This is a genomic window from Shimia sp. R11_0 (assembly GCF_017744035.1).
Lineage (GTDB): Bacteria > Pseudomonadota > Alphaproteobacteria > Rhodobacterales > Rhodobacteraceae > Shimia > Shimia marina.
Map to the genome: position 1 here is coordinate 224723 of NZ_JAGHQY010000003.1, position 57671 is coordinate 282393.

Below are 57671 nucleotides of genomic sequence, written 5' to 3' on the forward strand. Positions count from 1 at the left end.
CAAGCGCTGCTCCGGCGGCAAAACCGAGAAAGATAAATCCCGGCGCGAGCACTTCCAGAATGGCGAGCACAAGCGCGAGCGCGAGCCAGACCCACCAGACAACCAGATAATCGGTCATGCGTTATCCTTTCAGCATTTTGAAGGCGTCACCAAAGGCTTCCAGCGCGGCGGCAGGCAGGACAATGGTCTGTTTCCCATCTCCATTTCCAAGGGCATTGAGCGCCTCAACCTGCTTCAAAGCCACCTGATATTGCGCGGCTTCCAGACCGTTTTCCTTGATGGCTTGTGCCACAACGCCGGTGGCATAGGCTTCTGCCTCAGCACCGATGCGACGGGCTTTGGCGGTTTGTTCGGCCGCATAGAGCTCCGCATCTGCTTGCAATTCCACGGCGCGTTTCTGACCTTCCGCTTCTGTCACCTGTGCGCGGCGGGCGCGTTCGGCGTTGAGCTGTTGCAGCATGGCGTCGCGGGTGGCCTGATCCAGATTTACGTCGAGAATTTCGGCGCGCGTGACCTCAATTCCCCAATCATCCACGGCGGTTTCGACGCTGGATTGAATGGAAGCAATCAGATTGGCCCGGTTGGATTGCACTTCGTCCAGATCCATTTTGCCGATTTCGGCACGCACGATCCCGGCCACGGTGGTGGCAATGGCGCCATCCACGTCCCGGATGCGGTAAACGGTCTTTTCCGGCTCCAGAATACGATAGAAAACCGATGTGTCGATCTGCACGAGCACGTTGTCTTTGGTGATGGCGTCCTGTGTGGCGTTGGGCAACTGGCGCTCCAGAATGGAGATCTGGTGACGCACCACATCCAGAAATGGCACCACAAAGTTGATGCCGGGGCCCAGCACCGAATGCAGGCGGCCAAAACGCTCCACCACATGTTTTTCGGATTGAGGCACAATGCGCACCCCTTTGAGGACCACGACAATCAGGAAGACCGCCGCCAGAAGGATCACGATGTTTTCGCTCAAAAGCCCCAGGATTAGGTCTTCGCCCATCTATATGCACTCCAGAAAATGGTTGTATTTCTATGGTTTGCAATATGGCGATTGGCGGGTGTTTTACAAGCTTCGCCTGAGCGCGTAGAGAGGGGGAAAATAGCCACAATCTTCCCGATAAAAAGGCGCGTGATGTCTCAGAAGTTTTCCTTTTCGCTCAATGCCACCGACGGCAAGGCCCGCACCGGGGTGATTTCCACGCCGCGTGGCGATATTCGCACGCCGGCCTTTATGCCGGTGGGCACGGCGGCGACGGTGAAAGCAATGATGCCAGAAAGCGTGCGCGCCACGGGGGCGGATATCTTGTTGGGCAACACCTATCATCTGATGTTGCGGCCCACGGCAGAGCGGATTGATCGGCTGGGCGGTCTGCATAAGTTCATGAACTGGGAGCGGCCCATTCTGACAGACAGCGGGGGATTTCAGGTGATGAGCCTTGCCGGGCTGCGCAAGCTGACCGAAGAGGGCGTGACCTTCAAAAGCCATATTGATGGCTCCAAACACGCGCTAACACCGGAACGCTCGATGGAGATTCAGAAGCTCTTGGGCAGTGATATTGTCATGTGTTTTGACGAATGTCCGGCCCTGCCTGCGGATCGGGACCGGATTGCAGAGAGCATGCGCCTGTCGATGCGTTGGGCGCAGCGTTCGCGTGACGCTTTTGGGGATCGCCCCGGACATGCGCTCTTTGGCATTCAGCAGGGCGGGCTTGAGCAGGATTTCCGCGAAGAGAGTGCTGAGGCGCTCAAAGAGATCGGCTTTGACGGCTATGCGGTGGGCGGTCTTGCGGTTGGGGAAGGACAGGAAGCGATGTTTGGCTGTCTGGATTACGCGCCGGATATGTTGCCTGTGGACAAGCCGCGCTACCTCATGGGGGTGGGCAAGCCCTCGGACATTGTGGGCGCGGTCAAACGCGGCATTGATATGATGGATTGCGTGCTGCCCAGCCGCTCTGGCCGCACAGGGCAGGTATTTACGCGCCGCGGGGTCGTGAACATCAAAAACGCGCGCCATGCGGATGACCCGAGGCCACTGGATGAGGCCTGCACCTGTCCGGCGTGTCAGAATTATTCCCGCGCCTATCTGCACCATGTGTTCCGCAGCAACGAGATGATCTCCGGCATGCTGCTCACTTGGCACAATCTCCATTACTTCCAGCAGATCATGCAGGAGATGCGGGATGCGATTGCCGCAGGTACGTTTGACGCTTGGGAAAAACAGTTCCAAGAGATGCAGGCTCAGGGCGATATCGAGCCCTTATAAGGAAAATAAAATGAGATTGATTGCGGTTGCCGTTTTGGCCGCAACGCCCGTTGCTGCTATCGCGGACGGGTTTTGTGGTGTCGCAGATCTGGCCGAGATCTTGAGCCGCCTGTCCGGGGATTGGGTGCGGGCAGGCAGCACCTCAATTGAAGGCGCAGACACATCCTTTGTGCGAGCGGCACGTGCGTTTGCCACCAACATCAGCGCAGATGGCCTGTTTCAATCGGGGTTTGTCGACAGCTTGATGGGCGAGGCGTTGCCGTTGGAAGCGGTGGAGCCCAAGACCTACGATGTGGATCGTGTAGATGACATGCTGGAGACCACCGGACGGGCGGATCTTGCAGATCTTCTGAGTGACACGCGCTGTGGCCCTGAGGCGCTGCCGCAGTTGCAGCTCACTTTGCCTGAAGAAGAGGGAGGGATCACCGTGTTTGGGACCATTACAGTGATCCCTTATTTTGATGACCGCCTGTTGGAGATTTCTGAACTGACCATGAAGAGTGGTGAGACCGTTCTGTTTCTAACAGAGACGGTCCTATTGCAGCCCGCTCAGTGAGACATCGGATTGCCCGCAGGCATTGCTTGCGGGCGTGATCCTGCGTTTGCGGCCACACGGTGCCAAAAGATCACGACACTTCTGTGCAAAGCTTGACCGAGGCTGAAAGGCCTATTCCAAAATATTTTGCCAACTATCCCTTTTCCCGCCTTGTTCCTCACCTTCTGTAAAGGCATTGTGTGCTCCAACAAAGAAAACGCAGTTGAAAGCGGGTGCGCGTGCCCCCAAATCAATAAGCCGAGGAAACGGAAAGCGCCCGAGAGGTTGCCACATGTGGGACCTGTGTCGCTTTGCTAGAACAAGGAAAACTCATGCAAGAGCCCCTCAACACATCTTATCCTGTGCTGCCACTGCGCGATATTGTGGTCTTCCCACATATGATCGTGCCGCTGTTTGTGGGCCGGGAGAAATCGGTTCGCGCGCTGGAAGAGGTGATGGCCGATGACAAGCAGATTCTGCTGTCCAGCCAGATTGACCCCTCTGAGGACGATCCCAACATTGATGGCATCTATCGCACCGGTGTGCTGGCCAATGTGCTGCAGCTGCTGAAACTTCCCGATGGCACCGTGAAAGTGCTGGTGGAAGGCCAAAGCCGTGTGACCATCACCGATTTTCTGGAAAACGACGAGTATTTCGAAGCGACCGCGGAACATCTTGAGGAGATGCCGGGGGATGCGGCCACCATTGAAGCGCTGTTGCGCACGGTAGGCGATGAGTTCGAGCGCTATTCCAAGGTCAAGAAAAACATCCCGGAAGAAGCTCTGAGTGCCGTTGAAGAGGCCAATGAACCCGCGCGTCTGGCCGATTTGGTGGCCGGTCATCTGGGCATTGAAGTCAACGAGAAGCAGGAGCTTCTGGAAACGCTGTCGGTTAGCGAGCGTCTGGAGAAGGTCTATGGGCTGATGCAGGGCGAGATGAGCGTTCTGCAGGTTGAGAAGAAGATCAAGACCCGGGTCAAAACTCAGATGGAGAAGACCCAGCGCGAATATTACCTGAATGAGCAGATGAAGGCCATTCAGAAGGAACTTGGCGACGGGGAAGAGGGCGAAGGCGAAATTGCCGAGCTCGAAGAAAAAATCTCCAAAACCAAGCTTTCCAAAGAGGCCAAGGAAAAGGCCGACGCAGAACTCAAAAAGCTCAAGAACATGAGCCCCATGAGCGCTGAGGCCACTGTGGTGCGCAACTACCTGGATTGGATGCTCTCCATTCCATGGGGTAAGCGCGGCCGCGTGAAAAAAGATCTCAAAGGCGCGCAAGCGGTTCTGGATAAGGATCATTACGGTCTGGAAAAGGTGAAAGAGCGCATCGTCGAATATCTCGCCGTGCAGCAGCGCTCTTCCAAGCTCAAAGGGCCTATTCTGTGCCTTGTTGGCCCTCCGGGTGTGGGTAAAACCTCGCTGGGCAAATCCGTGGCCAAAGCGACCGGTCGTGAGTTCATCCGCATCAGCCTTGGCGGCGTGCGCGATGAAAGCGAAATCCGGGGCCACCGCCGGACCTACATCGGCTCCATGCCGGGTAAGATCATTCAGGCGCTCAAGAAAGCCAAGACGACCAATCCGCTCATTTTGCTCGATGAAATCGACAAGATGGGGCAGGACTTCCGGGGCGATCCAGCCTCTGCGATGCTTGAGGTGCTTGATCCTGAGCAGAACGGCAGCTTTGTGGATCACTACCTTGAGGTGGAATATGATCTCTCCAACGTGATGTTCCTGACCACGGCGAACTCCTACAACATGCCGGGGCCTTTGCTTGACCGGATGGAGATCATTTCGCTGGCGGGCTACACCGAGGACGAAAAGCGCGAGATCGCACGTCAGCACCTGATCGGCAAACAGATCAAGAACCACGGCCTGAAAAAGGGCGAGTTTGAGGTCTCTGATGAGGCATTGCAGGAGGTCATTCGCACCTACACCCGTGAAGCGGGCGTGCGGAACCTTGAGCGTGAACTGGCGAAACTGGCCCGTAAGGCGGTGACCAAGATCGTCAAAGGCGAGGAAGACACTGTCGCGGTGACAGAGGATAACCTTGATGACTTCTTGGGTGTGAAGAAATACCGCTATGGTCTTGCCGAAGAAGAGCATCAGGTGGGGGTTGTCACCGGTCTGGCCTGGACCAGTGTCGGCGGCGACCTGCTGCATATCGAAGGTTTGAAACTGCCCGGTAAGGGGCGGATGAAGACCACCGGGAAGCTGGGCGATGTGATGAAAGAATCCATCGACGCAGCGAGCTCTTATGTGCGTTCCATCAGCCCGCAGATCGGCGTGAAGCCCACGGTCTTTGATAAGATCGACATCCACGTGCACGTGCCAGATGGCGCAACGCCCAAAGATGGTCCTTCTGCAGGTCTCGCTATGGTGACCTCGATTGTCTCCGTGCTGACCGGCATCCCTGTGCGCAAAGATATCGCCATGACCGGCGAGGTCTCTCTGCGCGGCAATGCGATGCCGATTGGTGGCCTCAAAGAGAAGCTTCTGGCGGCGCTACGCGGTGGGATCAAAACGGTGTTGATCCCGCAGGACAATGAAAAGGATCTGGCGGATATTCCGGACAATGTGAAGGACGGTCTGGAGATCATCGCGGTCAAACATGTGTCTGAGGTGCTCAAGCTTGCCCTGACGGATGAACCGGAAGCGATTGAGTGGGACGAGGCCGCCGAAGAGGCTGCTGCAGCGGCTCTGAAGAAAGAAGAGGGTGCTGGCGCAACCGCGCATTGAGCAGCCTGTTCAGCATGATGTAGAAAAACGCGCCGGGTCTCTGGCGCGTTTTTTTGTGGCTGATAGATTATTGTGTCTCGAGTCAAAATTTAGGAAAAATCCTAATGATTTTAGTCTTTAAGCAGGCAGAGCCCGTGTAGGTTTCATTAATCATATTCCGGCATCCAAGAGGGGTAACGACCATAGGAGCCAGAATGGAACCGCAAGAAAGACTGGGCCTTGCCCGGCTCACGAAAATGGCCTTTGACGGCGTGGATCTGATGCCGCTGCGGGCCGAACTCCTGACCAAAATGGAGCAGGGGGCCGAGGCCGACGGGATCTTCATGGACCTTTCGGTGATTGATCAGCTTTACGGAAATCAGGAAATGGGGTTGGCGTGGCAGGCAAAGGCGCTTGCGCGGCAGCGGATGTTCTCGACCAATCGGCGGAACAAACTACAACCAAAAGTTCTGGTGTTTGCAGAACCCAGCCATGTGGGTGGCAACACGCCGATTGAGTTCCTGCTGCAGTCCTCTGATTTTGAGATCATCACCTACTATCCTAAAATGGACAGTGAGAGAGATGAGCCGCTGCCAGAGCATGACGTGGCTTTCTGTGCTGTGCCAACAGACAGTGCACAGGCGGATGCGTTTTTTGCCAAGGTGCGGCAGTTGACCCAAGCGACGGGGACGCAGGTGGTCAACCTGCCTGCTGGCCCTGTGGACCTTGAGCGTGACGCGTTGACAGAGATCTTTCCCTACGTGCGGGGGCTGAAGTTCCCCAAGACAGAACGCGTTGATCGGGACACATTGGTTGCGGCGGTGTGCAACGGGTTTGAAACGCAGGTCCTGGCGCAAGTTGGGAGCTATCCCTATATCATCCGGCCCGTGGGCTCACATGCCGGGGCAGGGCTTGCCAAAGTCGATACGCCCGAAGCGCTTGTGCAGTATCTGGCGGGACAGGAGGCGCTGAACTTCTTTGTCTCCGAATATGTGGATTACGCGTCTTTTGATGGCAGTTTCCGCAAGTACCGCATTGTCTTTGTGAACGGTCAGGCCTTCCCGTGCCATATGGCGATCGCGGATCAATGGGACCTTTGGTATCTCAATGCACAGATGGAGCAATCGGAGGCAAAACGCGCCGAGGAAGCTCATTTCATGGCGCGGTTTGAACGGGATTTTGCCAAACGGCACAAGGAGGCCTTTGAGGCTCTGATGTCAGGTGTTGGTCTTGATTACTTCGGGATTGATTGCGCGGAAGATCGGGATGGCAATCTGGTGGTGTTTGAGGCCGACAATGCGCTGATCGTGCATGACATGGATTCAGAGGCTGTATTTCCATACAAGGCCGCCCATATGCAGGAAATCTTTGCGGCGTTTGACAGCATGCTGCGGGCGCGCTCGCTCACGCATATTCGCGACATGGCACCGATGAGTGGGGCAGGGGGCCATGCGGGCATTGATGTGGCCGCAACGGCGCTCATGTAGGCGCACGCTGCTTTACGAAAAAAAGTGGGGGGCCAATGGGCCCCCCAGTTTCGCCATTCAGGCTCACTCTTGAATACCGCTCGATGTTTTTTGCCTGCGGCCTGAATGTCGTCGGAGCGAGCTCACCCGCTCCGTGTATCGCCACTGCCTAAGGTTAGGGACGGCAGTGGGATATGTTCTTTTGTCTCGTCGGGGGCCGAAGCCCCCTACCCAGGTCCCCCCGGGATCCGTGTGTTGCCATGCTGGCCGTTAGGGGCCTTCTGCAAAGAGCAGATGCTCGGCGAAGTCATTTTGTGGCGTTGCCACAGGTGCGGCTTCCGACTCGTTACGCACCTTGCGCGCCCATGCACCGCGGATCACGATACGACCGATGATGGCATTCTCCGGCGCGCTGTTGGAGTTGTCGGCGGGGCGCTGCATGCTGGTATTTTCGAGAGGAAGGCTTCTGCGCTTCTTCATGTTGGTCTCCTTAGCTGCAGCCTGAGGTCGCGCCACAGGTGTTGCATTTCATGCAGGTGCCATTGCGCACCAAAGTGTAGTTGCCGCAGTCGCCACAAGGGTCGCCCTCATAGCCCTGCATTTTTGCTTTGGCGCGCGCGTCCATGGGCGGTGCCAAGGTGCTGACGGACGCGCTTGTTGCCACGTCTGAAAGAGTCGCGCCAGTGGTTTCCGGCACAAGTGTGTTCAAAGTTTTGACAGGATCGGCGGTTTCCGGCGCATTGCCTGCTCCCCCTTTCAAAACCACAAGTTCTTGTGGCAGACGCTTGCGCAGGTACCCGGTTGAGGAGATCTGCTTGAGCACCTCAAGCGAGCGGCTTGCCGTCGATTCGGTGAGTTCCGCAACGTTGGAAACGCCTTCTTCCTCTCCACGTCCAAGATCGTCAAACGTGGTGCCTTCTGGCTTGATATGCGCAAGGTCGGTGCGGTCGAGGTAAGACACGGCCAATTCGCGGAAGATATAGTCGAGGATCGAGGTGGCGTTTTTGATGGAGTCGTTGCCCTGCACCATGCCTGCTGGCTCAAATTTGGTGAAGGTGAAGGCATCGACAAATTCTTCAAGCGGCACGCCATATTGCAGCCCGACAGAGACGGCGATGGCGAAGTTGTTCATCATGGCGCGGAAGCCTGCGCCTTCCTTGTGCATGTCGATGAAGATTTCGCCCAGCGAGCCATCAGAGTATTCGCCGGTCCTCAGGTAGACCTTATGGCCGCCAACAACGGCTTTCTGAGTGTAGCCCTTGCGGCGCTCTGGCATTTTTTCGCGGCCGCGCGCCACTTCTTTGATCACCACTTTCTCGACGATCTTTTCGGCGAGCACCTGCGCTTTTTCCTGAAGGGAGCCGGTTTCGAGCAGGTCAACAGCCTCGTCATCGTCCTCCACCAGCGCTGCGGCCAGCGGCTGGGACAGCTTGGAGCCGTCGCGATAGAGGGCATTGGCCTTGATGCCAAGGGACCATGAGTGCTCATAAGCCTGTTGGCAATCGGCAATCGTGGCGTCGTTGGGCATGTTGATCGTCTTGGAGATCGCGCCGGAAATGAAGCTCTGCGCCGCGGCCATCATGGTGATGTGGCTGTCAACGGAGAGGTAGCGCTTGCCCTTTTTGCCGCAGGGGTTGGCGCAGTCAAAGACCGCGTAGTGCTCTTCTTTGAGGAAAGGCGCACCTTCCAATGTCATGGTGCCGCAGACATGGTCGTTGGCGGCGTCTATGTCAGCTTTGGTGAAGCCGAGGTGCCCCAGCAATTCAAAAGACGGGTCATTGAGCTTGTCGGCCGGGATGCCGAGCACGTTGGTGCAGAACTCTTCACCCAGCGTCCACTGGTTGAAGACAAAGCGGATGTCGAAAGCGGAGCCAAGCGCGGCTTCAATTTTCTCGATCTCATTGGAGGTGAACCCGTGGCCAATCAGCGAGGTGTGATTGATGCCGGGGGCGTTGCCGATGGAGCCGTGGCCGACGGCATAAGAGACAATTTCTTCGATCTGGGCGGAGGAATAGCCGAGTGTTTCCAGCGCAGCAGGTACGGAGCGGTTGATGATCTTGAAGTAGCCGCCGCCAGCAAGCTTTTTGAACTTCACCAGCGCAAAGTCAGGCTCAATGCCGGTGGTGTCACAATCCATCACCAGACCAATGGTGCCAGTCGGGGCAATCACAGAGGTCTGTGCGTTGCGATAGCCGTTTTTCTCGCCCAGTGTCAGGGCTTCGTCCCAGCTTGATTTGGCCAGCTCTACCAGCATTTGATCCGGACAATTGGCGATGTCCAGCGCCACAGGTTTGACCGCGAGGCCTTCGTAACCGTCGGTTTTGCCATAGGCGGCACGCCGGTGGTTTCGGATCACGCGCAGCATATGCTCGCTGTTGCGGGCGTAGCCCGCAAAGGCGCCAAGTTCTCCGGCCATTTCCGCAGAGGTGGCATAGGCCACGCCGGTCAGGATCGCCGTCAGTGCCCCGGTCAGAGCGCGGCCTTCCGCGCTGTCATAGCTGTAGCCCATATTCATGAGCAGGCCGCCGATGTTGGCATAGCCCAGCCCCAAGGTGCGGAAATCATAGGAGCGTTGGGCAATCTCCTTGGAGGGGAATTGCGCCATGGTCACGGAGATTTCCAGCGTGACGGTCCACAGCCGTGTGGCATGGATATAGTCATCGGCCTGAAATTGACCATCTTTGAGGAAGGTCAGCAAGTTCATGGAGGCCAGATTGCAGGCGGTGTCATCCAGGAACATGTATTCAGAGCACGGGTTGGAGCCACGAATCTCACCGTCTTCGGGGCAGGTGTGCCATGCATTGACCGTGTCATGGTACTGGATGCCCGGATCAGCACAGGCCCAAGCGGCATGGCCCACATCTTCCCAGAGTTTGCGCGCCTTGATGGTTTTGGCAACCTGACCGTCCGTGCGGCGGATCAGCTCCCAGTCGTCGTCGTTTTCAACGGCTTTCAGGAAGGCGTCGGTGACACGGATGGAATTGTTGGAGTTTTGACCCGCAACAGACGCATAGGCTTCGCTGTCCCAGTCTGTGTCATAGGTCGGGAATTCGATGCTGGCGTAGCCCTGTTTGGCGTAATCCAGCACGCGCTTCACGTAAGTCTCTGGAATGGCGACTTTCTTTGCAGCGCGGATCGCGGATTTCAGAGCTGGGTTTGTGTGCGCATCATAGGCGTCATGCTCTGCGCCGTCCCATGATTTGATGGCGTCAAAGATGCCGTTGAGCTTCTCTTCGTGCATTTTGGAGCCAGCCACGATGGAGGCGACCTTCTGCTCTTCTTTGACTTTCCAGTTGATGTACTCTTCGATGTCCGGGTGATCGGCGTCCACGATCACCATTTTGGCGGCACGCCGTGTGGTGCCGCCGGATTTGATGGCCCCTGCGGCGCGGTCGCCGATTTTGAGAAAGCCCATCAGGCCCGAGGACTGGCCGCCGCCCGAGAGGGATTCGCCTTCCGCGCGCAGAGAGGAGAAGTTGGTGCCGGTTCCAGAGCCATATTTGAACAGACGCGCCTCGCGCACCCAGAGATCCATGATGCCACCGTCGCCCACCAGGTCATCGGAAACGGATTGAATGAAGCAGGCGTGAGGTTGCGGGTGCTCGTAAGCAGACTTGGATTTGGTCAGCTTGCCGGTTTTGAAATCGACGTAGTGGTGGCCCTGACTTGGCCCATCAATGCCGTAGGCCCAATGGATGCCCGTGTTAAACCACTGGGGGCTGTTTGGTGCGGCGCGCTGGGTGGCCAGCATGTAGCGCATTTCGTCAAAATAGGCGCGTGCGTCTTCTTCTGAAGAGAAATATCCGGCTTTCCAGCCCCAGTAGGTCCAGGCACCGGCAAGGCGGTCAAAGACCTGTTTTGAGGAGGTTTCACCGCCCAGTGCAACATCGTCATTGGCTGGAACGGAACGCCACAGAAACTCAGGCACGCCCTTTTCGCGAATTTTGCGCAGTTTGGCGGGAACGCCGGCTTTGCGGAAATATTTTTGGGCAATCACGTCAGAGGCCACTTGGGACCAACTGGCGGGCACTTCGACGTTTTCGAGACGGAAGACGATGGTGCCATCCGGATTGCGAATTTCGGATTCTGTGGTCACAAAATTCAAATCGGCGTAGGCGTCTTGTCCTGTCTTGGTAAAACGTCTTTGAATTTTCATTCCACTGTCCCGTCCACAGTTCCAAACTTTTCAATTTTGTCCCTGTCGCACATTCTGTGCGGCCAGAAATGCGGCTCTCGAACGTTCTTATGACGCTCTGCAAATATCAGAGCGGTGCGTCAGACAAGGGTGAACCGCGCGGCGAACACGTAAACCGTGCCTCCGAGTTAGAGCCTTGGGTGGCTTGTTGTGGTTTTGTCCCCGTCCGGCGAAAAGTCACTATATGTAGTGTCGGTCGTCGGCTGCATCCACAAATTGGCGTAATCGGACATACAGGGTCAACGAATTTATTTACCGAAAATCAGGATTTTTTGTGTTGACCTAAAGCCTGAGCATGGCGACTCGGGTCGTGATTCCGATTCCTCCACAGGTCGATTGGAGTGCCCATTTTTTGCCATAATTTATAACTGTCTGATCTTTATGTACTTCTGATCAGAGGTGGCCGTGTCACTCAGGTTTATCCACAAGATTTGGTAGGACAGCGCATATGGCTGTGGAAAATATTGCGGTAATCTTCTGTGAACCTTTTGCAACGCTATTAGATTCTCAATCCCATAAAAAAGGCCGCCTTTGGCGACCTTTATTAAATTAACTTTTTGAAAAGCCAATGATTTAAGCTGCGGTGTTTTTGTTCGCAGCTTTTCGCGGGCCGGATTTCGGCGGTTTGGCATTGGCGTCAATGAACTCCAATACAAGAGGGCGGATGTTGTTGCGCCAACTCTTGCCCGCAAAAATGCCATAGTGGCCCGCGCCCGGCTCCACATGGCTCGCCTTTTTGCTGTCTGGAAGTCCCGTGCAAAGATCAAGAGCCGCGATGCACTGACCCGGCGCGGTGATGTCATCTTTGGCGCCTTCCACGGTTTTCACAGCAACCGTGGTGATTTTGCCAATGTCGACTTTGCGTCCGGCCACCACAAATTCATTGTTGGCGATTTCGCCATTTTTGAAGATGCGCTCCACCGTGGAGAGGTAGAATTCGGCGGTCATGTCCATCACCGCGAGATATTCATCATAGAATCGGTTGTGTGCGTCGTGATCAGAAGCCTCACCACGGGTGACGCGCATGATCTGATCGGTGAACGCCTTGGAGTGGCGGTCTGCGTTCATCGACATAAAGGACGACAGTTGCAGCAGGCCGGGGTAAACCATGCGGCCAACGCCGGGATATTTGAAACCGACCCGCTGAATCATGGTCTGTTCAAGCTGTCCCATGGTGACGCGATGGCCAAAATCCGTGACTTCGGTTGCGGCAGCATTGGGATCAATTGGGCCGCCGATCAATGTGAGCGAGCGCGGCTGTGCCTTGGGGTCTTCCTCGGCCAGATACGCGGTGGCGGCAAGGGTAAGCGGGGCAGGCTGACAGACAGCGATTACATGCGTGTCTGGCCCCATCGCCTTCATAAAGTCGACAAGATAGAGCGTGTAATCTTCGATATCGAATTTGCCCTCGCTCACTGGGATGTCGCGCGCGTTATGCCAATCGGTGATATAGACTTCGCAATCTGCGATCAGGCTTTTGACTGTGGAGCGCAGCAGCGTGGCATAGTGACCCGACATTGGCGCAACCAGCAGCACTTTGCGCGGCATGGGCTTGCGGCCGGAGACTTCAAAGTGGATCAGATCCCCGAAAGCGCGTTCCACAACTGTATTGATATTGACGATGTGGTCCTTGCCGTCTTCGCAGGTAAAGCTGTCGATGCCCCAGTCAGGCTTCACGATCATACGTTGAAAGGCACGTTCTGTGACTTCGCCCCATGCGGCCATCCATTGCAACGCGGGATTGGGCATCATGGCCATGGCAGGGTATGATGCCATTGCGGTTGCGGTTGCACCCAACCATTGGTTGGTGTTGCGCATCGTTTCCATCAAATCATACGTGGCCATGTATCGCATGGGCGTGTTCCTTACGTTAGGGTATCCACTCACTAATTTCCCGAGTACACTTAAGTGGGGATCGAATTTTTCATGCTGCGTAGCAGCGAGGATAGGGCGATTGAGTTAATATGACAACAAATGAGACGGAAACGGCCGAAAAAACGGATCGTCTGAACGCCAATTTGGCAAGAGTTGAAGAGTTGTCATTGCGACTTGCTGACGTCATGGGGCGTCACAAACCTCTTAGAAATCAATTGAATGGACCGGAGCCTGAGGTTTTCTTGAATGCGGCCACTGCCTATTGGAAAGGCGTGATGCATGATCCGGGCAAAATGCTGGAAATGCAGCTGGATCTCTGGAGTAAATCCGTCAAAAGCTTTGTTGATGCGCAAAACCTGATGTTGAGAGGGCAATTTGCTGCGCCGCAGGATGACACGCCGACGGATCGGCGATTCTCTCATCCTTTGTGGCAGACGCACCCTTATTTCAACCTTCTGAAGCAACAATATATGCGCAACGCGCGGGCCATTGAGGCCGCAGTGGATGCGTTGGAGGGCCTTGAGGGCAAAGACAAGCAGCGCATTGAGTATTTTTCCCGTCAAATCATCGATATGATGGCGCCAACGAATTTTCTGGGCACCAATCCTGAGGTTTTGGAAAAGGCTGTGGCCACCGAAGGGCAAAGCCTTGTGGATGGCCTTGAAAACCTGATCGCCGATCTCGAAGCCAATGATGGTGAATTGCTGGTGAAATTGGCGGATGAGAGCGCTTTTGAAGTTGGGCGCAACATTGCAACCGCCCCCGGTAAAGTGGTCTTTCGCAACCGCATGTTTGAGCTGTTGCAGTTTTCACCAACCACGGAGACTGTGCATGAGATCCCGCTGGTGATCTTTCCTCCCTGGATCAACAAATACTATATTCTCGACCTGAAAGAACAAAACAGCCTGATCCGGTGGTGTGTGGCGCAGGGATACACTGTTTTTGTGGTCAGCTGGGTCAATCCAGACCGCTCTTACGCGGATGTTGGATTGGATGACTATATTGAAGAGGGCTTCCTTGAGGCTATTGCGCAGGTGAAAACCGTCTGTGATGTGCCGCAGGTTAATGCCGTTGGGTATTGTATCGCGGGCACCACCTTGCATCTGACGTTGTCATTGATGAAGCAGCGCGGCGATACATCTGTGAAATCAGCGACGTTCTTTACAACGCTGACGGATTTCTCTGATCAGGGGGAGTTCACCCCGTTTTTGCAGAACGATTTTATCGACGGCATCGACGAAGAAGTCGCGGAAGAAGGGATCCTGCGCTCTTTCATTATGCAGCGCACGTTCAGCTTTTTGCGGTCAAACGACCTGATTTATGGCCCTGCGATCAAGAGCTATATGATGGGAGAGGCACCGCCTGCCTTTGATCTGCTGTATTGGAACGGCGACGGCTCTGGCTTGCCTGGGAAAATGGCGCATCAGTATCTGAGAGAGCTCTGCCAAGATAATAAGTTTGTCGGCGAGGGGATTTCGCTGTGTGGCACCACGTTGAAAATCAGCGATGTGGATTTGCCGATCTGTGCGGTGACCTGTGAGACGGACCATATCGCGCGGTGGAAAGATTGCTTCCACGGTTTCCAGCAAACCAAGAGCCGCTCCAAGACCTTCATCGTGTCTCAATCCGGGCATATCGCGGGGATCGTCAATCCGCCGAGCAAGAAGAAATATGGTCACTATACCAATACCAAATCATCTGGCACCGCGGATGACTGGATGGAAGGAGCTACATTTCATGAAGGTTCCTGGTGGCCCCGATGGGACACATGGCTGTCAAAAAAATCTGGTAAAAAGATAGAGGCTCGGGAGCCGGGGCAGGGGGCATTTCCGGCGCTATGCGACGCACCCGGCACTTACGTGATTGAAAAAGCCACAAAATAACAGGGGCTTGAAATTTTTTCTGCGGTGCAGCAAGAAAATTCTTGAAATGCCGCATCGCAGCAATCATATTGTTTCCAGAGACTAGAAACACAGCCCAATGTCTTCTGAACCCGGGCTGCCCTTTATTTAAGGAACTGGAACGATGACTAAAGCAGCACAAGACGTGACCGCGATGTTCAAAGACGTACTGGGCGCCTTCCCAGTTGACACTTCTGCATTTGAAGATGCTTTCAAAAATTCCGCAGCTCTGAATGAGAAGCTTACAGCGGTTGCGCTGGGCGCGGCTGAGAAATCTTCTGAGATCTCTTCCAAGTGGACCAAAGACACGCTGTCCAAGCTGAGCGACATGTCCAAAGCCAAGGAAGAGCCTGCCGACTACGCCAAAGCGATGACCGATTTTGCTTCTGCACAGGCTGAAGTTGCGGCGGAAAACATGGCGGCCTTTGCTGAGGTGGCAAAGAAAGTTCAGATGGAAACTGTTGAACTGCTGATGTCTGCAGGCAAAGAAGTGACCGAAGAGGCGACTGCTGCTGTGAAAAAGGCCACCGACGAAGTGACCGCAGCGGCCAAAAAAGCCACGACCAAATAAGACGACGACGCAATTCTTGCGCTCCTCCTCCTCCCCGGAGCGCAGATTGCGGGGGCAGGCATCACGCCTGCCCTTTCTTTTTGTTCTGCGCTCGCATAGGCTTTTCTGCAGCGCATAAATAATGGGGAGACTGACGTGGCTGAAGACAATAAACCACTGCTCATCAAACGTTACGCCAGCAGACGGCTCTATAACACAGAGACCAGCGACTACGTTACATTGGAAGACATCGCCGGTTTTATCCGGTCTGGCCGCGAGGTTCAGATTGTCGACTTGAAGAGTGGGGATGATCTCACACGGCAGTATCTTTTGCAGATCATCGCGGAGCATGAAAGCAGGGGAGAGAATGTCCTGCCGGTCAATGTGCTCAATGATCTTGTGAGGGCCTACGCCACCCAAGCCACATCTATGGTGCCGCAATTTTTGCAGACCTCTTTTGACATGCTCCGAGAGAGCCAGGAGAAGGTCATGGAAAGCATGGGCGGCGGCATGAAGATGCCCGGGCTGGAGGCGATGCAGGCGCAGCAGGAAGCTTTCATGAAGGCTATGACTGGTGGCATGGCATGGCCTGGAAGCTCGTCTCCTGCGGCTGAACCGGAGCGGGACGGTGGAGAGGCGGAAGATCTGGATGAGATCAAAAAGCAACTCGCAGAGCTTCAGGATAAACTTTCAAAGTTGAAATGACATCCAGCACAGCCAATTTCGGCTGTGCTTTTTGTTTGTGGCGCGTCCTGTGAGGTGCGCAGACCAAAATGGGCAAAGGTCAGCCGTGTGAGGCGCTGTTTGCCCGTATCCTTCAAAGATCGGAGGTGCCGAGATGGCGAAAAAAGCGTCAACCAGCGCAACACGTAAATCCACGTCGAGCAGCGCAAAAACCAGTACAACCCGCACGCGCAGCACAGCAACGCGCAAAACCAGCGCGACTCTGCAAGGGCAGGCGGAGGAGCCGTTGGAGCAGAAGCAAACGCCCGATGTGCCAGCAGCGGGGGGCGCGCTCCGGAAGCGTGCGTTTATCGAAGCGGTGGTGCTGCGCTCAGGTGTGAAGAAGCGAGATGCAAAACCAGCTGTGGAAGCGGCGTTGGCCATTCTGGGGGAGACGCTTGTTAAAGGGCAGGAGCTTAACCTGCCTGAACTTGGGAAGGTGAAAATCCAGAATCAGAAATCGGTAGAGGGTGCACATGTCATAAACCTGCGTCTGCGGCGAAAGTTGGGATCTGCCGAGGACGCAAATGCAGAAAGTGACACAGGGGGCCTTGCGGAGGCTGCGGAGTGAGGATAGAAGCCGCGTCACCGGGTGATTAGCTCAGTGGTAGAGCGCTTCGTTCACATCGAAGATGTCAGGAGTTCAAATCTCTTATCACCCACCATCATTCTAACGGGCGCTCCCTTAAGTGGTTGAGCGCCCGTTTCTTTTTCTGGTTTTGTTACGTTTTTCACAGAGTCTGTCGCCGGTATCCGCTGAGCGGCGGCGGGCGCTTTGAGGGCTGTGATCAAAGTGTTTGAGATGTCTCAGCCATGGCCAGCGGAAAACCGATGTGGGGACATGCCATAGGCCTCCCGAAACCGTTTGGAAAAGTTGCCCACGGATTCGTAGCCACAGGCTGTGGCCACTTCCACAACCGCCATATCGGTTTCCGCCAAGAGGATTCGTGCCTTTTGAAGGCGCAGCTCCTGCAGGAATCGCTTGGGGGTGGTATTGAGGTGCTGCTTAAACAGGCGCTCCATTTGGCGGCGCGAGACGCCCATGTCCCGCGTCACGCTGTCCAGATCGACGGTCTCTTCCAGGTTTTCTTCAAAATAGGAAATGATGCGCACGAGTTTGTCGTTGCGATTGCCAATCAGGGCTGCGGTGGAGCTTTGCTGCCGGTCTGTTTCAGAGCGCTGAACAGTGTGCAGGCACATATTCAAGACGGCACGGGCCAATTGAGCCCCATGTCGATCGTAAATCAGCTTGAGGAACAAATCCATGGGCGCCACGCCGCCGCCAGAGGTCATGATGCGATCATCAATGGCGTAGAGCTGCTCCAGCGGAGAGAGATTCGGGAACTGCTCACGAAAGGGGGGGATGTTTTCCCAGTGCAGCGTGAAATCCCGCCCTTCAAGGATACCTGCCTTTGCCAATGTGTAAGCGCCCGTGCACAGGCCGCCAACACGCCTGCCCACGCGCCACTGCAGCCGAATCCAATCCGCCATCCTTTGACTGGCTGCGCGCTCTGGCTGTACGCCGGAGCAGATAAACACCGCCGCGTTGGCAGGGGTTTCGCCCAGAGGGGAATCAATACCGATTTCAATGCCGTTGGAACAGCGGACGTTTTCTCCGGTCTCAGACATCGTTGCCCAGCTGTAGAGATTCTGCCCGGTCAGTTGGTTGGCGATGCGCAGAGTCTCTACTGCTGAAGTGAAGGCCAGCATCGACAGGTTGGGCTGCAAGGCAAAGATAATGGGGTCTGGCGTTGTTACAGCGTCCACAGGAACATGGGCGACGCCCTTGGGGATGATAGGATCTTGCATGAGACCTCCGAGCAGAAATCGAGCGCCAATTTAGGGGAGAATGCAAAGGATGCAAAGAAAGTTCAAAAATGGGGTTGCATGCCCCGGCCAGAGGGGCTAAATCCCCGCTCACCGGGTCGTTAGCTCAGTTGGTAGAGCGCTTCGTTTACACCGAAGATGTCGGGAGTTCGAGCCTCTCACGACCCACCATAAAGTCCTCATGTTCTACCAACAATCTGCATGTTTCGGAATGATGATCCGTATGTGCGTGATTGTCTTTCCGCTGCGCTTCAGCCGTTTTTCAGGTCCGAGCCGTCTCCAACATACCAAGATATGACATATGGCAACCGTGCTAAACACCGAAGTGGCAGGCGATAGTACGCAAAGAGGGTGGCTACAGCCTAAGTTGCTCCCTAAGCGTTTGGTGTAGCCAATGGGGGGGCGAGAGGCCAAATCGCGGATGGACCAGGGGCAAATTGGTTTATGCACGCAATGCGGCAATATCCGAGATGCCGCTAAGTGAGGTTGAGACAAAATAAGCGTCGCAGCTTCGAGCTTTGGGCCAACTATGTGTATCAAGGTTTGGTGCGAACATCGAAGCGCTCAGCATTCACCTTGGCCGAACCCGAAGTTCTTGCAAGCGATGCTAGGGCATCAGCTTTCAACTCATCAGGTTTGCGAATCTAACCTGAAATTTGCACCGTCTCGGCTTCCACAGGCACTAGGCAACGCTTTTACAATTCTAGGGGGGATTACTGGGGGGCTTTAGGCTGATATTGGCGCTTTTTTGTATTCCAAGCGTAGTCCGGATGGATGTCTAGCTTTGCAAAGCGACGGTCTAAGCTTCGGAAGTTCAGGTGTCGGAAAAGCGTGCGAGTTCCTAGATTGCCCCTGAAGCCTAAGCCATCAACTAACACCAGGCGTTTTTGTTCGCGCGTTGACAGAACCAAGTTCACCAGATTGATATCATTCGCCACCATATTCCATTCGTAAGCTTCCGATACGAAATCATTTAAGAGGTCAATGACTGTAGAGGCATCTTGGTGTTCTTGCAGGAGACGCTTCAGGGTTGGTGCCAGTTGACCGTCTTTTTGGTGAATGGCCTCACATATCAATCCGGGGCCGAGATCTGTATCAACAAAGCCAAACATATCTGCCACTGGTGCCGGGCGCTTCATGCTGTGTTCTTTGAGTTTTAGCTCAAAGTAAAATTTTAGCTCGCGCATCTGGCGAAGATGCGGTGAAGTCGAAATGAAGCGCTGTTTTAGGCGTTTTCGCCAGTTTATTTTCTGCTTTTTTTTGTGGTTTGCGACTTTGACGAGAATACCTGGGAAGGCGCTCAGTATGTAGATATCTCGCTCGTGTCCGCTCGCTACCGGCGCGATATTGTTGAGTTGTAACTTGCGACAACTGGACATTCTGGCTGCCGTCATAATCGGGCTGAGGTTGTCTTTAGCGGGGGGCTGTGAAGAGACTTGAGTGAATGTCATTTTGTGCGTGCATGCCATGCTTCTAGGATGGGGGCTTACGGTAAATGGGTTTGTGCTGGTTGGCAATTCTCTGAGTTCTGGTGGTTTTGGGTCCGTCTGCGGCAGAAGCCTATCAGTCTAAAAGCGCAAAAAAGAGCGGCCATGGAGGGCCGCTCTTCCAATAGTCTGATGATGGGATCAGATTAGCTTGCTGGTGCGCATACGAGAGCGCCGGAGTCGGTGGTGGTAAGGTCGTAGCCACCTGGGCAGCTGGCATTGCCTGCTTTGTCAAAAGACGGCTGCGCGTAAACTGGGGTTGGCTCTTCCTGTTGGGAGCAAGCAGCCAAAGCCAGACCAGCAACACACAGGGCAGCGTAAAGAGGTTTCATCAGGGTTCTTCCTTCAAAAAGCATGTGATTCAAGTGAGTTCATCTAATCACAGAAATGTCATACTGCAAAGTAAACTCACTGCGGTTCAATCTCATGAAAATAAGGGCTCCACAAAGGCTTTGAAAAAATCTTCCATTTTCCTGCGGATATCCGCTTGACGCGCCTGAGCGCTCAGCATAAACCCCACCACACGCTGAGGGGCACACGCCAAACAGCGAGCAGCGAGCGGTTGTAGCTCAGTTGGTTAGAGTACCGGCCTGTCACGCCGGGGGTCGCGGGTTCGAGCCCCGTCAACCGCGCCACCGCTGCCAGCCCAGACCTTGGGTGCCTTAGGGTAAATGGTCATGCCGAAAGGCGAAGATATATGCGCGGTTGTAGCTCAGTTGGTTAGAGTACCGGCCTGTCACGCCGGGGGTCGCGGGTTCGAGCCCCGTCAACCGCGCCACTTCTTCCCCCTCCTTGAAAGACTGATGGAAATGTTTCCCTTCGGGGCGGCCTATTGGAATGCGTGTGTCGTACTGTAGAAAAACGCGCCCGAAGGCGCGTTTTGATTTTACAGATCTTTCAGGGGGTTATCGCGTCAGGGCGTCTAAGATTCGTGCCCATGAGCGGGTGCCTTTGTGAAAGCTGTTCATGTCGTATTTTTCGTTGGGCGAGTGAATTTGATCGTCATCACATCCAAAGCCAATCAACATCGAATCCATGTTGAGCATATCTTTGAAGAAGCCTGCGATCGGGATTGAGCCACCGCAGCCGACATAGGCCGCAGGATCGGGCCACTCATCGCTGAGGGCGAGGCGGGCCTTCTCAAAGGCGGGATCGGTGATGGACATTTGAGACGCGGAGGAGCCCTTTTCCGTGCGATACTCGACGGTGAACCCCTCGGGCAGCGCGCTTTCCAGATAGCTGCGGAAGGCTGTGCGGATCTTGTCTGGATCCTGCTGACCGACCAGGCGGAAGGACAGTTTGGCGGAGGCTTGAGAGGGCAGGACGGTCTTAAAGCCATCCCCGGTATATCCGCCCCACACACCGTTCACATCGCAGGTTGGACGCGCCCAGATTTGCTCCAGAGGCGTGCGATCTTGCTCCCCGGCTGGTGCCTTTAAGCCCACATCGCCCAAATAGCTGGCATGATCAAAATTCAGACCCTGCCATTGCGCGCGAATATCCTCTGGCAACTCTTCGACGCCGTCATAGAATCCCGGCACTGTCACGGCACCGGTGTCATCATGCAGACCTGCGAGGATTTTCGACAGGATGCGGATCGGGTTCATTGCGATGCCGCCATACATGCCGGAATGCAGGTCGCGGCTTGGCCCTGTGATGGTGAAATCTTCGGCGAGCAGACCGCGCAGCATGGTGGTGATTGCGGGCACTTTGCTCTGAAACAATCCGGTGTCGCAGATCAGGGCAATATCGCAGCTGAGTTCTTCGGCGTTTTCCTGAAGGAAAGGAACGAGGCTGGGGGAGCCTGATTCTTCTTCGCCTTCAAAGAGGAATGTGATCTTGCAGGGCAGGGCGCCATGCTCTGCTTTCCAGGCGCGGCAGGCTTCCACAAAGGTCATCAGTTGGCCTTTGTCATCAGAGGAGCCGCGACCACGGATGACTTTACCCGCAGCGGTGTCTTCCAGTGCCGGATCAAACGGATCGCGGTCCCAGAGCTCCAGCGGGTCAACTGGCTGTACGTCATAGTGGCCATAAAACAGGATATGAGGCACGTCGTCTGCTGGGCCATCCACGTGACCAACCACCATTGGATGACCTGAGGTGAGGCGTTTTTCTGCTGCGATTCCGATGCTTTGTAGTTCCTGAACAAGCCAGTCCGCCGCAGCTTCGACATCTTTGTCAAAAGCGGGGTCTGTCGAAATCGATTTGATCCGCATCAGATCAAAGAGACGTTCAACGGCGTCTGGCATATTCTGATCAATGCGGGTGAGTACGGAATCGAGCGACATAAGGTCTCCTTTGGGTGCGACGATTTGCGGGAACCGTAACACTGACATTTGAAGTGTCCAGACTCGTGCTTTTCGGTATTGATCGATATCAATGTAGGACGGACTGACCATTTGGTAGCCATTGCCCAACGCGCAACAGAAGACTAAAAGAGCTCGGATACTTTTTGAAAGTGTCGCGACGCCAGGTCGCTCAGACCGGGAAGAAGGAAAGCCACTGTGGACTATACTGCAAAGCTAGATGACGCACTCGATCGTTTGCACGAAGAGGGGCGCTACCGGACGTTTATCGACATTGAGCGCACGCAGGGGCACTTCCCACACGCAACTTGGACCCGTCCTGACGGCACACAGCGCCCTATTACGGTTTGGTGTGGCAATGACTACCTTGGCATGGGGCAGCATCCGGTTGTTCTGGAAGCCATGCATGAAGCTGTGGATGCGACCGGTGCAGGGTCTGGTGGAACGCGGAATATCTCGGGTACGACCATTTATCACAAGCGGCTTGAGGCGGAGTTGGCGGATCTGCATGGGAAAGAATCAGCCCTGCTTTTCACCAGCGCCTATATCGCAAATGATGCAACTTTAAGTACTTTGCCAAAACTCTTCCCCGGATTGATCATCTATTCGGATGCTCTCAACCACGCCTCTATGATTGAAGGGGTGCGTCGCAATGGGGGTGCGAAACGCATTTTCAAACACAATGATGTGGCCCATCTGCGCAGCCTGCTTGAGGCGGATGATCCGGCGGCGCCGAAGCTGATTGCCTTTGAATCTGTCTATTCCATGGATGGAGATTTCGGGCCGATTGAAGAGATCTGCGATCTGGCGGATGAATTTGGTGCGCTGACCTATATTGATGAGGTGCATGCGGTGGGCATGTATGGCCCGCGCGGTGGTGGTGTGACAGAGCGTGACAATCTTGCGCATCGCATTGACATCATCAACGGCACCTTGGCCAAAGCCTATGGTGTGATGGGGGGCTATATCGCCGCATCTGAGAAAATGTGTGATGCTGTAAGGTCTTATGCGCCCGGATTCATCTTTACCACTTCCTTGCCACCAGCGGTTGCGGCCGGTGCAGCGGCCTCGGTTGCGCATCTGAAAACCGATCAGGCCCTGCGCGAACGTCATCAGACACAGGCGCAAATTCTGAAACTGCGACTGAAGGGGCTTGGCCTGCCGATCATTGATCATGGCAGCCATATCGTGCCGGTGATTGTCGGCAATCCAGTGCACACCAAAGTGCTTTCTGACCATCTTCTGGAAGATTACGGCATCTATGTTCAGCCGATCAATTTCCCGACAGTCCCACGCGGCACAGAGCGTCTGCGCTTCACGCCGTCGCCAGTTCACGGACCTCGTGAGATGGACGCACTTGTGAAGGCAATTGATGCGCTGTGGAGCCATTGTGCGCTGAATCGTGCCGATCTGGCGGGCTAGCTCTCGTTAAGGTTATCGAATCCCCTAGATATGGTATAGTTCTCCCTAACAAGGACTGGTTCGAATCGGGGATGACGAAGAACCGGCAGGGCGACATGGGGCAAGTGAGATGATCGGGCGCAAATCCAAGCGCGATACCGTTGAGGTAGATGAAGGCCCGAAAGGGTATGATGACTTCACCATAAGTCTCGGCGATATGATGCGCGGTGAACGCGCCACCCTTGGCAAATCTCTATTGGATGTGCAGCGTGAATTGCGCATCCGTGCGAGCTACGTCTCTGCCATTGAAAACTGTGATCCCTCCGCCTTTGAAACGCCCGGATTTATCGCAGGCTATGTGCGGTCTTACGCCCGTTATCTGGGCATGGACCCGGATCTGGCTTTTGAGATCTTCTGTAAAGAGAGCGGTTTCAGCACGGCCCACGGCATGTCCGCCGAAGCCTCTGGAACGCGCAAGACAGAGCGGGTCGCGCCGGTGGCAAGCAACGCCGATCCATTTTCATCGGCCAATGCGCCGTTCACACCCATTCAGGAATCCCTGTTGTCGCGCATTGAGATGCGGGCGGTTGGATCCTCGCTTGTGCTTGTGGCACTGATCGGGGCTATTGGGTATGGTGGCTGGTCTGTTCTCAATGAAATTCAACGCGTTACCCTTGCTCCTGTAGATCAGACACCGGTCGTCTTGAGTGATCTGGATCCGGTTGAAAGCGCCGCCACACGCGCTGCTGACACAGAGAGCGAAGCCGTTGTTGTGACCGCAGCAGGCGCGGGCCTTTTTGCCCCTGCGGAGGCGCTTGATCGCCTGTATCGTCCGCAGACGCTGGACGTGCCTGTCCTCGTGGCGCGTGATGCTCCGATCTCCCAACTGAACCCGGACAACATTGGTGTCTTCACACCGCAGATCCCTGACGTTGTGGCGCTGGCCCCGACAGAGGATAAGCCGCCGGTGCCCAAAGTCGTAGAAGATGACGCGCCTGAGTTGGTTGTCATGGCAGTGCGTCCGGCTTGGGTGCGCGTGCGCGCGGCTGATGGCTCGGTCTTGCTTGAGAAAATCCTCGATGCGGGTGAGGAATACGTCCTGCCTGCGACGGAAGAGGTGCCGACCCTGCGGGCGGGCATGTCCGGCTCTGTCTATTTCAAGGTGAATGGCGAGCTGTATGGGCCGGCGGGTGAGGGGACGAGCACCGTGAGAGATCTGGCGCTGGCCAGTGACATGGTGAAAGAGAATTTTGCTGTCGCCAACCTTGATGATGATCCGGAGCTGGCACGCATTGTCGCGCTTGCGGCGGCAGCATCGGTGGTCACGGCGGAAGAGTGATCTAAATTCTCAATCTAGACAATGGCTTGTGGTCGCCTTTCTATCCTGTAGGGGAGGCCTCTTGAGCTGTTGCGTGTTGCGCTGCCAAGGCGCTTGACACAAAAAACGATGCGCGGCTGTCTCTGGGGTAATGATCTCAGATGGGCCAAATTTCACATCAGTCTCACGTCTGTAACCCGTCGGTATTGCGGAGGTGCAAAATCACGGCTCTTGCGGGTTATCGCAACGTACGTTGCGCGCGCCAACCCCAACAAAAAGACCGCGGCAGTGTTGGTGCCGCGGTCTGGGTTTACTGTGTCTGTATGGCCTAGAGGTTACCCGCGCTTTTCTTCCACGATGGCGCGCATGCCTTCCAATGGGAGGTAGCCGCGCAGCATTTCATCTTCCATCACGAAAGACGGCGTGCCGGTGATGCCCATATCAAGGGCGAGTGCGCGCGTGGTGCGGATTTCCGTGGTCACCTCATGGCTGTTCATATGGGCGAGTAGCGCTTCGGCATCAAAGCCAAGGCCCTTGGACAGTTTGGTCAGGGACTTTGCCGTGACATCGCCACGCATTTTGATCAGGGCGTCATGTGCGAGTTTATAGGACTCTGCCCCCAAGAGCTGTTTGACAGCGATGGCGTAGCGCGCGCTTTGCTCAGAGGCTTCGCCCAAAATAGGGTATTCTTTGACGATGAAGCGGATGTTGCCATCTGTTTCGATCAGCTCAGCCACCTCATCATGGGCTTTGCGACAATAGCCGCAGCGATAGTCGATGAACTCCACCAAGGTGATGTCCCCATCCGGGTTGCCGCCCTCCCAGCTGTAGCCATCGTTAAAGAGGCGGTCTTTGTTGTCGGCCACAAGCGCAAGATCGTTGTTGGCCTGTTGCGCTTCACGGCGCTGTTCCAGAATGGCGACGGCTTCCATGATCACTTCGGGGTTGTCCAGAAGATAGGCCCGCACCTCATCGCGAAAGGCGCTGCGCTCGGCCTCTGACAGGCTGTCGATGTCAAAGGCGAGGGCGGAGGTTGCGGTGAGGGACAGGACCAGGGCGGCCGGGGCGAAGAAACGCATTATGGGGAACTCCATCATTTTCTCTTTTGAACGCGCTCTGCAGCGCTGACAATGTCTTCGGCCCGGCGCGCGGCGCTGGACCCTTTGGGAAGGCGCGCAAGTGCGCGCCGGGCGTGGATGTCGGCATCTTTGAGCCGGTTGGCCAGCGCATAGCGCTCTGCCGTCGCAAGAGAGGCGAGGCCGTGCTGACCGGTTTGTGCATAGGCGGAGCCAAGATCACGCAGCACCTTGGCATCCCGGAAATCCAGAGAGCGCGCCTTTTCCAGATAGGTGAGCGCCTCTTTGGGGCGGTTGACCGTCAGAAGCGCCCGGCCCAGACCGCCCAGAATGAGCGCGTTGCGTGGCGCCAGATTTGCGGAGGTGCGATAGGCTTTCACCGCGTTTTGAAACTGACGGTTTTCCAGAAGGATCTGCCCTTTGAGTTCATAATAGTAGGCATCTTTGGGGCGCAGCGCGATGGCCTGATTGATGTGAGAAAGCGCCTTGGCGGCGTTTTGCTGGCGGTGGTAGGCCACCGAAAGGCGCATATGCCGGATGTCTTCAGTTGTGCTCTCATCGGCGCGCTGGAACGTCCATTTGGTGGGCCGCAGGAAAGCCGTCGCCTTGGAGCGGGCGCGATCATACCAATATTCCAGTTCCGGCTGTTTGCGGGATTTGCCACTGTAGGCCGTTACGAAGCCTTGCATGGCGCGCAGGCGGTCACGGGTGAGCGGGTGGCTGCGCATGTAGGGATCCTGACGGGAGACGTTTAGCAGCTCCTGTCCGGCGAAGATCTGCTGCACCTGCACGGCTCCGATCGGGTCAATGCCGGCGGCGGCCATGTAGCGCACGGAGGATTGGTCTGCGGAGGCCTCTTCGGCGCGGGTATGGGCGAGAAATTGCCGCAGGGCAGAATTTTGCGTGCCAAGGGCCACTGCGGCCCCCACATCGCCGCGTCCTGAGGCGGCTGCGGCGGCCAGAGCAAGGGCGAGACCGAGGCCGGAAGCACTGCGTGCCGAATCAAGATTGGCCATGCGTCGGGTGATGTGCCCATTGGCGATATGGGCGGCTTCGTGGGCGATGACGGATTGCAGCATTTCCGGGGAAGTCATGCGCATGAGCATGCCGGTGTTGATGAAAATATGGCTGTGATCGACCACAAAAGCGTTCAGCCTTTCGTCGTTGACCAGCAGTATTTTAACGCTGTCTCCAAGGCCTGCGGCGTTCAGGATGGGCGCGGCCATCTTGCGCAGGGCATGTTCGATATCGGGGTCACGGGCCAGCGGCACAGCGCTGGCAAAAGGGGCGGAGATAAACAGAACAAGCGCCGTCAGCAAAGCGACGGCGCGGGCGTGAAAACGGGTGATTGACGGCGCTGCCATTTCGCGGTGAAACCTCATGGTCGACACTAGGGAGCAATTTGATGCGGAACTCAAGACGTGGGGCGGTTGATCCCTTCATTGTGATGGATGTGATGGAAGCGGCGCGCCAGGCGGAAGAGGCGGGGCGTCACATCATCCATATGGAAGTGGGGCAGCCCGGCACGGCGGCACCGGAAGCCGCGCGCAAAGCGCTCACGGAGGCGATGACGCAGGATGCCATGGGCTACACGGTGGCGCTGGGGTTGCCAGCGCTGCGGGCGCGGATCGCGCAGCTCTATGGGGAGTGGTACAATCTGGACCTTGATCCGGCGCGGGTGATTGTCACGCCGGGCTCATCAGGGGCGTTTCTGCTGGCGTTTTCGGCGCTGTTTGATGCCGGGGAACGCGTGGCGATTGGGGCACCGGGATATCCGAGCTACCGTCAGATTCTGAAGGCTCTGAGCCTGCAGCCGCTGGATGTGCAGACCGCGCCGCAAAACCGCTTGCAACCTGTGCCTGAGGATCTGCGGGCGCTGGATTTTGAAGGGCTGATGGTGGCGTCGCCGGCCAATCCGACCGGCACGATGCTCAACAAGGATGCCATGGGGGCGCTGATTGATCTGTGCCGCGACAAAGAGGCGGCCTTTATCAGCGATGAGATTTACCACGGCATCGAATATGAAGCCAAAGCTGTCACGGCCTTGGAACTCACCGATGAGTGTTATGTCATCAACAGTTTCTCCAAATATTTCAGCATGACCGGTTGGCGTGTGGGCTGGATGGTGGTGCCCGAAGCTCACGTGCGCAAGGTGGAGCGGCTGGCGCAGAACATGTTCATCTGTGCCCCACATGCCAGTCAGGTGGCGGCTCTTGCGGCGATGGATTGCCATGAAGAGCTTGAGGCAAATATGGCGGTGTATCGCGCCAATCGCGCCCTGATGGCCGAGGGGCTGCCCAAGGCGGGTTTCACCAAATTTGCGCCGCCGGATGGGGCATTTTACTTCTATGTCGATGTGCGTGATTTCACCAATGACAGCCGGGCCTTTGCGCGAGAGATCCTGGAAGAGGCGGGCGTGGCGGTGACGCCGGGGCTCGATTTTGACCCGGTGCGGGGCCATCAGACTCTGCGGTTCTCCTATGCGCGCAGCACGCAGGACATGCAGGATGGTCTCGCAAGGTTGCAACAGTTCATGGCGGCGCGCGGCTTTGTCTGAGGCTTGGAGATAACTTGGGGATAAAGAAAAAGAGAGGGGCCAGCCCCTCCGGCACAGCGGTGCTGTGCCTCCTCCCCGGGATATTGGGGTCAAGAGGAAGCCATGAGACGTGGCGGCGCGTGCCGGGGTGATGTAGGCTTGGCAAAAAGCAGGTGAGGCAGCAGGATGCGCAGGGATTTTTTGGCAGCTGTGGTGACGCTCTGGGCGGCGCTTGGTGCTGTGTGGGGGGCGGAGCAGGCCATTGCGCAACAGGTGGGGGCGCAACAGGCAGGCGGACAACAGGGCGGCGCGCAGCAGGATGCGGCGTTTTCGGCTCTCGCACGGGTGGAGATTGCCGACAGCGGTCTGTCTGAAGGCCGGCGCGGGGCGGCACAGTTGCGTCTGGCCCTGACACAAGGGGTGCCCTGGCGGGTGTTCACGCTGGATTCGCCGCGCCGGGTTGTCTTGGACTTTCGCGAAGTGGACTGGGGCGCGCTGACGGCAGCGGATCTTGGCGCGGCAGAGGGCATTTCTGCGGTGCGTTTTGGCACCTATCGCCCGGGCTGGAGCCGTATGGTGCTTGATCTGGAAGCAGCCATGACAGTGGAGGCGGCGGAGATGGCCATTGACGAGGGGCGGGGGACGGCGGTCTTGTCGCTCACCCTTGCGCCCGGCACTGCGGCTGATTTTGCCGCTGCTGCGGGCGCGCCTTATGATCCGCGTTGGGATCTGCCCGCACCTGCGCTGGCGGCGCCAGAAGAAAAGACCGATTGGGCCGCCACCGTGGTGGTGATTGATCCGGGTCATGGCGGCATTGACCCTGGTGCGGAACGGGGCACGGTACAGGAAAAAGACCTGATGCTGTCCTTTGCCCGGGAGCTGCGCGATGTGCTGCGCCGGACGGGGGGATTTGAGGTCGTTTTGACACGGGATGCGGATGTGTTTGTTTCGCTGGAGGGTCGCGTGGCGATTGCCCATCAGCATCAGGCCGATGTGTTTATCTCGCTGCATGCGGACAGTGTGAGTCAGGGCAATGCCAAAGGTGCAACGTTCTATACGCTGTCAGAGGAGGCCAGCGATGCGGCCTCGGCCCTGCTTGCGGAGCGTCATGATCGAGCGGATATCATTTCGGGCGTGGATCTGTCCGGGGCCGATGATGAGGTGACCGATGTGCTTTTGGATCTGGCGCGTATGGAAACGGAGCCGCGCACCTTCAAGCTTGCGCATTCTCTGGTGGGAGGATTGAAAGGCAGCACAGTCAGGTTGAACAGCAAGCCTTTGAGAGAAGGGGCCTTTTCCGTTTTGAAGGCGGCGGATGTGCCCTCTGTACTTGTGGAGCTTGGGTTTATGTCCTCCAAGCAGGATCTGGCCAATCTCAAAGATCCCGGTTGGCGGGCGGCCATGGCCGCGGGGCTGCGGGATGGGCTTGTGGCTTGGGTTGCGGAAGATAAGGCCACGCGGGCTTTGGTGCGGCAGTGAGGTGGAGCCTCAAATTTAGGATGATAGATCACTGTGAGCTATCCTAGGGAGACACTTTGAAGCTGTGTTCTCTCATTGCTTGCAAAAGAGATGCTGGGCTCGTTACAAGATTGCGCAGTGAAATTCAGTGCCGTGCCTCGTTTCTCCCGGGGTGCGCTGTCATGAGAGTAGGGCGACGTATGTACTTTAAAGGCCACCTTTTTATGACCTGCCTGACCATTGTCATAGGGCTTTCGGTGAGTGCAGCCCATGGGGCCTCCAATTGCACCATACCAGACAACCAATGTACCCGTGTGGTTGGGTGTGTTCTCGGGGAGCCAAATGAGATTTTCATTGGCGAAGTGATTGGGGTGCAATCCGGCCACTTTTCAACAAAAACAAATCTGGGTGCGGTTTGCACCGGGACCTTCAGGCGCACCAACTTTGGCACGGCAAAGGTGAAAGCCACCTGTAACGATGGGCGGCGCGCGCGGGCGACATTTACCTATTACCACAAGCAGACCGGCACGGGGCGTGGCAAAGGGCGTATGTCCAACGGCAACAAGATTGTGTTTTGGGCCGGAAACCGCATGTTGAACTACTTTGAAAACATCCAGGAAAGCCGGATGGATGAATTCGTCACCTGTGCGATGGGCGCGCTGCAACATGACGCCGCGAAAGATCAGAAATAGTCGGTTGTTGTGTCGAGCGCTGTCAGGGCACTGCTTTGGCGAAGTGTTTTAGAGGCTTGTCCATTGACAGGTGACCACAACGCAGCGCAAATTCGCCTGCTGTCTCAGAGAGGTGTTTTGACCCCGCCAAGGCCACTCTGTATAGAGGAGCTTTGAGACGCGACTTCAGAAGGCCTCCAGCGTGATACGATTCATTCTCTCGTTCTTTGGGACCATTTTCACCTTTGTGACCATGGGGCTTGCCGTGGTGGCGCTCTCTATTGGGGCGGTGTTCTGGATCTATGGTCAGGAACTGCCCAGCCATGAAAGCCTTGCGCAGTATAAGCCGCCCACGATCAGCCGGATCTACTCGGGTGAGGGCCATATCATTGATGAATTTGCCAAAGAGCGGCGTCTGTTTGTGCCGGCGGATGAAATTCCGGATCTGGTGAAAGAGGCGTTTATCTCTGCAGAAGACAAGAATTTCTATTATCACTCGGGCTTTGATGCGCGCGGGATCGCGGCGGCGGCTGTGGAAGCGGTGCAGTCGCGTGGGGAAAGCGTGCGCGGGGCATCGACCATCACGCAGCAGGTGATGAAGAATTTCCTGCTCTCTGGAGATCGCAAAATTGAGCGTAAGATCAAAGAGATCATCCTTGCGACCCGGGTGGAGGACACCCTGAGCAAGGAGCAGATCCTGGAGCTGTATCTCAACGAGATTTTCCTGGGTCAGAACTCTTACGGTGTGGCGGCGGCGGCGCAGACCTATTTCAACAAGACGTTGGAACAGCTTGCCCCACATGAGGCGGCCACGCTGGCCTCTATGCCAAAAGCGCCCGGGCGCTTCCATCCGGTGCGCAACAAAGAGCGGGTGCTGGCGCGGCGTAACTTTGTGCTCAAGGAAATGGCGGAGAACGGCTATATCACGCAGGCGGTGTATGAGGCGGAAAAAGAGCTGCCTTTGGCGTCGGTGCAGAATGGCGATTATGACAGTTTCAAATCCACCCTGCCGACACGCGATTATTTCACTGATGAAATCCGCCGCCAGTTGAGCCGCGATTTTGGGGAAGATGAGTTTTTCAGCGGCGGTATGACCGTGCGCTCCACCGAAGATCCTGAGATGCAGGATGTGGCGGCGCGGGCCTTGCGCCGCGCGCTTGAGAAATATGACCGCTCACGCGGCGTGTGGCGCGGCACCGGTGAGGTGATTGCGGCGGAAGCTCTGACGGATGAAGTGAGCTGGCGTGCCGCGCTGGCGGATGTGGCCATTCCGAGAGATGTGGATCTTGAGGGGCAGTGGTATCCGGCGGTTGTGCTGCAGGTGGGCAGCAATGACGCGCGGATCGGGATTGAAGGCGTTGAGGAGGGTGCCGATGGGCATTGGATCACGCCAAAGGATGTGACCTGGGCGCGCAAGCGGCGCGAGGATGGCTCGCTGGCACGGAAGGCGCGTGTGGCGGGGGATCTTGTCTCGGTTGGGGATGTGGTGCTGGTGCGCGCGATCACCAAAGATGAGGATGGCAGCTTTGTGCGCTGGTCCCTGCGGCAGGTGCCGGAGGTGCAGGGCGGCTTTATGGCGATGGACGTGAACAACGGCCGTGTGATCGCGATGCAGGGCGGCTTTAGCTATCAGGATACGGTGTTTAACCGCGCGACACAGGCCAAGCGCCAGCCGGGGTCAAGCTTCAAACCCTTCGTCTATGCCTCAGCACTGGACAGCGGCTATAGCCCGGCGACCATCGTGATTGACGCTCCGATTGAGATCAACACGCCCCAAGGTGTGTGGCGGCCCAAGAACTCGACCAATAAATTCTACGGGCCGACGCCGTTGCGGACCGGGATTGAGCAGAGCCGGAACCTGATGACCATCCGTCTGGCGCAGGAGGTCGGCATGGAGACCGTGGCGCGCTATGCGGAGCGTTTTGGGGTCTATGACAATATGGGCGCGTTTCTGGCGAACTCGCTGGGTGCGGATGAGACCACGCTTTATCAAATCGTGGCGGCCTATGCGATGTTTGCCAATGGGGGCGAACGTGTGGAGCCCACATTGGTGGACCGGGTGCAGGACCGCTATGGCAAGACCATCTATCGCCATGATCAGCGTGATTGTACCGATTGTCTGGACCCGAGTATCCCCGAAAGCCGCGGCCCGCGCATCGTAACCAACCGCGAGCGGGTCATGGATGCAATCACCGCCTATCAGCTGACCTCGATGATGGAGGGGGTTGTGACACGCGGGACAGCCAGCAAGCAGATCAACCTGCCTGTGCCTGTGGCCGGCAAGACCGGGACCACCAATGAAGCCAAAGACGTGTGGTTTGTGGGCTTCACAAGCAATATCGTGGCGGGCTGTTACATTGGCCATGACCGTCCGCGCCCGCTGGGGCGGGGTACCTATGGTGGCACAACCTGTGGCCCGGTGTTTCAGGAATTCATGGAAGAGGCTGTGAAGAAATACGGCGGCGGCAAGTTCCGCGTGCCTCCGGGGGGGCGCTTTATCAAGATTGACCGTTTCACCGGGGCCCGTCTGGACAATGATGCCAGCGGTTCCAATGTGGTGGCGGAGTATTTCCGGGATGGGGAAGAGCCCGTGTTTGGCGTGGCCTTTGACGGTGGCTTTGCCATGGGCTCCAACCTGCCGCTGGTGGAAGAGGTCGCCAAATCCCGAGGGCGGGAGGTCACGACCTCATCGGGCGGCACCGGGATTGTCGGACCAAAGGCAGACTTCGGGACGGTCAGTTCGGGCGGACTTTATTGATTGGCTCAATGCAGCTCTGTTGCGGAGCCACGTTAAGCGCGTGATCTGATCGCCAATCTGTCCTTATCTTCAGCCCATAAGAAAAAAGCTCCTGCACAATGGCGGGAGCTTTTTGGTGTGTTGGACTGTTGCGCAAGGATCAGGGGGTGATCTGTTGACGCAGGGCGCTGTTTTGGCTGGGCATGACGCCGTGGGTGTGGCCGCTGCCGTTTTCAAAGCTCACGTAGCTTTTGCTGCCGTAATAGCCAAGGAAGCGCATCTGTGCGGCGGCGTCCTCAAGATCATCGGCGGAGATGTAGAGCGTCATCTGGCCATTGTTTTCCTTTTCCAGCCAGACGCGGGCGGCGCCGTCTTTCGCATGGGGGAAAGCATGCCCTTTTTTAGCGGTATAAAAGGCATCGACCTGTGCCGTGGTGCCGAAGATCAGATCGATGTCATGTGGGCGCTCTGGGCTCCAGTCGAGGGTGACTGTCAGGGTGTCCTCCAGAATGGCGCGGGTCTGTGCGGCGTCTTCGGCGTCTGGCGCGGCAAGGGCGGCGTTAAAGCCGCTTCCGGCAAAGGCGTTGTCCAGTGTGGGGCTGAGTTCATCCTGAGCGGGCCAGCGTGCCAGATCAAAGTCTGGATCCACATGCACGGCCACCGGGGTGCCCTTCAGGGGCAGGGCGTAGCTCTGCGTGTTTTCTGACAGGCGCAGGGTGTGGGTGTCACGGCCTGCCTCGGTCTCCACCACCACGGGCACCTGCAGGTCATAGACCGGCCCCTCTTGTGACAGAGTGACGTACAGAGCGCCGTCGGCACCAACGTGACTATCGCTGAGATGCAGGCGCGGCAGGCTGGCGCGGGTGAGCCACTGCTCAAAGAAGGGGCTCAGATCACGTGCGCTTGCGGTTTCAAAAGCGGTTTGCAGCTCCGCCCAACTGGCTTCTTTGTGGATGTTGTCCTGATAGAACTGACGCAGGCCCGCATAAAACATCTCTGTGCCAAGCTCGCTGCGCAGCATGTGAAACACCAGAGCCGCCTTGCCGTAGCCTTCGCCCTGACCGCCGCTTTGATGGCTGGCGGAGCGGAAGGCGGTGAGCGGTTTCATGTCTTCTGGGGCGATCAGGGCCAATTGGCGCAGCCAGTCCATGCGCATCTGGCGGGCCACATCGGCGCCTTTGTCCTCTGCCAGACCGTAGTCTGCCATGAAGGTGGTGAGCCCTTCGGACCAATTGCCCGCGTCATAGTCCACCCGCACGGCATTGCCCCACCAGCTGTGCAGGATTTCATGGGCGAGGGAGCGCTCGCTCATATAGTCATGTGGCAGGATGGAGCGGCCCACATAGGTGAGACCGGCAAAGCCAAGCCCCACAGGAATTGGCGCGGAGACCACGGAGAAGGCCGCATAGGGGTAGGGGCCGATCTGAGCTTCGAACCGGTCGATGTAGTGCCCGCTGGCGCGTAGGTAGGTGTCTGACAGCCCCGCCTCTTCGGAGTGAAAATAGGTGCGCAGGCTGATGGGGGCGTTCTGACCCTGATGGGGGCGTTCCTGAAGCTGGTAGCGGCCTGCAAAAATGCCAAGGGATGTGGCTGGGCCAGAGAATGTAAAGCGCAGGTGGCGCTGATCCTCTTCGATGCGGTCTTCCAGAATGGTGCCGGTCACCGCGACCTGATCTGTGGCGGGCACGGTGATGGTGATGTCATGGGGGCCGTTCTCTGTGCCATCTGCCGGCTTTGGGAGCCAGCCGCCGCCGGTGAGATAGCTGGCCTCCTCAGACCAGCCGTTGATCCGGGTGGGGGACTGGAGCTCGGGCAGTTGGCCGCTGAAATGCGTGCCCCCGTCGGTGAGCCAGTCCACAGTTGGCGCGTCTGCCTGTTCAGAGGTGATCGTTATGGCGCCGGTGGCGGTGTCCAGCGTGATCTGCGCAGTATTTGGTTCGGCGAAGGACGCGCCTGCAAAGGCGATGAACAGCGCTGTGGAAAAACTCAGGGAGGGGCGGAGGCTGCGGGGCATGTGGATCTCCTACGTGTCGCAGGTGTCGAAGGAAAAAGTGGCGCATCTTGCGATGCGCCACCTGATAAGTGTGAAGCTCTGGATCAGAAGGTCAAGTTTGTCCCAACCCAGACGGTGCGGCCGCGCACCCATGGGCTGGTGTCGCTGGCGGTCCCGGAGGGCATGCGGTCAAACAGGTTGTTGACTTGCACATCCAGCATCAGGTCGTTGCCGTTGCCAACCTCTGCCACCTTGAAAGACGCGTTCAGATTAAACAGCACATATTTCTTGAATCTGTGATCTTTGTACTCTGAATAAAGTGGGCCGTTTGGATCAGGCCGCGTCACGCCATCATAGAGGACACCGCTGTATGCATCGGTGAAATCTGCTACGAGACCGAGGCTCATACCGCCATCAAACCATTGAGACCGGATTTCCGCAGTCGCGCGGAAGGGTTGATCCAGATTGCCAAGGGTTTCGTCCCATGCGCTGCGGTTGTAGGCTTGGCCGTTGTACCAAACATCGCGGCTTTCTTGACTTGGGGTTGCGAAGTATGTGCCGCCAACACGGTTGCTGTCAGACCAAGTGAGCGAGGTATAGATACCCAGATTGTTCAGATGCGGAATGTTGGTTGGTTGCCAGGTTTTCTGATATTCAAGCACCAAGGACTTGTAGTCACTTTCGCCGCCATTGGTCAGGGTCGGTGATGTCGAAGTGCCTTCATTTGTAAACAGATCCTTGCCTTTACGTTGCAGTGCGCGCACACGCCAGAAGCCATTTGTAAAGCGATCCTTGATGCCGAGCGCGACGGAGAGTTCGTCGTTGTAAGGCGTGTCAAGGCCACGACCACTATAGGAGGTTTCTCCACCGTTGAAGGTTTCGTTCCAAGGCAGCGTTGGGTCGCCAAACCGCAGGCCCATGCGGGTTCTTGGCAAGGCGTCCTGCACTGCGTAGGCGAGATAATTGTCGTCATAGTAACGGTTGGCACCCACAGTCAGGGAGAAGCCATCCGAAGGCGCCCATGTTGCGCTCAGACGTGGGGCAATGTCGACATTCTCAAGGACGTCATTGTAATCCATGCGCAGGCCACCGCGCAGGAAGAAATCCCCAAAAGTCTGATCGATTTCGGCATAAGCACCGACCTTGGACGCCGTCACATCCATATTGTAGGCATCAATGGTCTGGCGTGCCCAGAAGTATTGCTCAGCTGTACAGCTCGGGTCGCCGGGATTGCAGTTACCCGCGGTGTTTGCAAATGTGCTGGTATAGTACTCCACAGCTTCACCACGCCGGTTCACGTCGTAATATTCAAGATCGATCCCTGATTTGAACGTACCGTTGCCCACTTCACCTGACACTTTTGCATCCAACCCAATGCGATTGTCTTGGAAGTACTTGCTGCCGGTGCCGCCGGTCTGGCACATTTGTACACCGCCTCCGGCGACTGGATCGCAGCCTTCTATGCCAGCGGAGAGGTCATTGCCGTTCCGATCCATGCCGATCCAGTTGAATTGCTGATTTTCGTCCTGCGTGTTTGCAATTTCATTGCGTTGCAGATTTACGCCCAGATCCAGTGTGGCGTTGCGCATGAACCAGAGGTTTCCGATATCCCTCTCATAGCCCACTTCGCCCAGAAGTGCCTGGTTCTGGATATCCAGTTTCACATCACGCGTGTTTTCCAGCTTCCAGTCCTGATCATAGTCCGTATAGTTCAGCGATCCTGTCAGCCGATCACCATTGTCGAGCTCATGTGTCAGGGCAAAGCGATAAAAATCGCTGCGGCTTTTGGAGTCGACCACTTCTGAGCCAAACTGCGGTGCGCGTTGCTTTTCAGCCGTTGCTCGCTGCGTGGAGTAACCAAACATGACGGCGGTGTTTTCAGAAACCGGGGTTGAGTAATCCAGTGAGAAATTCTGTTTGGTCCACTTGGGTTTTGCCCGATTATTGGGGTTCTCTTTGTCCTCTGTACCCAAGGAGTATTTCGCAAAATCATCACTTTGGAAGGAGTAGCTGAGTGCACCGCGCGCTTCTTCGAGGTCTGGTTTGCGCAGTTTATAGTTTACAGAGCCACCAAGGAAGCCGCCGTATTCTGCGGAAACATTGGAGTCCATCACCTCAACCTGTTCCACCATACTGGAAGGAACGTACTGTGTTTGGGAATGTCCCCCGTAGAAACCCAGCAAGTCGGGAACAACGCTTTCATCACCCTGAGTGGAAGGGCTTGCCGGTGTGACAACAGAGTTGATCCCGATCCCGTCGATCATGATGTTGTTCTCATTGACGCGTGCGCCCGAGATGGAAATTTCCTGCGGCTGGAGGTCAAGCACGTCATCGGCACCTTCGCCGACGTCGTCATTGACTTCACCATCTTCATTCACATCAGAACGGTAGTGGACGTTGGGCAGGCCAACGAGGGCGCTGTTGGCGTCTTGGCCGTTGCCGCGCAGCAGGATTGAGTCTTGACCCAGAGTGGACGTGCCTGAGTTGGCAGGATCGTCTTCGTCGATGGTGTTGCTGGCGATGCCGCCGTCATCGGTGCCCTCACCAGAGGTCTGGCCCTCGGCCTCCTCGGTGGGGACGCCCACCACGATGTCATCAAGATCGGTTGCACTTTGCGCCATGGCAAAAGGCGCAGCAAAGGGCGCAGCCACAAGCATCGTGCTTGTGAACAGCAGCGCCCGAACAGAGGAATGCCGCATGTGGCCCACCCTTCGGAGTCGTTTTGAGAATGTGTTTTGATGTGGGCTAGCTCAGGTTCCTGTTGCGGAACTTTGGCATCGCTAACATGCCATGTGTCAGCCTTTTTCTGAGTCTACAAGAGGGGATGAGCGATTTTCCACTCATTCACGGGTTGTTCTTGGATTCGTGACTTGACAGTTGGGGTGCTTGGGACGAGTAGGTCGACGCTTCGCCCGCCGTGCCATCCCTATGTGCACATGCCAGCCGTCTGACCTCGTGTGATCTCTTTGAGAAAGCGGGGAGTGGTTTTTTGGGCGGCCTTGATCTCAGACCGCTTTTGTCTCCTTGGAGCGGGGTTAGATCGTTGAAAACAATTCAATTTGCCTTGTGTCTGTGCCTTGCCATGGGGGTGCTGTTGATGGGGTTTGTTGTGCGTTTTCAGGGCGCGCCACAATCCTCCGGGGCGACGGGGCAGGCTGTTATGTCGCTCGCGGCGTCCTCACAGGCGGTCAAAGCGATGGTGCAGAGTTGGGAGGCCCCCCCATCGGTGGCGGCCGCCGTTGTGCAGCGTTTGAAGGCTGTGGAAGCTACGCCGCTCGCTCTAAAGTTGCCAAGTCGGACTCTGCGAGCGCAGGTAAAGCTGGTGGTGCCAGAGCAGACCAAGCTAGACATGCAGCCGGATCAGTTTTCCCCTCCGGAGATGGTGACGCAGCCACATGAGCCGACGCCGGATGTGAAACCTGCCGCAGTGGCGTCTGTAAGTCACAGCAGCACCGCCACGGCTGTTCCGCAGCAGCAGTCTGTGAGTGCGGCGACGCGGCAAAAGCAGCAGGCCAAGGGAAATGCGAAAGGCAGTTCCGCCGGGAAAACGGGGAGACAGACGGTGTCCTCCAGCAACAGTGCAGCGCAGGTCAGCCCAGAAAAACTCTGGGGGGCGGCGGTGCGCCAAGTGGTGGAGCGCAACAAACGGTATCCGGCCAAGGCCCGGGGGCGGACCGGACGTGTGCGGGTGCAGATTACGCTGGCCGCGAATGGGCGGTTGCGCCGGGTTGTGGTTGTGACGTCCTCAGGGGTGCGCGCGCTGGATCGGGCGGCGATTGCAGCGGTGCGCCATTCCAAGCGGTATCCCAAGGCACCTGAGGGGTTTGGCCGCGCGCAGCACAGCTTCAACCTGACCATTAGTTTTGCACAGAAATAGCGCCGTCAGGCGCGGCCAGAATACGGGCGGCTTCGCTTTGCAGCACGTCGGCGAGCACATCGCTGCCCGGGCGCGGTTGCGGCAGGTTTGGCTGTACAAGGGCGAGCGCGCGGCTGGCGGCGGGATCATTGATCAGATGCAGGCGCACATCGGTGCCTCGGCGCCGTTCGGTGGCGGCATAGATGGACGGGAGAATGGCCACGCCCGCACCGGTGGCTGCCATCAGGCGGATGGCGTCCAGACTGGTGCCTTCATATTCATCAGACACACGCCCTCCAGCGGTTGCGGCGAGGCCCGCCACGATGTGTGACAAGCGGTGGCCGGACCCCAGCGTGAGCAGGGTCTGGCCAGTCAGCGCGTTGAGCGGCAGGGTGCCCTGCGGACTGCGCAACGGGTGATCAAGCGCCAGCGCGGCCCAGAGCTGTTCGGTAAACAGATGGGTGGACTGGGCACCGGGATGGTCCTCGGGGGTGGAGATGATCATATCGAGCCGACCGCTTCGCAGCCCTTCATCAAGATCACGTGTGCTCTCTTCGCGCACAATCAGGCGGAAGTGGGGGTGCTCACGGTGGAGCCGCTGTACCACGCCAGGCAGGAGGTAGGGGCCGATGGACGGCAACACCCCGAGGCGCAAACGGCCCTGAAAGATGCCGCCGCCTTGAGCTGCGGCGCGCAAGTCTTTGTGTTCATGTAAGATTTGTCGAGCGCGTCTGACCACATCCTCGCCCACAGGCGTGATTTTGGCACCGCTGCGCCCGCGTTGAAACAGCGGCGCGCCCAGATCCGCTTCGACCTCTGAGAGTTGAGCGGAAAGGCTCGGTTGGCTGACGTTGAGCTGGGCGGCGGCCAGACCGATCTGGCCAGTGTCCGCCACGGCAACGATGTATTCCAATTGGCGCAAGGTGGGGCGCATACATAGCCTCAAACTATGAAAAACAGAGGTATCATATATTTGAATCTATGTATGTGGCAACAGATATAGCGGCCCACAGACCAAAGATCCGTGCCAAAGCTGGCCAGGGATCAGCACCGTCAGAAGGGACAGCTATGGAACTCTCAATCGCCGCGCTGGCGAGCAATCTGCTCGCGCCGACCATCTTGTTTTTTGTTCTCGGATTGGTGGCTGCCATCGCACGTAGTGACTTGTCGATCCCTGAGGGGGCGGCGAAGTTCATGTCGATCTACCTGTTGATGGCGATTGGGTTCAAAGGCGGGGCGGCGGTGGCCAAAAGTGGGGTGGATGGGCATCTGCTGTCTGCGCTGGCGGCGGGGGGGGTGCTGTCGTTTGTGCTGCCCTTTGTGGCCTATGGGCTGCTGCGGGTGATGACGCGGCTGGATGGGCTCAATGCGGCGGCAGTGGCCGGGCACTACGGCTCCATTTCCATTGTGACCTTTGTCACCGCTGTGAACCTGCTGGAGGCGCGTGGTGTGGCCTCAGAAGGCTATATGGTGGCCGTGGCGGCGGCGATGGAAGTGCCCGCGATCATGTCCGCGCTCTGGCTGGCGGCGCGCAAGAGTGGGCAGGTGGTGATGGGCGGCGCGTTGCTGCGCCACATCCTTGGCAATGGTTCTATTGTGCTGCTGTTGGGGGCCTTTGCGATTGGCGCAGCTACGGGGGAAAAGGGGCTCAATGATCTGCATCCCTTTATTGTGGTGCCGTTCACTGGCGTGCTGGCGCTGTTCCTGCTGGATATGGGGCTGTCTGCGGGCAAGAGCCTTTTGGCAAACCGCAAGGATATCTCTGGTGGGGTACTGATCTTTGGATGTGTGATGCCGCTGGTCGGGAGCCTGTTTGGATTGGCGGCGGCCAAGCTTGTGGGGCTGTCGGACGGCGGCAGCTTTCTTATGATGGTGTTGAGCGCCTCGGCCTCATATATCGCGGTGCCAGCGGCGATGCGGCTGGCGCTGCCACAGGCCAAATCGGGCATTTACCTGTCTCTGGCGCTGGGCGTGACGTTTCCTTTCAACCTGACACTGGGGATGCCGATCTACTATGCGCTGGCAACCCTGTTCTGATGCGACAAGGCCCCATCGTGCGGATGGGGCCTTGTTTGTCTGCGATTTTATCTGTGGTTGAGGCGCCTTATCCGGCTTTCTTCGTCAGCGGCTCTGTATCGGTGGTGTCGCTGTCTTTCGCAGTGTCGGGCGCATCCTGATCACGTGCGTCGGGCAAGGCCCAAAGCTCACCGGGGGCTTCGCCGTTTTCCAGAGCGTCAGAGAGCACAACCCGGTTCCGACCAAGCGCTTTGGCCTGATAGAGCGCGTCATCCGCGCTGCGCAAGAGCATCTGAGGCAGGGTGCCATGCTCAGGGAAGATCGCAAGGCCGACGGAAATGGTCACGCGCGGCAGGGTTTTCTCACCGTAGCGCACCTTGATGTTTTCCACAGCGCTGCGCAGGCCTTCGGCCCGCTCCTGTGCGGTCTCGCGGTCACAATTGGGCAGGATCACGGTGAATTCCTCACCACCGGGGCGGCAGGCCACTTCGTCACCGTCACAATCCTGTTGCAGCACCGAGCCCACGGCGCGCAGCACCATGTCACCGGCATCATGGCCATGGGTGTCGTTGAATTTCTTGAAGTGGTCCACATCGATGGCGATCACCGAGAAGGGATCTGTGCTGCGCTGGCTGTCATTGATGGCTTTGCGCAGGGTTTCTGTCATGTGGCGACGGTTGAACAGGCCGGTGAGCGGGTCACGCACAGATTGGTCATGCAGTTCGTCGCGCATGCGCACATTGGCGATCGCCATGGAAATCTGTTCAGAGCACATCTGCGCCAGATCGCGGTTGGCATGAAAGATTTCCGCATCTTTGCTTTTGGCCCGCAGGTGCAGCAGGCCGACGGTTTCGCCGTGCGCCAGAATGGGGAAGCAGAAGTAAGGGTGGTCATTGTGTGGTTCCGCGTGGGAGCAGGTGAAATTGATTTCACTGTCGCCATATTCATAGGTGCGGCCGCGGCGCAGGCCCCAGCATTCATCCGGGTGGATGTGATCTTTGTGATTGCCGCCATTCCAGCTGGCCCAGCCATCTAGCACATCGCGGGAGTTGGAGTAGACGTAGATGCTGCCCTCGCTGTCAGGCAGGAGGTGGGTCATGAAGCGTTTGACCATGTCAAACAGCTCATCCAGAGAGCGGCTGGATTGCAGCCATTCGTTCAGCTCACCCAGCAGTTTGACATTGCGGGCCAGTTTGAGCTGTTCGTTGAGGAGATCCTTCTCTTTGGCGCTGCGGCGGGTGAGGGCGCGGTACTGTCTGCGGTTTGAGCGAAACAACAGCACAGCCACCACGCCGACGGTGGCAATGGCCAATGCGGTGAGTGCAAACAAGAGGACGCGCACGCGCAGCAGGAAGGTTTTGCGCACGTCGGTGATGTCGGTATAAAATTCCATCGCCCCAATGACCTCTCCCCCCGAGATCACCGGTTCGAAGATTTCCGCAACCTCATGCGTGGAGACATCCTCCGACAATGCATGCAGTGCCAGACCATCAATTTCGGAGGCTGGTTTTTGCTCGCGGTGGTAAGATGTGATGCCGTTTTGAAGGGCTTCTTTGGGGAAGTGTTCGATGTCGAGATAGCCGATGTCCTCTGGCCGGGTGGACCAGATCACCGTGCCTGATGAGTTGTAGAGCTTGAAGCGATAGATATCGGAAGCCTCGGGCAGCAATTGCAGATAGGAAATATCCTCTGATGTCAGCCCGCCTGCGATGAATGAGTTGTCGGGGTCTTCCAGATGGAGGATCACGCGACGGTGCCAGAGCTCTGAGTGTTTGCGAATGTCAGCCTCCATTAACCGCTCCACAATAGGGACGGAGATCTGCAGCACGCCGAAGATGGCAACAGCCAGCCCGGAGAGGCCGAATAAGAGAGTGAAAGTGAGTTTGGCGAACCTGCGCATGGGAGGATTCCTAGACTGAAGATCATCTTCGATTTTCGCAACAAAGGTTAAGGGATTGGTAAAATCCGTTTTGGCTTTCCCTCGACAATTTGTGGTAAAACGCGCGTGGATTTGCCCTTGCCACAGCCAGAAGTTGAGTGGGACGGTGCAAGGGCCTTTGCGAGCCATCTTGCCCCCTTTGCGGCTCTGCGCTATCACCCTGATCTGAACCTCATAAAAGGCCAAGACCCATGCGCGCAGAAGCTCAAAACACTGTCACAGAGATCGAGAAATCCCTGACCCTTTTGCGCCAGCGTATGGATTGGGAAACTGCGGCCTATCGTCTGGAAGAGTTCAATGCGCGGGTTGAAGACCCGGATCTCTGGAACGATGCAGAGGGCGCGCAAAAGTTAATGCGGGAACGCCAGCTTCTGGTGGATTCCATGGACACAGTGAAATCCATCGAGACCGAGTTGAACGACAATGTCGAGCTGATCGAATTGGGCGAGATGGAAGAGGATGATGAGGTTGTCGCTGAGGCCGAGGCCGCGCTAAAGGCGTTGGCGGAAAAGGCCGCAGAGAAAGAGCTTGAAGCGCTGCTGGATGGCGAGGCGGATGGCAATGACACTTTCCTTGAGATCAACTCTGGCGCGGGGGGTACGGAGAGTTGTGACTGGGCCTCGATGCTGGCGCGGATGTATGTGCGCTGGGCTGAGAAAAAAGGCTACAAGGTCGAGCTGCAGTCGGAGACCGCCGGTGAAGAAGCAGGTATCAAATCAGCGGCTTATAAGATTTCTGGCCATAATGCCTATGGCTGGTTGAAGTCAGAGAGCGGCGTGCACCGTCTGGTGCGGATTTCGCCCTATGACAGCGCCGCCAAGCGTCACACCTCCTTCAGCTCTGTCTGGGTCTATCCTGTTGTCGATGACAATATTGAGATTGAGGTGAACCCGGCCGATATCAGAATTGACACTTACCGTTCCTCCGGGGCTGGTGGTCAGCACGTGAACACCACCGACTCTGCGGTGCGGATCACCCACAATCCTACGGGCATTGTGGTGACCAGTTCGGAGAAGTCGCAGCACCAGAACCGTGATATTGCCATGAAAGCGTTGAAATCGCGGCTCTATCAAATGGAGCTGGATCGGCGCAATGCGGATATCAACGCGGCCCATGAAGCCAAAGGGGATGCGGGCTGGGGCAACCAGATCCGCTCTTACGTGCTGCAGCCCTATCAGATGGTCAAAGATCTGCGTACCAGCCATGAAACCAGTGATACCAAAGGTGTGTTGGATGGCGATCTGGATGGGTTTATGGCGGCAACGCTGGCCATGGATGTGGCAGGTATGAGTCGTGCTGACGCGCAGGCGGATGAATGATCAGATGTCGCAATCAGAGGGTGAGCCTCTGAACAGGTTGCGGGATGTTTTGCACCAGATTGGGTGATCAGGATCCAAGGTGAAGATGTGAAGGCGTGCCCTAAAAAGGTGCGCCTTTTTCCTTTGTGACTTGCCCTGAGCGGAGCTTCGTGCTGCGGTTGCTGCTGAGGGGAGAAGCGGATGAGCGCGTTTTTGGATTGGGATGCTGCGGTGCTTGTCGCCGCGCTCAGGGAAGGGCGGCTGACGGCGGAAGCGGTGATGGCGGCAACGCTGGATCGTATTGCTGCGCGCAATGAGGCGGTCAACGCGATTGTGGATTTGCATGACCCTGCGGCGTTGATCACGGAGGCGCGCGCGGCAGATGCGGTGGCCTATGAGGCGCGCGGTGCGCTGCATGGTCTGCCCATGGCGATCAAAGCACTGGCCCATGTCAAAGGCACGCGCAACACCGAGGGCAGCCCGCTTTATGCCGATCGCATGTCAGAGGAAGACAGCGTCTTTGTGGCGCAGTTGCGGGCGGCGGGCGCGATCTTCATTGGCAAGACCAATGTGCCGGAGTTTGGGCTTGGCTCGCACAGTTACAACCCTGTGCATGGGGTGACGGTAAACCCTTATGACAGCACGCGGACGGCTGGGGGCAGCTCGGGTGGCGCCGGGGCGGCGCTGGCGCTGGGCATGGTGGCCTTGGCGGATGGCAGCGATATGATGGGCAGTCTGCGAAATCCGGCGGGATGGAACAATGTCTATGGGTTCCGGCCAAGTTGGGGCGTGGTGCCGCGTGAGCCAGGGGCGGAAAGTTTCTGGCAGCAGCTCTCCACCATTGGTCCCATGGCGCGGAGCCCAAGAGATTGTGCCCTGCTGCTGTCGGTGATGGCGCAAGATCACCCTGCTGTGCCCTTCAATATGCCAGAGCAGGACTGGGGCATTGGCGATCAGGGGGATATGTCTGGCGCGCGCATTGGTTGGCTGAAGGACTGGGGCGGGGCGATGCCGATGGAAGCAGGTATTGTGACCCTCTGCGAAGCGGGGCTTGCTGAAATGGATGCGCTGGGTGCGGAGGTGTCAGCGCTTCCGGCGCCATTTGATGCAGAAGAGATGTTTGAGAGCTGGAGCGTGTTGCGTGCCTTTGCGCTCGCCGGGGAGCTGGCACCTCTTTATCTGGACACGCGCAAACGCGACCGCCTGAAACCTGCGGCGCAATGGGAGATTCAGCGCGGCCTGGATTTGAGCGCACTGGCGCTGCATCGCGCCACAAAAACACGTTCGGCATGGTTCGCACGAGCGGCGGCTCTGTTTGAGGAATATGATGTGCTGGCCCTTCCTGTTGCACAGGTGTTCCCTTTCCCAGCGGATTGGGACTGGCCGCGCGAGATCGCCGGGGTGGCCATGGACAGCTATCATCGCTGGATGCAGGTCATGGTGCCTGCGAGCCTTCTGGGATTGCCTGCGATCAGCCTGCCGGTGGGGTTTGATCCGCGCGGATTGCCCATGGGCATTCAGTTGATCGGTGCCAAGGGGCAGGATAGGCGGGTGCTGGAAATCGCGCAAGCCTATCATGTTGCAACCCAGTGGCCGCAAAGACGCCCTCCGGTTGCGCCTGATGGTTGATTTTACCGTCCAAAGCCGCTTTGATCTTCTCTGAGGAGACATAACTGGGAGGAGCCGTCTTGGAGGAGACAGCACAAGCAACCGCGGATCGTGCAGCAGGCGCGCCGCAGGCAGCGGAAAACGAGCTGGAGCATGGTGTGCCTCCGCTGGGTGCTGTCACAACGGCCATGCTGGGCAAGGCCCTGCGCCGCGGGATCCGCGATTTTAAACGCAAGCCGATCTATGGCCTCGGCTTTGCGTTGTTCTATGTGCTGGGAGGCTGGGCGATGACATGGCTGACGGTGGCCAGCGGGCAGAGCTACTGGTTGACGTTTGCGGCCATCGGCTTTCCTCTGATTGGACCATTTGCAGCCGTGGGGCTCTATGAGGTGTCACATCGGCTGGAACAGGGGCAGGCGATGGATTGGCCGGACATTGCAGGGGTGGTGCTGCGCCAGAGCAAACGACAACTCCCGTCGATCTGTGCGGTGATCATCATTGTGTTTCTGTTCTGGTTCTTTCTGGCGCATATGATCTTTGCGCTGTTTCTGGGCCTGTCAACGATGACCAATGTGTCCAGCTCCATGGAGGTCTATCTGTCGGCCAATGGGTTGATGATGCTGAGCTTTGGATCTGTTGTGGGATTTCTCTTTGCGCTGCTGCTCTATATGATCACGGTGTTGTCGCTGCCATTGCTGTTGGATCGCGAAGTGGATTTTGTGACCGCCATGATCACCAGTTTCCAATGCGTGCAGCAGAATTTTCTCGTTATGATGCTTTGGGCTGCGGTGATTTCTGTGAGCACATTTGCAGCGATGTTACCAGGTTTTCTGGGGCTGTTTGTGGTGTTGCCTGTGCTCGGCCACGCGAGCTGGCATCTATATGCACAGGTGAAGGCGGCAGGGAGTCCTGCGGACTGAGGCATGTTCAGGTGAACGGTTTGTCGAGCTGCAGATAGTTGGCGTGAAATTTCGGCAAACCCTCCACCGTGGTATATCCGGTTTGCCGCGCGGCTTTCATGACGTCAGCAAAGGGGCAGTTCAGATGCTCATAGACAACCTGTGTCACGCGGCGGCCTGACATGGTGGCACGCGTCGGCAGCGCGGTGTAGCCAAGCCAGTAGCTGTTGTGAAAAGTGGCTGCACGGCTGAGGTAGTTGAATGTGGTGGCGGCATTGCTGCGATGGGCGACGGTAAAAGAGACCCCGTCATCTTGTGGCGACACTACCCCTCTGAATTCACGCAGCTGGCTTTGCAGGGGCAACCCCTGCGCCCGCATGGCGCTGCGCGGTTCAAAACCGCGTACAAACACATAGCAATCCTGTCGAAACACATGGATCATACCAACGAGCAGTTGGTCGGGTTCAATGAAGCTTTTGCGAGAGAAGCGATAGAACCCCGATGGGAAAATCTCCTCTGGCAGGCTGCGTGAGCGCAGACCGAGGAATTCATAGAGATAGGGGTGATTATATACGCCTGGCTTTTCCAGAACGCTTGAGATCGGCTCCAGAAGGATGCGTGCGTCTACGTCAAAGAAAGCACAGATCTGAGCCAATACATCAGGTCGCGGGAAGCTGTCGCCGGACAGATAGCGATTAAATTGCGTGCGATTGATGCCAAGATCGCGGCATAGGCTCGCAACGGAGCGATAGGGGGCGGCCAGTTCACGCAGATTGCGGCCAAACATCTTGCGCAACTCCAGAGGAGGAGAGCTTAGACTGGTTGGGCCTTCTGGGTCTTGCATGCGCATGCCTGTGTGTTTGAGGGTTCAATTTACGGTGTTCTGAAGGATATCGGGATCGAATTGCAACTATTGAAGATGTTTTGTAATAAAAAAATGATGCCAACTAGCGTCATAATTCTCCTAGGTTGACACAAAATGCAACCTGTGGTGCAACCCAATAAGGAGTTCGAAAACGTTCTCAATTTCGGGGGCGACAGAGTTGCGTGTTTTTAAGCGACATAGCATGGGGCATTTAACAACTGGGGAGAAAATATGTTTGGTGTGGTACTTTGGAGTGATCCAGAGCGCTGCAAAGCCGTAATTTGGTGTGAAGATCATCGTGACCTTGCCTATTTTGATGGGGCCAAGGAGGGTGTGATGGATCATGGACCCAATCAAGAGACCGCCTCTGTGGTGCTTGGGGTTGGGGATATGCTTTTGTTTGATGTGTGTGTGACTGAACAGCGGCGAACGGCGTATAATCTTCAACGTGTGGCGGTGGCTGCGGCAGAAGATTTGGTAAACAAAATGCAGTTTGAGGGACACAAGCTGCGCATGACACAGGGGAAAGGCACAAATGTCGTTCCTCTGGCCCAAGGAACAGTTCAGAGCCGCCAGCAGTGAAATGACGGCCTTTGAACGGGGTGTGAACGATCTGCGGTGCTTTGAAATCTTTATGCTGTTTTGGTGGAGAAGCCCCGAAACGGGAAAGCACAAAAAACGGGAGGCCATGAGCCTCCCGTTTGCGTTTTGACTATAGATAATTTCGCGTTGAAATCGCCTTTGGTCGGTTACTCTGCGCCACGTGACAGGGCGGCAACCCCGGTGCGTGCCACTTCTACCAGACCAAGCGGGCGCATCAGCTCTGCGAAAGCGTCGATTTTTTCTGGCGCGCCTGTGAGTTCGAACACGAAGCTCTCCAGCGTGCTGTCCACCGCGTTGGCGCGGAAGATGTCCGCAAGGCGCAGCGCTTCCACGCGCTTGTCCCCAGATCCAGTGACCTTGAACAGCGCGAGTTCACGCTCAACCGCAGGGCCTTCGACGGTCAGGTCATGCACATCATGCACAGGCACAATGCGGCCCAGTTGCGCCTTGATCTGTTCAATCACCTGCGGGGTGCCGGTGGTCACAATGGTGATGCGCGACAGTTTACCGGTGTGATCCACCTCGGCCACGGTGAGGCTTTCGATGTTGTAGCCCCGGCCTGAGAACAAGCCAATCACACGCGCCAGAACGCCGGGCTCATTGTCCACCAGCACCGCAAGGGTGTGGGTTTCCTGCGTGTCCGAGAAGTTGGGACGTAGGTTATAGGCGGAGTGGCTCGAGGAGCCTTTTTTGATTTTTAGAGCAGCCATTTTTGCTTTCCTATTCAATATCTAACAGGAGATCGGTCGCCTTCTGACCAATGCTGTCTGTGCCGTGAATAAAAGACAACGAATATCTGATTGGTTCGCCGCTTTCTTTTGATACGCATTTGCTGTTAGGGCGGACCGTTCTGCCCCAATTGGGGGTCGTCTCTGGATCCATCACCAAGAGAAACCCGTCAGAAAGTGCACTGGAATAGGCCAAGTGCGTCGGCTCAATATCGGTCGAAACTTTAGAACCTTTGGGGCACTGGTAGTCTGCGCAAATGCAAACAATCTGATCGTTTCTGGCGGGGGTCACTGAGACATATCCATTTGGAGTTTCGATCCAGATCAAATCGGTTGGTTTGGGATTGGGACGCATCGGGTTAGCAACAATCCACAACAAAGTCGCGGTGCCCGCGACGAGAAGCGTTAAGCTTGCTAGCGCTATGCGTCCCAAACGTTTCACTTACACCAGAACCGCGCCGCCAGCTTCGATGGCGCCTTGCGTGCTGGCTTCGCCCAGAAGCATTTCATTGTGCGGCTTGCCTGATGGGATCATCGGGAAGCAGTTTTCATGTTTCTCAACCAGACAGTCAAAGATCACCGGGCCATCGTAATTGATCATTTCCATGATCGCCTCGTCCAGATCATCCGGGTCAGAACATATGATGCCCTTGGCACCGAAGGCTTCGGCGAGCTTCACAAAATCAGGCAGCGCCTCAGACCAGCTGTGGCTGTAGCGTTCGCCGTGCAGCAGTTCCTGCCACTGGCGCACCATGCCAAGACGTTCGTTGTTGAGGATGAACTGTTTCACGGGCAGGCGAAACTGCACCGCGGTGCCCATTTCCTGCATGTTCATCAGCCAGCTTGCCTCACCTGCCACGTTGATCACGAGGCTTTCGGGATGGGCCACCTGCACACCCACGGACGCCGGCACACCGTAGCCCATGGTGCCCAGGCCACCGGAGGTCATCCAGCGGTTGGGATCTTCAAAGCCCAAGTACTGCGCCGCCCACATCTGGTGCTGACCCACCTCGGTGGTGATGTAGCGGTCGTGGTCTTTGGTCAGGGCCTCAAGACGCTCGAGCGCATATTGAGGTTTGATGGTTTTGCCTTCCTGCGTGTATTTCAGGCATTCAACCTTGCGCCAGTCGCTGATCTGCTCCTGCCATTTGGCAATCGCCTCGCGGTTCACATTGCGGCCACGAGCTTTCCAGACTTTCAGAATGTCGGTCAGCACGCTTTCCACATCACCCACAATCGGGATGTCCGCCTTGATCACCTTGTTGATCGAGGAGGGGTCAATGTCGATATGCACCTTGGTGGAGCCCGGCGAGAAGGCGGACACAAGTCCGGTGATGCGGTCATCAAAGCGTGCGCCGATGTTGATCATCAGGTCGCAGTCATGCATCGCCATATTGGCTTCATAAAGGCCATGCATGCCCAGCATGCCAAGCCAGTTTTCGCCCGACGCCGGATAGGCGCCCAGCCCCATCAGGGTGGAGGTGATCGGAATGCCGGTGGCATCAACCAGTTCCCGCAGCAGTTTGGAGGCTTTGGGGCCGGAGTTGATCACGCCGCCGCCGGTGTAAAACACCGGGCGTTCGGCTTTTTCCAGCGCTTCCACCAGCTCGTTGATCGCGGTGATGTCGCCTTTGGTTTCCGGCTCATAGATCGAGGTGTCCGATTTCTCTGGCGCGGTATAGGTGCCAGAGGCGAATTGCACATCCTTTGGAATGTCGATCAAAACAGGGCCCGGGCGGCCGGAGCGCGCCACATGGAAGGCCTGATGCAGGGTTTCGCTCAGGGTGTCGGTCTCTTTCGCGAGCCAGTTGTGTTTGGTGCAGGGGCGGGTGATGCCCACGGTGTCCGCTTCCTGAAAGGCATCCGAGCCGATCATGAAGGTTGGCACCTGTCCGGTGAGCACCACTAGCGGGATCGAATCCAGCAACGCGTCCGTCAAGCCGGTCACCGCGTTTGTGGCGCCGGGGCCGGATGTGACCAGCGCCACGCCCACTTTGCCGGTGGAGCGGGCGTAGCCTTCGGCCGCATGCACCGCACCCTGCTCGTGACGCACAAGGATGTGACGGATGTCATTTTGCTGAAAAATCTCATCGTAAATCGGTAGGACGGCGCCTCCGGGATAGCCAAAGACTGTGTCCACACCCTGATCCTTCAGGGCTTGAACCACCATTTTTGCTCCGGTCATCTGACGTGTCATCATTCTCTCCGTTACCGACGACATATTTTACTGCCACAAAAAAGCCCCCGCTTGTGGGCGAGGGCGCATGGGGTACCGTTATGGTGTCCGTTACCGGCCCATGCGCCTATTTCCTACAATGACGACTAGCCTCTGCATCGTCTGGATCCTTTAATGTGTTCGAAGCGGACCTTATGGGCGCTGCGGCGCGGCGTCAACCGCGAAAAGCTCCGAAAGCTGATGTTTTGGGGTGAAAATCTTTGCGATTGTTGCGTCAAGAGGGGGCTTTGGGGAAATTTGATGAAAAATCACGGCCTCATGGTGACTGATTCAGAGTGTGTGGCTCCGGCCCGCGTGACTGTGTCGCTGCCGCGCGCGCCATTGCGCGCGCCGGGCGCAAGGCTTTGATGGGCACAGCTCTGCTGTGTCGCAAAGGCGCGTGAGCACTTTGCTTTGGATTTCAAAGAAGATCTGAAGGCGCGGGAGTTGCGCTCAGAGACGCACGCCGGTGCCCTGTAGCACACCGTGTTCCATGGCGTAGCGGGTCAGCCCGGCGGTGGAGGAAATGCCCAGTTTGCGTTTGATGTTCTTGCGGTGGGTTTCTACCGTACGCACGGAGATATCGAGATCGATGGCGACCTGTTTGTTGGATTTCCCCTGCGCCAGTTCCAGAAGAACGGTTTGTTCCCGGCTTGTGAGCGGTTCACGCTCTGTGGTTTTTGACGGAGCCAGGGAGCCTTGCGCCCCGGTGCAGAGATAGCGCTCGCCGCGCATCACCGCGTCAATCGCGGTTTTGATTTCCTCGGTGGGCACATCCTTGAGCACATAGCCCATGGCGCCATGGCTCAGCGCGGTGGAAATATACTCGGGGCTGTCATGCATCGACAGGATCAGAACCCGCAGGTCAGGATCTCGTTCCAGCAGCATTTCTGTGGCGGTCAATCCGCCGATTTCCGGCATGTTGAGATCCATCAGGACCACGTCAGGGCGCAGTTTTGGCAATTGATCGACCGCTTCTCGCCCATTGCTCAACGTGCCGACCACAGCGATTCCCTCATAGCTTTCCAGAATGGATTCGATGCCTTCCGCGACCATGGGGTGATCATCGACGATCACAACTTTCACAGCACTATCAGGGGTATGCTCTGGCCGCTCATCTGGGGCGTGGTCGGTCATGCGCGCGCCTTTCGGGTATTGTCGGAGCCCTCAGTCTGGGGCGTCAGGATGTGACTTAGCGGCACTTCTGCCACAATTACCGTGCCAGAGCGAGATGAGAAGATGCGCAGCGTGCCTTCCAGCTGTTCCACACGTTCCTGCATGTTGCGCAATCCAAGCCCCCCCAGCGAGGCGCGCTCACTTTCCTGAGGCAGGCCGCAGCCATTGTCGGCAATGCGCAGTGTGGCGCCTTTCTTATGCCCGCGCACATCCATGGTTACGGCGGTGGCGCCCGCATGACGTTCGATATTGGTGAGCGCTTCCTGAGCGATCCGGTAGAGGGCAATTTTTGCGTCCTGATCGAGCCGGTTGCGGAAAACCACGGTGTTGAAATCCACGGAAATGCCTGTGCGTGTGGAAAAGTCATCGGTCAGCGCCTTGAGCGCCGGACCCAGCCCCAGATCATCCAAGACGCCGGGGCGCAGATCGCGGGAGATGCGGCGCACCTCCTGAATGGCGCCGGAAAGGTGGTCGATGCCTTTGTCCAGCGACTCTAGCCCGCGGGCGTCCCCGGATTTCAGCCGGCGGCGCGCGCTGTCCAGCGCATAGCGGACGCCGACCAGCAGTTGGGAAATGCCGTCATGCAGTTCGCGGGCCACACGCCCGCGCTCTTCTTCCTGAGCGTCAAACACGCGTTGTGTCAGCGCCTTGAGCTTGGCGTCGGCCAGGCGGCGCTCGCGCACGGTGATGACAAAGCCGGAAAAGAACACCAAGAGCAGCGCCGCCACGGTGATGATCAGGATGTAAAAAGACGTGCGCTGTACGCGCTCTTCCACATCCGCACGGGCCGCGGCCACGCTGTCGAGCACGTCGTCAATGAAGATGCCTGTGCCCACAACCCATTGCCAGTCCTGAAGGCCGATCACATAGGTGACCATACGGGCGGTTTCCAGCGTGGAGGGTTTGGCCCAGTCAAAGCTGTGATAGCCGCCTCCGGTGCGGGCGATTTCGATCAGGGGATCAATGATCTCTGTGCCATTGAGATCCGTCATGCCCCGCCAGTTCTTGCCAATCAGATAGGTCTGGCGCGGGCTGACCAGATTGTTGCCGTCATAATCAAACACAAAGAAATAACCATCCTGCCCGTAGAGCATGGAGGAGAGGATCTGCGTGACCGCAAGTTTGGCCTCTTCGTCATCGGGGGCGGCGCGGCCGTAGATATTCACGAAAGCGGTGCGGGCGATGGAGATATAATTCTGAAGCTCGGCTTTTTTGGCCTCGATCAATTGGGTTTCCAGCGCGCGGATTTCCCGCTCGGCCAATTGGCGCGATTGGTTGGCCACCAGCCAGGAGATCGCGGCCACCGCCAGCAACAGTGGCAGGGTGGCCAGCAAAAAGAGTTTCTGGCCATAGGAGGGTCGCAAACGGGTCAGCAAAGCGCGCATATTTGATTCGTTACGGAAGTTTTGCGCCGAATCAAAGGAGAGATTCGCAATTTTTGGCGCTAACAATCCGGCGGGTGGCAAGTTTCAAAGCCAAATTGGTTCGACTTTTTTGCCATTTGATCGCTTTCTACGCGGTAGTGGGTATTTCTTCTACGTAGGGGCGCAGCTAGGCTCGCGCCACTTCAACGATCCGCCCGGAGTCTCTTTGCAGGTGTCGGGCTGAACAATTTCTGGGAGGAAAACCTATATGGATCGTCGTTCTTTTCTGAAAACTTCTGCTCTGGGCGGTACCGCAGCCGCAGCCACCACTCTGGCCGCACCGGCATATGCAACCGGCAAGCGTACCCTGACCATGGTGACCTCTTGGGGTCGTGGTCTGGCTGGCGTGTTTGACGCGGCTCAGTATGCAGCAGACACCATCACTGCGATGTCCGGTGGTGACCTGACCGTGGAAATCAAAGCCGCTGGCGAATTGGTTGGCGCGTTTGAAGTGTTTGACGCTGTGACTGCAGGTCAGGCTGACATGTATCACGCGGCTGACTACTACTTCGTAAGCCAGCACCCAGGTTACGCTTATTTCACCGCCGTGCCTTTCGGCATGACCGCGCAGGAACTGGTGAACTGGTACTACCACGGTGAAGGCGCGGCTCTGCATGATGAGCTGGGCGAAATCTTCGGTCTGAAATCCTTCCTCGCAGGGAACACTGGCGCGCAGGCAGGTGGCTGGTTCTCCAAAGAGATCAATGGCCCTGAAGACTTCCAAGGTCTGAAATTCCGTATGCCAGGTCTGGGTGGTCAGGCGCTGGGCAAAATGGGTGCCTCCGTTCAGAACCTTCCAGGTTCCGAGGTGTATCAGGCGCTGGCGTCTGGTGCGATCGACGGCACCGAGTGGATCGGCCCATGGGCGGATGAAAAGGCTGGTTTCCAGGAAATCACCAAGTTCTACTACACCGCAGGCTTCCACGAGCCAGGCGCGGGTCTGTCGCTGGCGACCAACCGCGAAGTCTATGACAGCCTGTCTCCGGCCCACCAGAAGATCATCGAAACCGCAGCAGCGGCCGCGCACCAGTGGAACCTTGCACAGTTCCTCAACAACAACGGTGCCGCGCTTCAGCGTCTGCAGGCCGGTGGCGTGAAAACTCTGGAATTCCCAGACAGCGTTTGGGACGCAATGGGTGGCGCAGCCAAGGAAACTCTGGACGGCTACATGGATGACGAGCTCTTCGCCAAGATCCGTGCCTCCGTTGAGACCTCCATGCGTGCCTCCTCCGGCTGGCTGGTGAAATCCGAAGGCGTCTACCGCGCGCAGCGCGACCGCGTTCTGGGCTAAGGCCTGACAAGCAAGGCAAAACGGCCCCCCGGAGCTCTCCGGGGGGCCTTTTGCAAAACCGGACAGTTGGTCGTGGGAGCGCGCTGTCTGACCACTCAAACAATAAGGGGATGAGGGGCAATGCTGGACGGTCTGGTCTGGTTCTTTTCCAACATCGGCCAAGCTTTTGTGAATGCGGGCTACGCGCTTTTGCATCCGGGCATGTGGCTGAGCTGGATTGGCGGCCTTGAGACCACCGAAGACAAGCAGGCGCTGATGCGGTTTGTCTATTACGGGGGCTCGGTCGAGTTTTTCTTTGCGGTGTTTACACTCTTCCTGATCGTGACGGCGATCGGGATGTGGCGCACCAATATCATGTGGGGCTGCGTGCGCGTGCTGGAAGGCTTTGCCAACACCGTGGGCCGCTTTTTTGCCTGGGCAGGCCTGCTGATGGTGTTGCAGCAGATCGTGATCGTTTTCATGCAGCGGATCTTTACCGTGGCGGAAATTTCACTGATCTGGAATGTCGATTTTCTGACCGCGGATGTGAGCTGGTGGGCGGAAGAGCTCAAGCTTTATAACGCCATGATCGTCTGTCTCTGTGCCACCTACACTTTTGTGCAGGGCGGTCACGTGCGGGTGGATCTGATCTATTCCGGCATCAGCCACCGCGCCAAGCGGGTGATCGACATGGTTGGATCATTGATCTTCATGATGCCTGTGGCTGTGCTGACGTGGATGTATGGCTGGTACTTCATGTGGCGCCATCTGGTGACGCCAAAAGTCTCCGCTTCCGACAAGCTGGAATTGTTGCTCAAAAAGGCGCGTATCCTGAAGTGGAACGTAGAAACCATTGGTTTCTCTCCCAACGGCTTTAACGCGTATTTCCTCTTCAAAGTGCTTCTGGTGGCCTTTGCCGCCATGGTCTTCCTGCAGGCGATTGCCTTCTTCTATCGCTCCTATCTGGAGTTCAAAGAAGGGGCTGGCAGTGCAGGCAAGTACCTCGACCGCGATACGCTGGGCGAGGGCGAAGAAGCCTATGAAGGCACACACTGAGTATAGGGGCAGAACCAATGCTATTTGGACTTGATGGGGTCGAGATCGGCCTGATTATCGTCTTTCTCTGCCTCTTTGGGGGCATTCTCTCCGGCTTTCCGGTGGCCTTTGCCATCGGCGGGGCAGGGGTGATCTCTTTTGCGATCATCGCCGCGCTGGACAGCGCCGGCATTCTTATTCACCAGGCCATTGATACCGGCTCGGCCATGTATGCCGATCTGATCGCGCAGGGTGTGAAACCCGACAAAATATCGATCTTCCGATATCCGGACCTCCCCACCGAAGCCTATCCTGTTTTTGCAGGCGGCTGGGAGCAGGCGCTGAACCGCAACATCAGTTTTGTGGTCAACCGTATGAACGAACGTGTGCTTGCGGGACAATCCATCGAAACGCTGCTGGCGGTTGTGATGTTTGTTCTGATGGGGATCACGCTGGAACGCTCCAAGATCGCAAACGATCTGCTGACCACCATGGCGCGCGTCTTTGGCCCGCTGCCCGGCGGTCTGGCGGTATCGGTTGTGGTTGTGGGAGCTTTCCTTGCAGCCTCTACCGGCATCGTGGGCGCAACTGTTGTGACCATGGGGCTGCTGTCGCTGCCCACCATGCTCAAGAACGGCTATAACCCAAAGCTGGCGACCGGTGTGATTGCGGCCTCTGGCACATTGGGGCAGATCATTCCGCCCTCCATTGTGATCGTGCTTCTGGGCACGCTGGCGGGCGATCTCTACTCTGCCGCGCAGGAAGACCGCGCACAGGTTGCCGGATGTTCGGATGCGCTGACCTATCTGGGTGAGCCTGCGGTGGTGTCCGTTGGCACCTTGTTCCAGGCGGCGCTGATCCCCGGCATCATGCTCGCGGTGCTCTATGGGCTGTATGCCTTTGGCTATGCGCTGTTTAACCCGAAAGAAGCCCCAGCGGTGGAGTTTGGGGAGAGCACAGGTGAGGTAATCACCCGTGGCGAAGGTCTCACATGGTTCCTTGGCGTGCCTGCGGCACTGATCGCGGGTGTGATCCTTCTGGGACAGGTCAATGTGATTGGCTCTCAGAACGTGATTGTGGACAGCTTCTCGGATGCGGGGAAAACCGCAAGCCTGCGCACCAATGTGAGTGCCGAATGTCAGGCCTCCATGATTGATCTGCATGGTCAACTTGCCTGGGACACCGCGGTTGCGGAGCAGGCGGAGATCGATGCGGCAGGTGGTGTGGCGGAAGCGCGTGCACTGACCGAAGAAGAACGCGCCACACAACGTGCAGAGAAAATCGCGGCGGCAGCGCCTATCGGCTCTGGCATTGCGATTGGCTTCTTGCTGCTGGCACTGGTTTTGACCACAGCACGGGGTGTTTCTCCGAGCGCGGACAGCCGTCCTCTGCTGATTGGCGGGGCGGGTGTTCTGCTGGCGCTGGGTGTGGATATTGCACTGATCTCGCCGGTAACCACGCCGGGCTGGACGCTGATCTTTGTGGCACTGCCTTTGGCGATGACCCTTTATGGGGTGCGCTATGCGGCGGGTCTGCTGAGCAAAAATGATCTGCTGCGTGTGGTGTTCCCGCCGCTGGTGCTGATCATTGCGGTGCTTGGGTCCATTCTGGGTGGCATCACCAACCCGACGCCGGCTGCGGCGTTGGGCGCGGGTGGGGCCATCATGCTGGCGGCCTATCGCAAGCTGAAGGATCAGGAGA

At 57.1% G+C, this 57671-nt stretch carries 42 protein-coding genes and 4 tRNA genes (2 of these 46 running past the window's edge); 27 read left to right on the forward strand and 19 right to left on the reverse strand.

The window, feature by feature from the left end; translation table 11 throughout:
• Positions 1-118, reverse strand: the beginning of a protein-coding gene (locus J7382_RS08050) for a hypothetical protein (protein ID WP_209068549.1). It extends 158 nt beyond the left edge of the window; the window shows 118 of its 276 coding nt (coding positions 1-118); its start codon is at positions 116-118; its stop codon lies beyond the left edge, outside the window.
• 3 nt (positions 119-121) lie between these two features.
• Complete coding sequence (locus J7382_RS08055; RefSeq protein ID WP_209068550.1) at positions 122-1006, reverse strand: SPFH domain-containing protein; 885 nt, start codon at positions 1004-1006, stop codon at positions 122-124.
• A 132-nt stretch (positions 1007-1138) separates the two neighbouring features.
• Here J7382_RS08055 and tgt point away from each other — a divergent pair, with 132 nt between their 5' ends.
• The 4 genes from tgt (at position 1139) to J7382_RS08075 (ending at position 7005) form a co-directional block, all read left to right on the forward strand.
• On the forward strand, positions 1139-2269 hold the full coding sequence (tgt, locus tag J7382_RS08060) for a tRNA guanosine(34) transglycosylase Tgt (RefSeq protein ID WP_058240252.1): 1131 nt from the start codon (positions 1139-1141) through the stop codon (positions 2267-2269).
• Between the two features lie 10 nt (positions 2270-2279).
• Positions 2280-2825: a hypothetical protein gene (locus tag J7382_RS08065; RefSeq protein WP_209068551.1), complete on the forward strand. Its 546-nt coding sequence runs from the start codon at positions 2280-2282 to the stop codon at positions 2823-2825.
• A 311-nt stretch (positions 2826-3136) separates the two neighbouring features.
• Positions 3137-5539, forward strand: a complete 2403-nt coding sequence (gene lon, locus J7382_RS08070; RefSeq protein ID WP_209068552.1) for an endopeptidase La — start codon at positions 3137-3139, stop codon at positions 5537-5539.
• Between the two features lie 194 nt (positions 5540-5733).
• Positions 5734-7005 (forward strand): hypothetical protein, encoded by a 1272-nt coding sequence (locus J7382_RS08075; RefSeq protein ID WP_209068553.1) that lies wholly within the window; start codon positions 5734-5736, stop codon positions 7003-7005.
• Between the two features lie 249 nt (positions 7006-7254).
• Here J7382_RS08075 and J7382_RS08080 read toward each other — a convergent pair whose 3' ends face one another.
• From J7382_RS08080 to phaZ, 3 genes are all read right to left on the reverse strand, one after another.
• Positions 7255-7464, reverse strand: coding sequence for a hypothetical protein (locus J7382_RS08080; protein WP_209068554.1), 210 nt, complete (start codon positions 7462-7464; stop codon positions 7255-7257).
• 10 nt (positions 7465-7474) lie between these two features.
• Positions 7475-11140, reverse strand: coding sequence for a vitamin B12-dependent ribonucleotide reductase (locus tag J7382_RS08085; protein WP_209068555.1), 3666 nt, complete (start codon positions 11138-11140; stop codon positions 7475-7477).
• A 612-nt stretch (positions 11141-11752) separates the two neighbouring features.
• On the reverse strand, positions 11753-13033 hold the full coding sequence (phaZ, locus tag J7382_RS08090; protein WP_209068556.1) for a polyhydroxyalkanoate depolymerase: 1281 nt from the start codon (positions 13031-13033) through the stop codon (positions 11753-11755).
• 110 nt (positions 13034-13143) lie between these two features.
• Between phaZ and phaC the strand changes: the two genes are divergently transcribed.
• The 5 genes from phaC (at position 13144) to J7382_RS08115 (ending at position 16893) form a co-directional block, all read left to right on the forward strand.
• Positions 13144-14937, forward strand: a complete 1794-nt coding sequence (phaC, locus tag J7382_RS08095; RefSeq protein ID WP_209068557.1) for a class I poly(R)-hydroxyalkanoic acid synthase — start codon at positions 13144-13146, stop codon at positions 14935-14937.
• 142 nt (positions 14938-15079) lie between these two features.
• Positions 15080-15526: a phasin family protein gene (locus J7382_RS08100; protein WP_058240154.1), complete on the forward strand. Its 447-nt coding sequence runs from the start codon at positions 15080-15082 to the stop codon at positions 15524-15526.
• A gap of 135 nt (positions 15527-15661) precedes the next feature.
• Positions 15662-16210: a polyhydroxyalkanoate synthesis repressor PhaR gene (phaR, locus tag J7382_RS08105; protein ID WP_209068558.1), complete on the forward strand. Its 549-nt coding sequence runs from the start codon at positions 15662-15664 to the stop codon at positions 16208-16210.
• Between the two features lie 133 nt (positions 16211-16343).
• Positions 16344-16799, forward strand: coding sequence for an HU family DNA-binding protein (locus J7382_RS08110; RefSeq protein WP_209068559.1), 456 nt, complete (start codon positions 16344-16346; stop codon positions 16797-16799).
• Between the two features lie 19 nt (positions 16800-16818).
• Positions 16819-16893: transfer RNA gene (locus tag J7382_RS08115), tRNA-Val, on the forward strand.
• 142 nt (positions 16894-17035) lie between these two features.
• On the opposite strand, the gene J7382_RS08120 is transcribed toward J7382_RS08115, so the two are convergent.
• Positions 17036-18037: a GlxA family transcriptional regulator gene (locus J7382_RS08120; RefSeq protein WP_209068560.1), complete on the reverse strand. Its 1002-nt coding sequence runs from the start codon at positions 18035-18037 to the stop codon at positions 17036-17038.
• A gap of 113 nt (positions 18038-18150) precedes the next feature.
• Between J7382_RS08120 and J7382_RS08125 the strand changes: the two genes are divergently transcribed.
• Positions 18151-18226 (forward strand) — tRNA-Val (locus J7382_RS08125).
• Between the two features lie 542 nt (positions 18227-18768).
• On the opposite strand, the gene J7382_RS08130 is transcribed toward J7382_RS08125, so the two are convergent.
• A complete protein-coding gene (locus J7382_RS08130; protein ID WP_209068561.1) occupies positions 18769-19506 on the reverse strand; it encodes a YrbL family protein in 738 nt (245 codons plus the stop codon).
• Positions 19507-20100: 594 nt separating this feature from the next.
• Here J7382_RS08130 and J7382_RS08135 point away from each other — a divergent pair.
• A tRNA-Asp gene (locus J7382_RS08135) sits at positions 20101-20177 on the forward strand.
• A gap of 66 nt (positions 20178-20243) precedes the next feature.
• Positions 20244-20320, forward strand: a tRNA-Asp gene (locus tag J7382_RS08140).
• A gap of 127 nt (positions 20321-20447) precedes the next feature.
• On the opposite strand, the gene J7382_RS08145 is transcribed toward J7382_RS08140, so the two are convergent.
• Complete coding sequence (locus J7382_RS08145; protein WP_209068562.1) at positions 20448-21830, reverse strand: M20/M25/M40 family metallo-hydrolase; 1383 nt, start codon at positions 21828-21830, stop codon at positions 20448-20450.
• A gap of 216 nt (positions 21831-22046) precedes the next feature.
• Between J7382_RS08145 and hemA the strand changes: the two genes are divergently transcribed.
• Complete coding sequence (hemA, locus tag J7382_RS08150) at positions 22047-23270, forward strand: 5-aminolevulinate synthase (RefSeq protein ID WP_058240159.1); 1224 nt, start codon at positions 22047-22049, stop codon at positions 23268-23270.
• Between the two features lie 109 nt (positions 23271-23379).
• A complete protein-coding gene (locus J7382_RS08155; RefSeq protein WP_209068563.1) occupies positions 23380-24588 on the forward strand; it encodes a RodZ domain-containing protein in 1209 nt (402 codons plus the stop codon).
• A 314-nt stretch (positions 24589-24902) separates the two neighbouring features.
• Here the strand turns inward: J7382_RS08155 and J7382_RS08160 are convergent, their stop codons facing one another.
• On the reverse strand, positions 24903-25646 hold the full coding sequence (locus tag J7382_RS08160) for a DsbA family protein (RefSeq protein WP_209068564.1): 744 nt from the start codon (positions 25644-25646) through the stop codon (positions 24903-24905).
• A 14-nt stretch (positions 25647-25660) separates the two neighbouring features.
• Entirely contained in the window at positions 25661-27007 is a 1347-nt protein-coding gene (locus J7382_RS08165) for a M48 family metalloprotease (RefSeq protein WP_247744908.1), read from the reverse strand.
• Positions 27008-27048: 41 nt separating this feature from the next.
• Here J7382_RS08165 and J7382_RS08170 point away from each other — a divergent pair, with 41 nt between their 5' ends.
• From J7382_RS08170 to J7382_RS08185, 4 genes are all read left to right on the forward strand, one after another.
• Positions 27049-28200, forward strand: coding sequence for an aminotransferase class I/II-fold pyridoxal phosphate-dependent enzyme (locus tag J7382_RS08170; RefSeq protein WP_209068566.1), 1152 nt, complete (start codon positions 27049-27051; stop codon positions 28198-28200).
• 165 nt (positions 28201-28365) lie between these two features.
• Positions 28366-29658, forward strand: a complete 1293-nt coding sequence (locus J7382_RS08175) for an N-acetylmuramoyl-L-alanine amidase (protein ID WP_209068567.1) — start codon at positions 28366-28368, stop codon at positions 29656-29658.
• A gap of 203 nt (positions 29659-29861) precedes the next feature.
• On the forward strand, positions 29862-30329 hold the full coding sequence (locus J7382_RS08180; RefSeq protein ID WP_209068568.1) for a hypothetical protein: 468 nt from the start codon (positions 29862-29864) through the stop codon (positions 30327-30329).
• 181 nt (positions 30330-30510) lie between these two features.
• Positions 30511-33066 (forward strand): penicillin-binding protein 1A, encoded by a 2556-nt coding sequence (locus tag J7382_RS08185; RefSeq protein ID WP_209068569.1) that lies wholly within the window; start codon positions 30511-30513, stop codon positions 33064-33066.
• Positions 33067-33205: 139 nt separating this feature from the next.
• On the opposite strand, the gene J7382_RS08190 is transcribed toward J7382_RS08185, so the two are convergent.
• Together J7382_RS08190 and J7382_RS08195 are read right to left on the reverse strand one after the other, a co-directional pair.
• Positions 33206-35059 (reverse strand): M1 family aminopeptidase, encoded by a 1854-nt coding sequence (locus J7382_RS08190; RefSeq protein ID WP_209068570.1) that lies wholly within the window; start codon positions 35057-35059, stop codon positions 33206-33208.
• An 83-nt stretch (positions 35060-35142) separates the two neighbouring features.
• A complete protein-coding gene (locus tag J7382_RS08195; RefSeq protein ID WP_209068571.1) occupies positions 35143-37737 on the reverse strand; it encodes a TonB-dependent receptor plug domain-containing protein in 2595 nt (864 codons plus the stop codon).
• 344 nt (positions 37738-38081) lie between these two features.
• Between J7382_RS08195 and J7382_RS08200 the strand changes: the two genes are divergently transcribed.
• Positions 38082-38915: an energy transducer TonB gene (locus J7382_RS08200; RefSeq protein WP_209068572.1), complete on the forward strand. Its 834-nt coding sequence runs from the start codon at positions 38082-38084 to the stop codon at positions 38913-38915.
• Here J7382_RS08200 and J7382_RS08205 read toward each other — a convergent pair.
• Positions 38896-39828, reverse strand: coding sequence for a hydrogen peroxide-inducible genes activator (locus tag J7382_RS08205; protein ID WP_209068573.1), 933 nt, complete (start codon positions 39826-39828; stop codon positions 38896-38898). The two genes, J7382_RS08200 and J7382_RS08205, sit on opposite strands and share 20 nt — an antisense overlap.
• Before the next feature lie 134 nt (positions 39829-39962).
• Here J7382_RS08205 and J7382_RS08210 point away from each other — a divergent pair, with 134 nt between their 5' ends.
• Positions 39963-40931: a sodium-dependent bicarbonate transport family permease gene (locus J7382_RS08210; protein ID WP_209068574.1), complete on the forward strand. Its 969-nt coding sequence runs from the start codon at positions 39963-39965 to the stop codon at positions 40929-40931.
• A 67-nt stretch (positions 40932-40998) separates the two neighbouring features.
• On the opposite strand, the gene J7382_RS08215 is transcribed toward J7382_RS08210, so the two are convergent.
• Positions 40999-42810 (reverse strand): diguanylate cyclase, encoded by a 1812-nt coding sequence (locus J7382_RS08215; RefSeq protein ID WP_209068575.1) that lies wholly within the window; start codon positions 42808-42810, stop codon positions 40999-41001.
• Between the two features lie 230 nt (positions 42811-43040).
• On the opposite strand from J7382_RS08215, the gene prfB reads away from it, so the two are divergent.
• The 3 genes from prfB (at position 43041) to J7382_RS08230 (ending at position 46675) form a co-directional block, all read left to right on the forward strand.
• On the forward strand, positions 43041-44168 hold the full coding sequence (gene prfB / locus J7382_RS08220) for a peptide chain release factor 2 (RefSeq protein ID WP_058240170.1): 1128 nt from the start codon (positions 43041-43043) through the stop codon (positions 44166-44168).
• 180 nt (positions 44169-44348) lie between these two features.
• Positions 44349-45776 (forward strand): amidase, encoded by a 1428-nt coding sequence (locus J7382_RS08225; RefSeq protein WP_209068576.1) that lies wholly within the window; start codon positions 44349-44351, stop codon positions 45774-45776.
• A gap of 167 nt (positions 45777-45943) precedes the next feature.
• Positions 45944-46675 carry a DUF2189 domain-containing protein gene (locus J7382_RS08230; RefSeq protein ID WP_209068766.1) on the forward strand — a complete coding sequence of 244 codons (732 nt, stop codon included), beginning with the start codon at positions 45944-45946 and terminating at the stop codon, positions 46673-46675.
• Between the two features lie 7 nt (positions 46676-46682).
• Here J7382_RS08230 and J7382_RS08235 read toward each other — a convergent pair whose 3' ends face one another.
• Positions 46683-47504 (reverse strand): helix-turn-helix transcriptional regulator, encoded by an 822-nt coding sequence (locus tag J7382_RS08235; RefSeq protein ID WP_209068577.1) that lies wholly within the window; start codon positions 47502-47504, stop codon positions 46683-46685.
• Positions 47505-47750: 246 nt separating this feature from the next.
• Between J7382_RS08235 and J7382_RS08240 the strand changes: the two genes are divergently transcribed.
• Entirely contained in the window at positions 47751-48101 is a 351-nt protein-coding gene (locus J7382_RS08240) for a hypothetical protein (protein ID WP_209068782.1), read from the forward strand.
• 167 nt (positions 48102-48268) lie between these two features.
• Here the strand turns inward: J7382_RS08240 and ilvN are convergent, their stop codons facing one another.
• From ilvN to J7382_RS08260, 4 genes are all read right to left on the reverse strand, one after another.
• Positions 48269-48832, reverse strand: a complete 564-nt coding sequence (gene ilvN / locus J7382_RS08245) for an acetolactate synthase small subunit (RefSeq protein ID WP_209068578.1) — start codon at positions 48830-48832, stop codon at positions 48269-48271.
• Between the two features lie 460 nt (positions 48833-49292).
• Positions 49293-51047 carry an acetolactate synthase 3 large subunit gene (locus J7382_RS08250; protein WP_209068579.1) on the reverse strand — a complete coding sequence of 585 codons (1755 nt, stop codon included), beginning with the start codon at positions 51045-51047 and terminating at the stop codon, positions 49293-49295.
• A 471-nt stretch (positions 51048-51518) separates the two neighbouring features.
• Positions 51519-52202: a response regulator transcription factor gene (locus tag J7382_RS08255; protein ID WP_209068580.1), complete on the reverse strand. Its 684-nt coding sequence runs from the start codon at positions 52200-52202 to the stop codon at positions 51519-51521.
• Entirely contained in the window at positions 52199-53626 is a 1428-nt protein-coding gene (locus J7382_RS08260; protein WP_209068581.1) for a cache domain-containing protein, read from the reverse strand. The genes J7382_RS08255 and J7382_RS08260 overlap by 4 nt, the downstream gene beginning before the upstream one ends.
• A 247-nt stretch (positions 53627-53873) precedes the next feature.
• Between J7382_RS08260 and J7382_RS08265 the strand changes: the two genes are divergently transcribed.
• The 3 genes from J7382_RS08265 to J7382_RS08275 form a co-directional block, all read left to right on the forward strand.
• A complete protein-coding gene (locus tag J7382_RS08265; protein WP_058240178.1) occupies positions 53874-54956 on the forward strand; it encodes a TRAP transporter substrate-binding protein in 1083 nt (360 codons plus the stop codon).
• A 120-nt stretch (positions 54957-55076) separates the two neighbouring features.
• A complete protein-coding gene (locus J7382_RS08270; protein WP_058240179.1) occupies positions 55077-55991 on the forward strand; it encodes a TRAP transporter small permease subunit in 915 nt (304 codons plus the stop codon).
• 17 nt (positions 55992-56008) lie between these two features.
• Positions 56009-57671 carry the 5' portion of a TRAP transporter large permease subunit gene (locus J7382_RS08275; RefSeq protein WP_209068582.1) on the forward strand. Its footprint extends 692 nt past the window's final position, so the window shows 1663 of its 2355 coding nt (coding positions 1-1663); its start codon is at positions 56009-56011; its stop codon lies off the right edge, out of view.

Coding starts and splice junctions, on each gene's coding strand:
- J7382_RS08255 (WP_209068580.1), bottom strand. CDS start 52,202: ATGACCGACCACGCCCCAGATGAGCGGCCAGAGCATACCCCTGATAGT.
- J7382_RS08250 (WP_209068579.1), bottom strand. CDS start 51,047: ATGACACGTCAGATGACCGGAGCAAAAATGGTGGTTCAAGCCCTGAAG.
- J7382_RS08240 (WP_209068782.1), top strand. CDS start 47,751: ATGTTTGGTGTGGTACTTTGGAGTGATCCAGAGCGCTGCAAAGCCGTA.
- J7382_RS08260 (WP_209068581.1), bottom strand. CDS start 53,626: ATGCGCGCTTTGCTGACCCGTTTGCGACCCTCCTATGGCCAGAAACTC.
- J7382_RS08110 (WP_209068559.1), top strand. CDS start 16,344: ATGGCGAAAAAAGCGTCAACCAGCGCAACACGTAAATCCACGTCGAGC.
- J7382_RS08180 (WP_209068568.1), top strand. CDS start 29,862: ATGACCTGCCTGACCATTGTCATAGGGCTTTCGGTGAGTGCAGCCCAT.
- J7382_RS08160 (WP_209068564.1), bottom strand. CDS start 25,646: ATGCGTTTCTTCGCCCCGGCCGCCCTGGTCCTGTCCCTCACCGCAACC.
- J7382_RS08215 (WP_209068575.1), bottom strand. CDS start 42,810: ATGCGCAGGTTCGCCAAACTCACTTTCACTCTCTTATTCGGCCTCTCC.
- J7382_RS08065 (WP_209068551.1), top strand. CDS start 2,280: ATGAGATTGATTGCGGTTGCCGTTTTGGCCGCAACGCCCGTTGCTGCT.
- J7382_RS08155 (WP_209068563.1), top strand. CDS start 23,380: ATGATCGGGCGCAAATCCAAGCGCGATACCGTTGAGGTAGATGAAGGC.
- J7382_RS08190 (WP_209068570.1), bottom strand. CDS start 35,059: ATGCCCCGCAGCCTCCGCCCCTCCCTGAGTTTTTCCACAGCGCTGTTC.
- J7382_RS08195 (WP_209068571.1), bottom strand. CDS start 37,737: ATGCGGCATTCCTCTGTTCGGGCGCTGCTGTTCACAAGCACGATGCTT.
- J7382_RS08205 (WP_209068573.1), bottom strand. CDS start 39,828: ATGCGCCCCACCTTGCGCCAATTGGAATACATCGTTGCCGTGGCGGAC.
- J7382_RS08075 (WP_209068553.1), top strand. CDS start 5,734: ATGGAACCGCAAGAAAGACTGGGCCTTGCCCGGCTCACGAAAATGGCC.
- J7382_RS08080 (WP_209068554.1), bottom strand. CDS start 7,464: ATGAAGAAGCGCAGAAGCCTTCCTCTCGAAAATACCAGCATGCAGCGC.
- J7382_RS08265 (WP_058240178.1), top strand. CDS start 53,874: ATGGATCGTCGTTCTTTTCTGAAAACTTCTGCTCTGGGCGGTACCGCA.
- tgt (WP_058240252.1), top strand. CDS start 1,139: ATGTCTCAGAAGTTTTCCTTTTCGCTCAATGCCACCGACGGCAAGGCC.
- prfB (WP_058240170.1), top strand. CDS start 43,041: ATGCGCGCAGAAGCTCAAAACACTGTCACAGAGATCGAGAAATCCCTG.
- J7382_RS08165 (WP_247744908.1), bottom strand. CDS start 27,007: ATGGCAGCGCCGTCAATCACCCGTTTTCACGCCCGCGCCGTCGCTTTG.
- J7382_RS08130 (WP_209068561.1), bottom strand. CDS start 19,506: ATGACATTCACTCAAGTCTCTTCACAGCCCCCCGCTAAAGACAACCTC.
- J7382_RS08170 (WP_209068566.1), top strand. CDS start 27,049: ATGCGGAACTCAAGACGTGGGGCGGTTGATCCCTTCATTGTGATGGAT.
- J7382_RS08145 (WP_209068562.1), bottom strand. CDS start 21,830: ATGTCGCTCGATTCCGTACTCACCCGCATTGATCAGAATATGCCAGAC.
- J7382_RS08100 (WP_058240154.1), top strand. CDS start 15,080: ATGACTAAAGCAGCACAAGACGTGACCGCGATGTTCAAAGACGTACTG.
- J7382_RS08230 (WP_209068766.1), top strand. CDS start 45,944: ATGCTGGGCAAGGCCCTGCGCCGCGGGATCCGCGATTTTAAACGCAAG.
- phaZ (WP_209068556.1), bottom strand. CDS start 13,033: ATGCGATACATGGCCACGTATGATTTGATGGAAACGATGCGCAACACC.
- phaC (WP_209068557.1), top strand. CDS start 13,144: ATGACAACAAATGAGACGGAAACGGCCGAAAAAACGGATCGTCTGAAC.
- J7382_RS08055 (WP_209068550.1), bottom strand. CDS start 1,006: ATGGGCGAAGACCTAATCCTGGGGCTTTTGAGCGAAAACATCGTGATC.
- J7382_RS08225 (WP_209068576.1), top strand. CDS start 44,349: ATGAGCGCGTTTTTGGATTGGGATGCTGCGGTGCTTGTCGCCGCGCTC.
- J7382_RS08120 (WP_209068560.1), bottom strand. CDS start 18,037: ATGCAAGATCCTATCATCCCCAAGGGCGTCGCCCATGTTCCTGTGGAC.
- J7382_RS08175 (WP_209068567.1), top strand. CDS start 28,366: ATGCGCAGGGATTTTTTGGCAGCTGTGGTGACGCTCTGGGCGGCGCTT.
- J7382_RS08270 (WP_058240179.1), top strand. CDS start 55,077: ATGCTGGACGGTCTGGTCTGGTTCTTTTCCAACATCGGCCAAGCTTTT.
- J7382_RS08085 (WP_209068555.1), bottom strand. CDS start 11,140: ATGAAAATTCAAAGACGTTTTACCAAGACAGGACAAGACGCCTACGCC.
- lon (WP_209068552.1), top strand. CDS start 3,137: ATGCAAGAGCCCCTCAACACATCTTATCCTGTGCTGCCACTGCGCGAT.
- ilvN (WP_209068578.1), bottom strand. CDS start 48,832: ATGGCTGCTCTAAAAATCAAAAAAGGCTCCTCGAGCCACTCCGCCTAT.
- J7382_RS08210 (WP_209068574.1), top strand. CDS start 39,963: ATGGAACTCTCAATCGCCGCGCTGGCGAGCAATCTGCTCGCGCCGACC.
- J7382_RS08235 (WP_209068577.1), bottom strand. CDS start 47,504: ATGCGCATGCAAGACCCAGAAGGCCCAACCAGTCTAAGCTCTCCTCCT.